This is a genomic window from Segatella salivae DSM 15606 (assembly GCF_000185845.1).
GTDB classification, from domain to species: domain Bacteria; phylum Bacteroidota; class Bacteroidia; order Bacteroidales; family Bacteroidaceae; genus Prevotella; species Prevotella salivae.
In genome coordinates this window covers 2086861-2128274 of the sequence record NZ_GL629647.1, presented here as the reverse complement: position 1 = coordinate 2128274, position 41414 = coordinate 2086861, and the positions used below count along the sequence as shown (strand labels likewise).

General features: G+C 42.9%; 27 protein-coding genes. 8 read left to right on the top strand and 19 right to left on the bottom strand.

What is annotated here, in order from left to right; translation table 11 throughout:
• Positions 1 to 76: 76 nt before the first annotated feature.
• The 6 genes from HMPREF9420_RS08495 to HMPREF9420_RS08465 all read left to right on the top strand — a co-directional run bounded on the left by HMPREF9420_RS08495 (position 77) and on the right by HMPREF9420_RS08465 (position 5999).
• On the top strand, positions 77 to 925 hold the full coding sequence (locus tag HMPREF9420_RS08495; RefSeq protein WP_044078871.1) for a M48 family metallopeptidase: 849 nt from the start codon (positions 77 to 79) through the stop codon (positions 923 to 925).
• Between the two features lie 27 nt (positions 926 to 952).
• On the top strand, positions 953 to 1855 hold the full coding sequence (locus tag HMPREF9420_RS08490; protein ID WP_007135195.1) for a DUF1266 domain-containing protein: 903 nt from the start codon (positions 953 to 955) through the stop codon (positions 1853 to 1855).
• 108 nt (positions 1856 to 1963) lie between these two features.
• On the top strand, positions 1964 to 2878 hold the full coding sequence (locus tag HMPREF9420_RS08485) for a DUF1266 domain-containing protein (RefSeq protein ID WP_007135194.1): 915 nt from the start codon (positions 1964 to 1966) through the stop codon (positions 2876 to 2878).
• A 315-nt stretch (positions 2879 to 3193) separates the two neighbouring features.
• The gene (pncB, locus tag HMPREF9420_RS08475; protein ID WP_007135192.1) at positions 3194 to 4399 is read left to right on the top strand and encodes a nicotinate phosphoribosyltransferase; all 1206 of its coding nucleotides are present in this window, start codon (positions 3194 to 3196) and stop codon (positions 4397 to 4399) included.
• Positions 4400 to 4429: 30 nt separating this feature from the next.
• Complete coding sequence (locus HMPREF9420_RS08470) at positions 4430 to 4657, top strand: tetrahydrofolate synthase (RefSeq protein WP_211207524.1); 228 nt, start codon at positions 4430 to 4432, stop codon at positions 4655 to 4657.
• Between the two features lie 499 nt (positions 4658 to 5156).
• The gene (locus HMPREF9420_RS08465; protein ID WP_044078868.1) at positions 5157 to 5999 is read left to right on the top strand and encodes a PfkB family carbohydrate kinase; all 843 of its coding nucleotides are present in this window, start codon (positions 5157 to 5159) and stop codon (positions 5997 to 5999) included.
• 1 nt (position 6000) lies between these two features.
• Here HMPREF9420_RS08465 and HMPREF9420_RS08460 read toward each other — a convergent pair whose 3' ends face one another.
• On the bottom strand, positions 6001 to 7221 hold the full coding sequence (locus HMPREF9420_RS08460) for a uracil-xanthine permease family protein (protein WP_007135189.1): 1221 nt from the start codon (positions 7219 to 7221) through the stop codon (positions 6001 to 6003).
• Between the two features lie 270 nt (positions 7222 to 7491).
• A complete protein-coding gene (locus tag HMPREF9420_RS08450; RefSeq protein WP_147625716.1) occupies positions 7492 to 9843 on the bottom strand; it encodes a TonB-dependent receptor in 2352 nt (783 codons plus the stop codon).
• A 409-nt stretch (positions 9844 to 10252) separates the two neighbouring features.
• Here HMPREF9420_RS08450 and dapF point away from each other — a divergent pair, with 409 nt between their 5' ends.
• Both dapF and HMPREF9420_RS08440 read left to right on the top strand, forming a co-directional pair.
• A complete protein-coding gene (gene dapF / locus HMPREF9420_RS08445; protein ID WP_007135186.1) occupies positions 10253 to 11098 on the top strand; it encodes a diaminopimelate epimerase in 846 nt (281 codons plus the stop codon).
• Positions 11099 to 11127: 29 nt separating this feature from the next.
• The gene (locus tag HMPREF9420_RS08440; RefSeq protein ID WP_007135185.1) at positions 11128 to 12348 is read left to right on the top strand and encodes an LL-diaminopimelate aminotransferase; all 1221 of its coding nucleotides are present in this window, start codon (positions 11128 to 11130) and stop codon (positions 12346 to 12348) included.
• A gap of 735 nt (positions 12349 to 13083) precedes the next feature.
• On the opposite strand, the gene HMPREF9420_RS13500 is transcribed toward HMPREF9420_RS08440, so the two are convergent.
• From HMPREF9420_RS13500 to HMPREF9420_RS08360, 17 genes are all read right to left on the bottom strand, one after another.
• Positions 13084 to 13278: a tetrahydrofolate synthase gene (locus tag HMPREF9420_RS13500; protein WP_147625654.1), complete on the bottom strand. Its 195-nt coding sequence runs from the start codon at positions 13276 to 13278 to the stop codon at positions 13084 to 13086.
• 63 nt (positions 13279 to 13341) lie between these two features.
• Positions 13342 to 14220 carry an AraC family transcriptional regulator gene (locus tag HMPREF9420_RS08435; protein WP_007135183.1) on the bottom strand — a complete coding sequence of 293 codons (879 nt, stop codon included), beginning with the start codon at positions 14218 to 14220 and terminating at the stop codon, positions 13342 to 13344.
• A gap of 109 nt (positions 14221 to 14329) precedes the next feature.
• On the bottom strand, positions 14330 to 14728 hold the full coding sequence (locus HMPREF9420_RS08430; RefSeq protein ID WP_007135182.1) for a GtrA family protein: 399 nt from the start codon (positions 14726 to 14728) through the stop codon (positions 14330 to 14332).
• Entirely contained in the window at positions 14697 to 15284 is a 588-nt protein-coding gene (locus tag HMPREF9420_RS08425) for an HAD family hydrolase (protein WP_007135181.1), read from the bottom strand. The genes HMPREF9420_RS08430 and HMPREF9420_RS08425 overlap by 32 nt, the downstream gene beginning before the upstream one ends.
• 2 nt (positions 15285 to 15286) lie before the next feature.
• The gene (locus HMPREF9420_RS08420) at positions 15287 to 16171 is read right to left on the bottom strand and encodes a decaprenyl-phosphate phosphoribosyltransferase (protein WP_007135180.1); all 885 of its coding nucleotides are present in this window, start codon (positions 16169 to 16171) and stop codon (positions 15287 to 15289) included.
• Positions 16168 to 17166 (bottom strand): acyltransferase family protein, encoded by a 999-nt coding sequence (locus HMPREF9420_RS08415; protein WP_007135179.1) that lies wholly within the window; start codon positions 17164 to 17166, stop codon positions 16168 to 16170. Before HMPREF9420_RS08415 ends, HMPREF9420_RS08420 begins: the two co-directional genes overlap by 4 nt.
• Entirely contained in the window at positions 17163 to 18239 is a 1077-nt protein-coding gene (locus HMPREF9420_RS08410) for an acyltransferase family protein (RefSeq protein WP_007135178.1), read from the bottom strand. The genes HMPREF9420_RS08415 and HMPREF9420_RS08410 overlap by 4 nt, the downstream gene beginning before the upstream one ends.
• Positions 18236 to 20071: a phosphoethanolamine transferase gene (locus HMPREF9420_RS08405; RefSeq protein ID WP_007135177.1), complete on the bottom strand. Its 1836-nt coding sequence runs from the start codon at positions 20069 to 20071 to the stop codon at positions 18236 to 18238. The genes HMPREF9420_RS08410 and HMPREF9420_RS08405 overlap by 4 nt, the downstream gene beginning before the upstream one ends.
• A gap of 455 nt (positions 20072 to 20526) precedes the next feature.
• Positions 20527 to 22836 carry a beta-glucosidase BglX gene (bglX, locus tag HMPREF9420_RS08400; RefSeq protein WP_044079192.1) on the bottom strand — a complete coding sequence of 770 codons (2310 nt, stop codon included), beginning with the start codon at positions 22834 to 22836 and terminating at the stop codon, positions 20527 to 20529.
• A gap of 18 nt (positions 22837 to 22854) precedes the next feature.
• On the bottom strand, positions 22855 to 25362 hold the full coding sequence (locus HMPREF9420_RS08395) for a glycoside hydrolase family 2 TIM barrel-domain containing protein (protein ID WP_007135174.1): 2508 nt from the start codon (positions 25360 to 25362) through the stop codon (positions 22855 to 22857).
• A 140-nt stretch (positions 25363 to 25502) separates the two neighbouring features.
• Complete coding sequence (locus tag HMPREF9420_RS08390; protein ID WP_007135173.1) at positions 25503 to 27509, bottom strand: glycoside hydrolase family 16 protein; 2007 nt, start codon at positions 27507 to 27509, stop codon at positions 25503 to 25505.
• Between the two features lie 266 nt (positions 27510 to 27775).
• Positions 27776 to 29794: a SusF/SusE family outer membrane protein gene (locus HMPREF9420_RS08385; protein ID WP_007135172.1), complete on the bottom strand. Its 2019-nt coding sequence runs from the start codon at positions 29792 to 29794 to the stop codon at positions 27776 to 27778.
• Between the two features lie 12 nt (positions 29795 to 29806).
• On the bottom strand, positions 29807 to 31498 hold the full coding sequence (locus HMPREF9420_RS08380; RefSeq protein ID WP_007135171.1) for a RagB/SusD family nutrient uptake outer membrane protein: 1692 nt from the start codon (positions 31496 to 31498) through the stop codon (positions 29807 to 29809).
• Positions 31499 to 31524: 26 nt separating this feature from the next.
• Positions 31525 to 34335, bottom strand: coding sequence for a SusC/RagA family TonB-linked outer membrane protein (locus HMPREF9420_RS08375; RefSeq protein WP_007135170.1), 2811 nt, complete (start codon positions 34333 to 34335; stop codon positions 31525 to 31527).
• A gap of 34 nt (positions 34336 to 34369) precedes the next feature.
• Complete coding sequence (locus HMPREF9420_RS08370; RefSeq protein ID WP_007135169.1) at positions 34370 to 36127, bottom strand: RagB/SusD family nutrient uptake outer membrane protein; 1758 nt, start codon at positions 36125 to 36127, stop codon at positions 34370 to 34372.
• 6 nt (positions 36128 to 36133) lie between these two features.
• A complete protein-coding gene (locus HMPREF9420_RS08365) occupies positions 36134 to 39553 on the bottom strand; it encodes a TonB-dependent receptor (protein ID WP_044078865.1) in 3420 nt (1139 codons plus the stop codon).
• Between the two features lie 28 nt (positions 39554 to 39581).
• Positions 39582 to 40547, bottom strand: a complete 966-nt coding sequence (locus tag HMPREF9420_RS08360; RefSeq protein ID WP_007135167.1) for a FecR family protein — start codon at positions 40545 to 40547, stop codon at positions 39582 to 39584.
• Positions 40548 to 41414 lie beyond the last annotated feature (867 nt).

Below are 41414 nucleotides of genomic sequence, written 5' to 3'. Positions count from 1 at the left end.
GCAAGAGAATGCAGATTATGTTATTTTTTGTATACCTTTGTGGCATAATTTACACTTTTAAGACAAATAAAATTTTATGAACAAAACATTGTCAAGCATGCTTTTAGGTGCATGCTTCATGCTAAGTGCAACGCCATCTATGGCACAGTTCAACCTTAAAAAAGCTATTGGAGGAGCATCAAAGGCTGTAAAAGCAGCAACTTTAACCGATGCTGACGTAGCAAACTATGTGAAAGAATACATTGATTGGATGGATAAGCACAATCAAGTTTGCCCTGAAAACAATCCCTATTCTATTCGTTTGAAGAAATTAACTCAAGGACTTAACGACGTAGAAGGTATTCCTTTGAACTTCAAAGTCTATTATGTCACCGACGTAAATGCCTTTGCTTGCGCCGATGGTAGCGTGCGTGTGTTCTCTTCTTTGATGGACATCATGACCGATGATGAGTTACTTGGCGTCATAGGACACGAGATAGGACACGTTGCTCACAAGGATTCTAAGAATGCTTTCCGTACAGCTTTGCTCACATCGGCATTCAAAGATGGAGTCTCTTCCACGGGAGGTAAGGCCGCAACGCTTAGCGATTCACAGTTCGGAGAGCTTGGAGAAGCGTTGTTGAATGCTACATATTCGCAGAAGCAGGAAAGCAATGCAGACGCTTACGGCTATGACTTCTTGAAGAAAAATGGTAAGAATCCTTGGGCAATGGCTTTGTCGTTTGAGAAACTTAAGAAGCTCGAAGAGGACTCAGGTTACCAGAAAGACAGCAAGTTTAAGCGCATGTTCTCGTCTCATCCAGACTTAGATAAGCGCATAAAAGTAATGAGTGAGCGTGCAACGAAAGACGGTTTTGCTCGTCCAGAGAATAAGATGCCAGAGCAACCTGTTGTAAAGAAGGTCGTAAAAGGAAAGAAAAAATAACATCATTCAATTTATAAAATTACCTATATGAAGAAAAAACTGACAACAATCTTGGTAATAATGCTCTGCTTTGTGGCTCAATATGCAGAGGCTTTTCGCATTAGAGTCAAGGTGCCAAGCAGCAATCAAGGCGGTGGAGACAGTTCATCTTGGATTTCAACTGCCGTTATTTGTGGTATCATCCTTTACGTTGTAATAAAGTATTGGTCATTCTTTAAGCAGTTATTCCGCTTCTTTACCTCCAGCGCTAAGGTTGAAAAGAATACTGATTTGACGCAAGATCAACAACGAAAGCTATTGTTAAGTGGTGTATTTGCAGCACAAAAGGCAGCTTTATACAATGTTGTTAAGACGGGATTATCAGCAGATGAGCGTGAGAAGATGTTCAACCAAGGTTGGAATATCAGTGACCAAGCATCGGCAATCGAAACACTTGACTATTTGAAATTATCGGGTACACGTCGCTATTTCCCTCAAGTTGTCGAAGCTTTGAAGCTTAAAAACAAGCAAGAAATACAGCAATATCTCCGTGATACCTTTGAAGATAGCGAGGATATCAATAATTGTTGGGAGCAAGTTCAATTCGCTTTTGAGTCTATGGACCCTCTAATGAAGGAACACATCATTAGTAATGAGGCCGACTTTTCACGCATTGGACCCGATGCATGGGACGCTGGTCGTCTTGTGTTCATAGCCAGATTGTGTCGCGAAGCAAACTATATCAACGACGAACAACTTTGGAAATATGTTGATGCTGCAGACGAAATAGCACATAGAACGCTTACTTCTTGGGAAGACTTTGGTAAGAGTTACATCATTGGTCGTTGCTTGTGGTGTGGTGCTTCAAATTACTTCGAGGTGATGGCAGGCCATGCTAAGGACATGTATACTAAGCCAAATAGTCCTTGGAAGACTTTCCCTTTCGCATAATCAGAATCTAATCACGAGATGAAAATAAAGATGTTTCTTTATCAGCCGAATCAAATGGGCTGATAAAGAGACACTAAACACAAACTATAAAAATTAAAAACGAGCAATATGAAAAAGAGAATTATCTACAGTTTAGTATTGATGTTAGGCCTATATGCACAGGAAGCAATGGCTTTAAGATTTCGAATCAGAGTACCAAGTGGCTCATCTGACGGCTCAACAAGCGGCTATACATGGATTGTTTACATCATAGTTGGCGTGCTTATTGTCATTGGTTTATATCAATATTTCCTTAAAGCAAAGGCCACTTTACGCCAGTTTGGCAGTGGACTTCGAACGGATTCAAACTCAAATCTCAGTCAAGATCAACAGCGAAAGATGTTGCTTAGCGCCATCTATGCAGAGAATGATAAGTGTTATTTGAATGCTATTAAGACGGGATTAGTGAAAGATGATTGCGCAGAACTGCTCAAAAGAGACTGGGGTATCTATGACCATAGCTCGGCAATTGATGCTTTAGACGATCTGAAATTAGCGTGCACAAAAAACTATATGCCAAATATTGCAGAGGCATTCAAGTTGAAAGAGCAGAAAGCTATTGAGCAATATCTCAACGAAACGTTTGTAAACAAGAATGAAGCTAAGGCATGTTCTAAACAGATTGAACGCGCTTTCAAGACTATAGGCAATTTAGTTAAGGAAGGAATTGTTAGAGATGAGGCCGACTTTACACGTATAGGTGGCATTGGTTTTGAGGCAACTCGTCTGGTCTTTATTGCTCGTATGTGCGCTGAAAAGAAGTATATCAGCGAGGAAGAAATGTGGCAATATGTTGACTTTGTTGACGAATTAGTTCACAAATCGCTTTCTTCTTGGGAAGACTATGGCAAGAGTTACATCATCGGTTACACTCTTTGGGGTGCTGATAGCTATAGCATGGGTCAGACAAAGAAGATATTTAACAAGCTCGTTAGCGACCCAAAGAGTCCTTGGACGACTTTCTCTTTCGCTAAAAAGGCTTAATCTTTATAGATTATTCCCCATAGTTAAACATGTTATTTCACTCAGAAAGCATCCTTATTGGGTGCTTTCTTTCTTTTTCTTCTACTTTGTTTGCACGTGCTTTCCCTGCATTCTTTTCCGTGGAAAGCGTCACTTCGCCCAGCCATTTCTATTTCAAAATTCTTTCTTTTGTTTGCTTTATCTGCCTCAAATGTCGTATATTTGCACCAGACACAGCACGTTTTATGCATCTGAATGATGAGTTTCGCCTTTTCATTTCATTGATTTTGCTGACGAGTGTGTCTCAATAGGAATCATAAGAGCTTTCAAACGACAATGAAACAAATCATCAATCACTTCACAGATGATGACCTTTATAAGCTTTCTATGTGCTGTTCGGTCATCGATAATTACCCTCGTGCCCAAGTAAAATACCAGTTTGTAGACCGCAATAACACGGTATATCCCACTGGGTTTGCTGACGAATTGCGTCGTCAAATCGAAGCCTTAGAGGGCGTTATCATTACAGATGACGAGATAGATTTCATGAAACGGCGATGCAGTTACATGCCGCATTGGTTCTTTACTTACCTCCGTGGCTATAGGTTTTCACGCGAATGGGTCAACATTTCACAAGATATTGACGGGCATCTTCACGTGGAATTTGAAGGCAGTTGGTCGGATACCATCCTCTTAGAAGTAAAGGTTCTGGCGATGATCTCTGAGCTTTTCTACATCATGACAGGGCAGATTGCAAGGTTAGATTACGTGCAGTTGTATAACAAAACGTGTCAAAAAGCAGAACGATTGTTGACTGCTGGCTGTGTGTTTTCAGACTTTGGAACACGTCGACGCGCCTCTTTTGAAGCCGAAGATACGGTGGTTCGTGCATTGAAAGACACCTATCAGAGCCATGATTGGAAAGGAAGACTCGTGGGAACAAGCAATGTCTACATCGCCATGACCCACGATTTACAACCTGTTGGCACTATGGCGCATGAGTTTATTTGCGCGATTGGCGGTATGTTTGGACCGCAAATGGCCAATCATTTGGCTATGAACGCCTGGCGAAACACCTTCCGTGGTGCCCTCGGTACATATCTTTATGACTCTTTTGGATGGGATATCTTCTCGTTAAACTTCTCAGAAGACTTTGCAAATCTATTCAAAGGACTACGCATTGACTCTGGAAATAACCGCGAACAACTAATGAAAATCGTGGCGAAATATCGTTCACTTGGCATTGATTCTCGCACAAAACAGGTTGTGTTTTCAAATGCGTTAAACACTGATTCGGCAATAGAAATTCAACAATATGCAAAAGATTATTGCCTGCCTTCATTCGGAATAGGTACTCATTTCACTAATGATTTCGAAGGTATTGAGCCAATGAATATTGTCATTAAACTTGTTGCATCAAAAATAACAGAGTGTTGGCCCTACTATAATGATACATGTAAGCTCTCCGAAGACCTCGGAAAACACACCGGAAAGCCTGAAGTCATCCGCCGTTTTATGGAGGCTTTGCACATGAAAGAGTAGAAAACACCTCATCATTTGAATATTGCAACCATGCAACGTTATAAGCGTTGTGCCAATATTCCAATGGATACAACTATCATGGTAAATGTGGCAATAATGCAACGCCGTAGGTGTTATGCCGGTATTCCAATGAACAAATCTGCCACCATGAATATTCTCACCACGCAACTCGGTACGAGTTGTTCCTTTGATAGCCCGGGGTTGGCGAGGAACGAGCCTACCCCGGGTGAGCATTCGCAGGGAGATTCAACGCTGTAAGTGTTGAGTTTTCTTTGAGAAGGCGTGGGTATAGTGAGAGGATTCATGGTGGATTACGCTTAGAAAGCGTAACACCTATGGCGTTGAATAATAAAAAGCATAATATAATTTGCGTCATTTTACGCGACAATCTACGTCATTTCATGCGATAAAACACGGCAAATTATGCGATGAAATGCCCCAAATCATTTTACCTTTAATTCTTAACACCATCGCTACCCCTAATTAACCCCAAAACAACTCCCTCCATTTCCACAACTAACTACTCCCCTCCCTCTTCGGGGAACCATAGGTCGCTGTTCGTGAAGCCTGCGAAACGAGGAAAGCAAAGGGCTGGGAGTGAGGCTTTGTTTACCTCCCTTCATCTCCCCCACCATCATGAAACATTCTCTTAAACACTAGTAGTGGGAACCTCACAGAACACTAAAAACGAAACAAAAGTTTTCTTTTTATGAGTTTTTTTGTACCTTTGTGATGCTTAAAGTAAAAGTAACTGCGAATGAAAGATATATGCTGTATCGGGCATATCACCCGAGATAAGATTATCACTCCAAGCCAATCGGTCTCTATGTCGGGTGGAACGGCGTTCTATATGGCCTATGGTATTAACAATCTTCCCCATGATATAGCGTTTCAATTGGTAACGAAAGTTGGACCTGAATCATACGAAGAAGTAGATCGTATGCGTCAAGCGGGCATTGATGTCGTTTGTTATGACAGTGCAAAGAGTGTATATTTTGAGAACCGATATGGTATAGATAGCAATCAAAGAACACAGCGAGTGTTGGCTAAAGCCGACCCTTTTACCATAGAAGAAGTACTCCCTTTAGAGGCTAAAGTGTTTCATTTGGGCAGCTTGTTAGCCGATGATTTTCCAGTAGAGGTAGTCAAAGCGTTAGCCGAGAAGGGGCGTATTTCGATTGATGTACAGGGATATCTTCGTGAGGTTAGAGGTGAAAAAGTTTATGCTGTCAAATGGAATGACATGGAAGAGATACTTGCTTATACAGACATTCTAAAGCTTAATGAGCACGAAATGGAGATGATTACAAACTCAAAAGACCCACGCACGGTTGCTCTTCAAATGGCATCGTATGGCGTTCGGGAAGTAGTCATCACGTTAGGGAGCTTCGGCAGTCTTATTTATGCAGACAAACAGTTTTATGAAATCCCTGCCTATGAGCCGCGACAAGTAGTGGATGCCACGGGATGTGGCGATACTTACTCGGCAGGATACCTCTACATGCGCAGTCTTGGGGCTGACATTGAAGCCTCAGGTAAGTTTGCTGCTGCCATGTGTACATCGAAATTAGAGCACAATGGCCCATACGATGGGAAGTAAATCAAGACTTTTCGTCTTTCTTTTCTTCTGTAGTTTTCGTCTTAGGCAACAATAAATTCAACACAACACCAACCACAGCAGCGAGTCCTATGCCTGAAATGGCGAAGTTACCACTTGATAACACGGCGCCACCAAGACCCATTGTGAGCATCACCGACATGATAATGATGTTGCGAGTATCGTTCATATCCACCTTACGTTGCATGAGATTCTGCACTCCTACGCTTGCAATCGTTCCGAAAAGCAATAGCATTATTCCTCCAAGAACAGCCTTTGGAACACTCTGAAGCAGTGCACTGAGCTTGCCGATGACCGAGAACAATAAAGCAGTTGCAGCTGAAATGCGAATCACAGCAGGGCTCGTTACCTTTGTAATCGACATGGCTCCCGTCACTTCTGAATAGGTTGTCTCGGGTGGACCGCCAAGAAAGGCAGAGGCAAGGCAAGCTAAACCATCGCCAAACATTGTGCGATGAAGTCCTGGTTGGGCTACAAAGTCCTTCTTAGCAACGGCACTTACGACATAAACATCACCGATATGTTCGAGTACTGGGGCTATAGCGACGGGCAACATATATAGGAATGGTTCCCAACTGAAATGTGAAATGGTGTCGAATTTCACGGGAAAAGAGAACCAAGGTGCAGCTACTACACCGGCAAAATCGACTTGATGCATGAACAAAGCAACGATATATCCCACGACAACTCCAGCGATAATAGGAACTAATTTCATTAATCCTTTGGCGAAAGTAAGTATCATGATGGCCGTGAAAAGCGAGCAAAAAGCCAAAAACCAGTTTGATTTTGCCATATCAACTGCCGTACCCGAGAGTGAAAGACCAATCAAAATGATAACCGGTCCGATGACAACGGGAGGGAATAATCGGTTTAAGAGTCGCTTGCCTTGCCATTTAACAAGGGCACTCATGACGAAATATACAACGGAAACTGCCGTCAAACCAGAGAGTGTTCCGCTTAATCCCCACTGCTTAGATGCTTCATTTATTGGCGCAATAAAAGCGAAAGAAGAGCCTAAGAAGATAGGAACCTTCCACCTGGTTACATAGTGAAAGATGAACGTTCCAAGTCCAGCTGTGAACAAAGCTGTAGCTGGATTTATGCCCACTAATAACGGAACAAGGACTGTTGCGCCAAAGGCTACAAAGAGAAACTGTATGCCAACGATGACCTTTTTGCCTTGAGTTAGGTTTTCAGTATTCATGAATTAGGAAATGATTAAACGCATACAAAAGTACAAAAAAACTGTAAAGTAGAATCACTTTCTATCAGTTTGTTATGAAATTTCGGTCATAAAAACCTTGAAAGTCATAGGCAGAACTTCGTTGTTTAGCATATTCTCTACGTTGGGAAACAGCATTTTGAGGAATAAAGAAAAGCGCTTCATCAACGAAAAAGCCCTCCACCATATAATAAGGTGAAAGGCTTTGTGACATTTTATTATATAAAACGAATCGTCTATCGTTATCAAGAATCAATAAATTAACTTGATTCCAGCAAAGAAACAGCGTGGAATGGCAGGGCCATAGATATAGGCTGAGTCGCGTCCCCAACCCTTATCAAAGTCTTTTTGATAAGCGTTCGTGAGGTTTTGGATACCTGCATTCACCTGGAGTTTAACGTAATTGGAGATTGAAACGTCGTAGGCGAGCTTCATGTTCAACGTTAAGAACGTTGGCGTTTGTACGGCTTCAGGGGCTATAGTAGTGCCATCCATAAGAATATGTTCGGTATGTCCCACGAGCATGTGCCCCGTATAATTACCCGAAAGCGCTGCAGAGAAGTTCTTTAAAGGTGTGAATGACGCCGTGAAATAACCATAAACAGAAGGTGTTCTCATCATTTTCTTCTCCTTAGGAGCGTCTTCATTCCACTCAATTGGTTCGTCATAAAGACTCCGTTGCAAGGTTAATCCGGCCTGAAGTTGGAACCATTGCGTGAAAGCGGCTTTGCCTTCAAGATTCAATCCGAATACCTTTGCCCCACTACCATTATATCTTTCTTGCACGTTATTGCCTTCATTGTCTTGTATATTGAGTTCTCTGAGGGCGAAAACATCCTTTAAGTGTGTGTAGAAACCCTCGATAAGGAAGTTTGTTTGCACGCTTCCGATGGACTGATAAAGGTCGGCTGACAAGCTAAAACTATGCGAACGCTCTTCTTTTAAGCCTTTCGCCAAGCGGGTAACTAAGCGATTTCCGCCTGCAAAACCTACGTGAAGATCTTCATCAAAGGCTTGAGGTGCGCGGAAACCACTTGTATAACTGGCACGCAAATTGACGTTTTCCGTGGGATTAAACCTTAGATTTACGCGTGGACTAAATATCACTTTATCAATTAAATTGTGCTTATCGAAACGACCACCAAGCAGTAAACTCCATGCTTTATTCTTCCATTCATTCTGAAAATAAGCACTCGTAATTCTGGTTTTCTGGTTTAACAAGTGGTTGTATCCAATGACTTTATCTTCCAAAGCATCGTAATTATACTCCGTGCCGAGCGTCAAATCAGAAGGCATAAAGACTAACTTTGCAAACTGATGCACATATTGTAACCCCGTGACGGTAGTCAAATCAGTCGTCCTTCCATAAGCTTTTAGGGCATCTTCTATATCACTTTGGGTACCTTTTCCGATACCCCCGTAGTAGCTTTTTCGTGTGGTATTACTGAATGAAACGTAAGCTTTTAGGCGATCCTTATAATCCTTTGACATCCAATCGAAAGCCAAATTAGCCCCATTTATGTCGTGATCTAGCTGCTCAGCAATGTTAGCTTCATGGGCAACGAGGTCCAAACGATTTCCTCCTCTGCGGAATTCGCTGATGTTATGATACTGTAATGAGAGCTTCGAATAAGGCGAAAACTTATAGAAAGTGCTTAAACCAAAGGTCTGATTCTTTAGTTGTGGCAACTCAGTATAGCTGTCATGATCGTGATCAAAGCCTGGTCTGTAGTGGTGTTGTCCATATACATACATGCCCATTTTATTGTCTTCACTAACCAAAGAGACGTTAGCTGTGGTGTTGTTTTCAAACTTTCCACGTCCTTCTATGGATGTAATGGTGTGACTAAGTTCGGCAGAATTGCGCACAGGTTCTTTCGTTATGACGTTGATAGTGCCTCCAATTGCAGAAGCACCATATAGAGCTGAGCCACCGCCGCGCACCACTTCAATTCGTTCTATCATATTAGAAGGAATCTGTTCTAAGCCATAAACTCCATTGAGTGAAGTGAAAATAGGTCGCGAATCAATTAGAATCTGCGAGTAATGTCCATCCAAACCATTGATACGTACCTGTGAAAACCCACAATTTTGGCAGTTATCTTCCGTCCTAACTCCAGGCTGAAAGTTCAGTCCTTGGGCCATACACATGGCATTAGTTTGGTCAAACAATTTACTATCCAATACGTTAACAAGAGCTGGAGCCTCACGCCTTAGCGTCTGAGAGCGGTTAGCTGTGAGCACCACCTCATCCAAAGCGATAGCATCTTCGGTAAGCGTGAAGTTGACTTCTTGGGATACTTGCGACTTCGTTTCTACCTCTCGAGTCGCTGTTCTGTAGCCCATTGCCTTCACTTCTATTACATATTTGCCAATTGGAAGATTCTTAAGATAGTAATGTCCCGTAGCATCCGTGGTGGTAGAAAGCAGAGTTCCTCTCACCGTTACCGTCACATAAGGTAGGTGTTCTCCTGTCTTTAATTGAATCACATGGCCGTAAACATTGGCATCTGTCTGTTTATTCTCTCCATGTTCTTCGGCATTTGAGACCATTGGAACAATGCATAGCAATGCCAATATGAATGAAATAATCTTGGTTTTCATCATGTAAAAAAGGTTTAATTCATATAAGTTTATTTGTATTTGCAAAGATATCAACAAAGTTTTTAATATCAAATACCTAACAATAAGCATTTTATATTACAGCGAATACTTAAAGTTTATTATTAAGTTTTTATAAAATCGGCCTTTCATTCAATCTCATTTGTAATATAATTTGCATATAACCAGAATACGTTCTCTATCAAACCACTCATACGTTACAAAAAGATGATATTTCAACCACTATGCTTTCAGAACGCAAGTAATAAGTGCTGATTCGGTTAAAGTTTGTGATTTTCTTCAGAAAGAGCGTGCATTCGCCCCATAATTTGTTGCTTATTATTTGATAAGATGTTATTTTTGCATAGATAAAAAGGAAGTAAAAAGATTACGATAACACATTTATTCCATCATGTCTACAATGATTCATTTTACCAAAATGCATGGCGCGGGCAACGATTATATCTATGTCAACACGCTCAGTGAAGTCATACCACAGCCCGAAAAGGCTGCCATTGCATGGAGTCGCCCCCACTTTGGCATCGCAAGTGATGGCTTAGTACTCATCGGAAAGCCTTCCGACACATCACAAGCTGACTTCTCTATGCACATCTTTAATGCCGATGGATCAGAAGCTATGATGTGTGGTAATGCCAGCAGATGCATCGGAAAATATCTTTATGAGAAAGGACTCACAACACAAAAAGATATCCGTCTTGAGACGCTTTCTGGCATAAAGATTCTCCATTTGCACCTTGATGCCAACAATCATGTGGCAAGTGTGACAGTAGACATGCTCGAACCGCAGTTCAATGTGCCCGAACAATTCACGGGAAATCATCCTTCTCTCAGTGCAATTCCAGGCGCTCAAGAGGGTATTTTCGTATCAATGGGCAACCCACATTACGTGATTTTTGTCGACGATATCCATGCCATTGACTTAGAAAAGCATGGAAAACGACTCGAAAACGATGCTACTTTTCCCCAACGTTGCAATATAGAATTTGCGCAACTCACGGCTACTAACACGCTGCACACACGCGTATGGGAACGCGGAAGCGGTGTAACCATGGCATGCGGCACAGGAGCTTGTGCCACAGCCACAGCCGCCATACAAACCCAACGCACTCAACGTGAGGTAACTATCGACATGGATGGCGGAACATTGCAGGTGGAATGGAAGGCCGACAACAATCACATTTACTTATCAGGACCAGCTGCTTTCGTCTTCGAAGGCACGATTGCACTGCCCGAATAAACAGAGAATACAATTTAAAATAACATATTATGGCACTGATTAACGAACATTTCTTAAAGCTACCAGGTAGTTATCTCTTTGCAGATATAGCCAAAAAGGTTAATGCTTACAAGGTTTCTCACCCCCAACAACGTGTCATCAGTCTTGGCATTGGCGACGTTACACAACCTCTTTGCCCTGCCGTCATCAAGGCAATGCATAAGGCTACCGACGAAATGGCAAGGAAAGCAAGTTTCCGTGGCTATGGACCCGAACGTGGATATGACTTTCTTCGCGAAGCAATTATAAAGCATGATTATCTCTCTCGCGGTGTACACATCGACCCAAGTGAGGTGTTTATCAACGACGGAGCTAAGAGTGATACGGGTAATTTCCAAGAGATTCTGCGCTGGGATAACTCTATCGGTGTCACCGATCCCGTCTATCCTGTTTATATTGACAGCAATGCCATGATAGGACGCGCGGGAGTTTATGAAGCCGGTCGATGGAGTAGTGTGACTTATCTGCCTTGTACGGCCGAGAATAACTTTATCCCTTCGCTTCCAAATCACCGCGTAGATATGATTTATTTGTGCTATCCCAACAACCCAACAGGTACGGTTCTTACCAAAGAAGAACTCACCAAGTGGGTCAACTACGCTTTAGAAAATGATGCAATCATCCTCTATGACGCTGCATATCAAGCCTACATACGCAACGATTCCATTCCACATTCAATCTATGAGATACGTGGTGCGCGCAAGGTTGCAGTCGAATTTCGAAGCTATTCGAAAACAGCGGGCTTCACAGGAGTGCGTTGTGGCTACACCATTGTACCCAAAGAGGTTACAGCTTCCACACTAAACGGCGAACGAATTGCATTGAATGGCATTTGGGATCGACGTCAATGTACAAAGTTTAATGGTACAAGTTACATCAGTCAACGGGCGGCTGAGGCCATTTATACGCCTGAAGGACAACGTCAAGTGAAAGAAACCATCGACTACTACATGACAAATGCCTCCATCATGCGCGACACCTTGACTCGCTTGGGCTATCAAGTTTATGGCGGAGAAAACGCACCTTATCTCTGGGTTAAGACCCCAACAGGCACCGATAGCTGGCAATTCTTTGAACAACTACTCTATGGTGTAGGCGTGGTTTGCACTCCGGGGGTAGGTTTTGGACCAAGCGGTGAGGGCTACATACGCTTTACTGCCTTCGGAAACCGTGAGGATTGCCTCGAAGCTATGACGCGAATGACAAAATGAGGTGAGGGAAATAAAGCCTCACCCCCAGCCCTTTGCTTTCCTCGTTTCGCAGGCTTCACGAACAGCGACCTATGGTTCTCCGAAGAGGGAGGGGAGTAGTTAGCCTTGGAAATGGAGGGAGTTATTTAAAAGTTGATTAGAGGTGGTGATGTTGTTGATAATTAAAGGTGGAATGATGTGAGGAAAACAAAGCCTCTCCCCCAGCCCCTCCCCGAAAAGGGAGGGGAGTAGTTAGCCTTGGAAATGGAGGGAGTTGTTTTGGAGTTAGTTTGAAGTGGTGATGTTGTTGAGAATTAAAGGTAAAATGATTTGGGGCAAATCATCGCGTAAAATACGGCAAAACATGCAACCATTTGACGCAGATTATCGCATGAAATGGCGCAGTTTACATTGCCATTTGGTGCAAATTGTAACATGGGGTATTGGATATTGAATTATACCTTGATACATATCGTTTTACAAATCATTTGAACCCATGTTGTAGATAATGTTTACCCCCGCGAAACATTCCAAAAATTCATGTTGTAAAATAAAATAAATTGTATCAAAAAAGGTACATTTCAACGCCGTAGGTGTTGTGCTTTTGATAGCCCAGGGTTGCCAAACGATAGTGCAGGCTACCCTGGGTTAATGTATGTTTTGCGTGGAACAACGCCATAGGTGTTGCGCTTTTTTTGATTAATCTGCCATAAAAGGTTTTATTGTAAGTGTGCTTTCATAGAAAAAGCTCAACACCTACGGCGTTGAATCCCAATGCGAACGTTTACCCGGGGTAGGCTCGTTCCTCGCCAACCCCGGGCTATCAAAAGAACAACTCGTACCGAGTTGCGTAGTGAGAGCATTCATGCTGACAGATTTGTTCATTGAAATACCGGCATAACACCTACGGCGTTGCATTGTCTTAACATGCACCATAATAGATATATCCATTGAAATATTAGCGTGACACCTACGGCATTGCATAATGAACGCATTTGTAATAAGGGGAGATTACTATTTTCTATACTCCTTGGGACTAACTCCCGACTTCATCTTAAAGAAGTTTGTAAAGGCCGATTGGTCCTTAAACCCCAAATCAAATGCAAGTTCTCCTATCGGCTTATCAGTCATTCGGAGTTGTTTGCAGGCTTCACCATAGAGGAAACTCTGTAGATATCCGTTAACCGTATTGCCCGAAACTTCTTTCACAATGCGTGAAAGATAGGTGGGAGTGATATTCATTTGGGCGGCATAGAAATTGATTTGGCGTTGCTGTTTGAAGTTATTCGAAGCCAAATGAATAAAGATTTTAAAGATGTTTTCCTTATGTTTCAGGTCGTGAAGTCCTGTTACTCGATGACTGATTAGTTCGCGAATGTGCATCAACACCAAATGAACCAAGAAGCCAACCATTTCTTTTTTGTATACATGGGGCTGGTTAATGGTGCGCTCAATCTGCGTTACTATGCCTACAAACTCCGATGTTTGAGCTTCACTAAGCACCTTATACACATGGCCATCCAACACATTTAGTGAGATAACATCACGCAGATTGTCGTCACTTTTCACAATCTCTGCATAGAAAGTAGACTCTATCAACAACAGATATCCACAGAGTTCAGTGCTACATTGCAGACTTTCCACACGCTGCATTGGGGCTATGCGCAACACACTATGCTGTGAAAGATTGAGCTTTTCGTCATCTATATTGACCTCGGCAGCGCCATCTATCAAGATGAACACCGCATAAAAATGAACCAAATCAAGTTGATTTATCAGCAAACGAAAGTTAGATTCGTTCACCGAAGCTACGGCCACAACGGCTCCATAGGCTGTTGTGATGGCGTTATGTGCTATAAATTCAGGTAACGTATGCAGCTTTTCGGTTTTCATTTACTATCGTTTGACAGACAGATTATAGTCTTGCAAATTTACAAATTGTTTTGGATTATCACAATAGTTGCTATTGTTTTTGTCGCTTTCGGTATGTATTGGCAGGCTGTTACCGCTTCAAGAAGAATCTCACTAACAGGAAATTAACGGGCACGCAGACACAGAACATTGGCACAGGAGCAAGAGTTTTGCTAAAGCCTAAGGTGAGAAAGAGATGCAACATGAGGATTTGTAGTCCATAATTCACAACATGACAGAAGGCAAATCCAATTCCATGGCGTGCATTAGTCTTTACTTTGAAGGTGTAACGCGTACTGGCAATGAAGTTAAACACAAAGCTAACAGCGTATCCAATGGTGTTAGCAAGGGTTGGAGATGCCACAAACAACATCACCAAATAAACGCCATATTGAATCAATGTGGCTGAAAACCCGACGATTCCGAAGCGTAACACCTCGCCAAGTTGTTGTTGGTGTTTAGGACTTAAACGGTTGATAATGGGCTTCATCAGCATAGTTTAGCATTTCATTATCCCCTCGGCTGTCGCCAAAGGCAATGATATAATATTGTGAACGCGGCGCGGTGAGGAACTGTTTTACGCGGTTCACCTTCTCTATCCCATAGCAATTGCGCGTAGAGAAACGCCCCGTCAGTAGGCCATCTACCACTTCAAGTTGGGTGCCCACAACGACAACATGAGGCAAAAACGGCTGAACCCAGTTGTCAACACTAGCACTTACCACATAGACCTCACCTTGATTGCGAGCCTCATCAATGGCTTTCATGGCTTCAGAACGTAGGAGAGAGCGGTTATTGGCAGCGAAATTGCGACATAATTTGTTGAAATCCTCAAGCGATTTACCCTTGAAGAAATGAGAGAACACATGTTGTTTTGCCTTCCAATTTGGGTAGAGACGCAACTTCATCAGTAAGAGAAGAGGACTATATAAGGCAAAGCCTACGAGGCATTTCCATGTGCCTACAGCATATAGAATGAGTGCAACAAACGTGTCTTTTGTTGTAATTGTGCCGTCGAAATCAAAGAGATAAACCTTTTGTTTCATGCTTATAAGACATAGATAATCAACAAGAAAGTGAGCAACCAAGCAAGAACGATGAGCTGAGTGAAGCGGTCTTTGAGCAACACTTTCGTCGGATCACCACTCCGTTGGTCGACAACCGTAAGCTGAATATAGCGTAAGAGTCCAACAAGTACAAAGATAGAAGTCAGATAAAGATAATCGGTTTTGAAATGACTGATGACCTCTGGGCTCACTGTATACATGATATAACACACCAAAGTGACACTGGCTGTGATGGTAATCGCTTGATTTATGAACGTCAAGTTATAGCGGATGGTGTTCTTTCGAGGCGCTTCGCCCGTCTTTTCCATTCGAATCACGTCGTCACGGCGCTTTGCAAAGCTCATGAAGAGCGTGATAAGGAATGTCATAAGCACTATCCATTTGCTCAGTTCTATGTGGGTAGCCAATCCGCCAGCAAGCAAACGAAGCACAAAACCAAAGGCAACGATACACACATCAATAATGGCATGCTGCTTCAACCAAGCGCAATAAGCCAGATTTAACAGCCAATAGAAGAGGATAACACCGCCTGTTTGCAACGCTGTATCAGGCAAAAGGGCCACACATACGGCAGAAAGGATGAAACAAACAATCATCATTCCATAGGCCATAGCAATGGAAACAGCTCCTGAAGCGACCGGACGATGACACTTAACAGGGTGCCGTCGGTCGTCAGAAACATCGTGAATGTCGTTGAAACAGTATATAGATGACGCGGCAAAGCTATAAGCTAACATCGTGATTACAGCCGAAAGAAGAGCTTGAGTGTTGAAAAGTTCACCACCAAAGAATAGTGGAAGCATCACAAAGAAGTTCTTAACCCACTGCTTTGGACGCAGTATTTTCATGTAGTCCTTAGGATTCATAAAGCTTTCTCTATTGATTTGGAGATTAAATTGACGATTTTACTGAGCAGATATGCCGCAGGTAATGTAATCAGTAAGCACACAAAGAACGTTAACCAATAGCCCCATGGCTTAGGAAGATGGTCAAGTACGAAATGAATATGAATGAGATAACACTCTAAACTCAATGCCCCAACAAACTTAAAAGCCTTGTTAAACCACCTCGGTGTACGCCGAAGAACGCGATTTAAGAGTAGAATCGTTGTCAAAGTTAAAGGGATATAGAGCATGCGTTCAATGTAAAGAGGGAACAATCCGTGTCGACTCTGCTCAAGAAAGATACTGGTAAACAATGTCATCACAAACATAATGAGAATCATCCAGATGCCCGTTCCGTCAATACGCTGCTTAGTTCGCACCATCTCTCCCATGTTTATACCGATAAAGAAGATAGGAACTCGACTCCAAAAGATTTCAATGTGACCCACAACTTGATGGATTGGCGTGACATATTGCACCAAAACACACCACAGAATCATAACAACGACCAGCCAACGATAAATGGGATGGCGACGAATAAGCTCCATATAAGCCGGTGCAAAGCAATAAAGCAGCATGGTAGCAGGGATATACCAGAACGTAAGTTCATCGTGAAGCCAGAAGTCCCAGTTAATAGTTATGTCGCCGATAAGGTCAATCCATGCCATCAAATCACCTCCGTGGAAACGTGGAATGTAGTAAAAACACGCCACAATTAGCCATGCAGGATAAACCCGAAGATAACGTTTCATGAAGAAATGTCGGGCAGATGGTGTCTTGATCCATGAGAACCAAAGTCCTATTCCACTAAGGAACAAGAACATATCTACACCTATATTACCCATCCTTCTCAATCCAAAGAAGAGGTCATTTCGCGGCAAACTAACATGAAAAAGGATAATAAACAGCATGGCAATTCCCATGAGTTCACCGCGATATCTGGATATATTCTCAAGCTCAATGTCCTTTATTCTCATCTTATTGGGATACGTTTTATGATTTCACGAAAGGCCCATGCCAAGCAAATACTTGTCACTATATAGAGTAAGAAGCCTGAATAGTAGTCGCCATTCCTACTGATTGGGATGAAGATTTTACGTGTAATGGGGTGACAAACAAATAGGGCTGCGCTGATGTTTCCCATCCAAACAAGAGGTTGATTGACATATTTGAGGGGTGAAGTTGACAGCAGTTTGGCTAACGAAACGGCTGAGATACAGGCAAAAACTGGTACAAAAGTCCAGCCCACAAAACTCATGCTGAGCCATAACATCATGCACAATGAAACGAGAAACAAGGCAGCATGCGTCTTCAACTTCAGCATTCGACCATATCGTGCATAAAGGATTCCAAGACCAAAAGGTAGCATTCCGCCCATGAAATTATAGCGATAACGGTTCAATCCCTCGCTTTCTGGACCAAAACAAAACTGCAAACCGACGCAAACCACTATTAAACCGACTGTCCATCCCCAATGTTTTCGCACAAGAAACAGCCGAAACACCAGATAGAGTTGCAGCATTAGACCAAAAAACCAATAAGGACCGGGCCAGATAACTGCATCAGGATGGGGCATGATATTATTGAACATACCAAGCATTGCCACGATATCTAATGGTGCATAATGATGCGGATGAGGCGTCATGTAGTCAACCATTGTGAAGGCAACAAAGCCTAAGATCATCATCTTGAAAAGCTTCTTGTAGTGTTGTTTCATAAAATCGGTGACACTGCTAAGCCCTTCCCGTCCTGTTAAAAGCATGTTCCCATCAGCCGATTTCTCATATTTCAGCACAAGTCCATAGGCACTTAGGAAGAGAAACACAGGCACTCCATAGTGTCCAAAGAATGAGATTATGTGCATAAGCAGTAGCTCATCGGGAGACGAAAGCACTCTAATCAGCCCATGAGCATTGCTTTGAAAGAACTGATATTCATTCTCTTTAACCACTGGATTGAGCCAATGGCAGTAGTTATGTAAGAAGATTCCTATAATCGCCAGGCCTCGCATGGCGTTACATTCGGCACGAGTGAGCAGTTGATTTGTCATTTCTTGTTCAGTTTACTCCTATAAAAGGCGTCGCGAATCTTATCATAATCCGTCGTCGCTTTAAGTATTCTTGGGCGCATTTCATCGTATTGTTCGCTCAGAATATTATACTCGGGATGATAGTCTTTGGCTTGAATCCCAGCCAAATAAAGTAGCATTTGCGGCAGCGCATCAGTCATAAAGCGACGATGACGGGCTTGAACAATCTCGCGAAATATCTCTGGATGTCGGTGCGCATACTTCGGAGAGCAGTATATCCAGAATGGAATTTCAAACTCATAATGGGCAAGTGGCCAGTCGATGGCAGCCGAATGGTTGCGACAAATGAATCCACGCGACTCCTCATAACACTCTTCTCCATGATCAGGCATATAGATAACGATAGCATCTTTGTTTTCAAATCGCTTGCAAATCTGGTCTACTATCGAGTCATTATAACGGATAGCATTGTCATAATAGCTTAATATCGTGCGCTGTTTCTCGGATAGTTCGGGGCGCTTTTCTATGTAATCATCGGCCGAAAACTTAAATTGTGCCTTGGGACAACGCGTTCGATAGTCCACATGTTGACCGATAAGATGGAATATAGTGAGGTTAGGTCCGTTGGGATTAATCTTTCCTTCCTTCACAAAACGGTCGTAATCATTCAGTAAATCCTCATCAAACACATGTAACTTTTCATTGCGAAGATCGAATTGTGCCTTATTCAACACGGGGTTATTCAAAAAGAATCCGCCGCTAAAGTCATAGACTGCAGCCTTTGCTTCCATAAGAAACTGGTTGGTAAGGAACTGCACTTTGTATCCTGATTTGCGGAATAACTCGGGGAAAAGTGGGTAGTCACACCAGTCTCCTTTCTGTCCAACGACGTGCATAGAAAAGACATTTTTGAAGACGAAACTCGTCAAATTCCAAGGTGCAACGACGTCAGAAAACGGCACAAGAAAGCCGCGACGCTCTCGCTTTATCTGCCTTGGCGTCGTGGGCATAAAGTATCCATACTGCTGAGAATGATGCTTTCCATAACTCTCTCCGATAATAAGAACGATATTGGGAGAACGGAATGAGCAGCTATCTACCTTCACTTTATCGGCTGCAGCCACTAATTTGTCGACCTGTTTTGACGCTAATTTGTTGGCATAAAGACTAAAAATCAGCCTGCTCATTGGCGTATATAACACGGCGTGTCCTTGCTCCGTAAGCGTGTGTTCGACTTCTCCTATCGACGATTCTGTCAAGAGTTTCCATGTCGCCGCTTTGTTATGAGCCGATGCAACAGCACTCCAAACAAACAAAACCAAAGTCAACAGTCCCGCCAAAGGATAGTATTTTTCTATCGGAAGCGTGGGAATCTTCACACGTTTGAACCGAGGAAGATAAGCCAAAAGCACGTTGACAGCAATCAAAAGCACTATCCAGCCAACGTTACTAAACAGAAAATCTATCGAGATAAGACTCGTTATAAATCCTAACGCCTCTTGACTGTTGGTCTCACCCACTAACATCAACATCGAAGGATTAAGCGTTGAACCGAACTTAACGAAGCAATATGCGTCGACTAATGCCACACTATAGAGCACAAAGTAAAGCAACAAGCGAACCCATCTGCGTGCTTTCTGTGGCAGAATCGCCAGGAAAAGGCACACCAAATAAAGGTCAAAAAACTGCTCTATGTATTGATTTCCATAGATGGTTGCATCCTTAAAAGGGGGTAAAGTAATCCAAGCGCACACCAAACCCAACACATACATCATTAAAAAAAACAATGCATTGCACTTTAATGGACTGAAAAACTTTGCAAGAATACAGTTTAATGGCATTATAATCTTCATCAAATCCTTCTTTTTTGCAAAGTTAGTGCAAACGAATCAAACGTCAAAGAGAAAAGCAAAGAATGTGCTTTTATCAGTGCGTTTGTGAGTGAAGCCTAACTTATTCAAAGTTAGTGCAAACGAAGCAAACGTCAAAGAGAAAAGCAAAGAATGTGCTTTTATCAATGCGTTTGTGGGTGAAGCCTACAACAACAGCCCCAAAAGTTTACGTCAAAAACGCCAAAAACAAAGATAATTTCAGTTGTTTCAAATGGCCAAAACAAACAGATGAATTTCTCAAACAAAGGCTATGACAATATCAAAAGAATTAAAATATAATGTCAATGCCAATACTACAAAAAACAAAATGAGGCAAATCATCGTGTAATCTGCCGTATTTTACCGCACAATCTGCGTCATTTCATGCGATAAAATACGGCAGATTACACGATGATTTGCCTCCCCTCATTTCACCTTTAATGTTGAACGACAACGCGTACTCTGGCTGATGGTGCTTCCGACACTTTGCCATCATCCCACACTGCCTCTTTCTTTTGCAGCTCTTCACTATTGGTTCCCACCATAATTTCAAACGTGCCAGGCTCTACAACATACTGCATGAGGCTATTCCAAAAGCCTAAGTCCTTGACGTTAAGTTTGAATTCAACTCGCTTTGTCTGGCCTTTCGGGATGAAAACCTTTTGAAATCCCTTCAATTCCTTTATGGGTCTAACCATTGAAGCGACCTTATCTGCGACATAGAGTTGCACAATTTCTTCACCATCATAATTACCAGTGTTCGTCACATCGACTGAAACAGGCAGGAAACCCTTATCATCAAACGCCGTTGGACATTGCATTTCACCATATGAGAACGTTGTATAGCTGAGACCATATCCAAAGGGATAGAGGTTGCGATTAGGCACATCAATGTGTCGAACGGTTGAACTATAGGGCATATCTCCCGGTCTTCCTGAGCGCTTATAATTGTAGTTGTTGGGTATTTGCCCTTCAGTGAGCGGGAAAGATGCCGTCAACTTTGCGGCAGGTACAATGTCTCCAAAGAGTACATCGGCAACAGCGTTACCGCATTGTGTGCCTGGGAACCACGCTTCGAGCATGGCATCAGTTTGTTTGTCGACTGATTCTAAGCACAAAGGACGCCCATTCATCAACACCACCACAAGCGGTTTGCCTGCTTTTCGCAAGGTATCGAGCAGGGCTTCTTGCTTTCCTGGCAACCTCAGTACAGCCCTACTACGCGATTCTCCGCTCATTAATGCCTTCTCACCAACTACAGCTATGACGACATCGCTTTGCTTTGCAGCCTCAAGAGCAGCTGAAAACTCAGTCGTAGATGGGTCTAAGAAGTCGCAACCTTGAACGTAGTTGACCTCCGTTCCGCTTCCAAGTTTATTCTTGATACCCTCTAACACGGTCACCACATCCTTGTCTTCGCCTCGTGCTTTCCATGAACCCATCACCTCGGCACGGTTATTTGCCAACGGACCTACAAGCGCAATGCGTTTGGTTTGCTTGGAAAGAGGAAGTAAAGCATTAGCGTTTTTCAGCAAAACCATTGATGAAGCTGCCGCCTTTCGAGCCAAAGCCATGGCTGAAGCAGACCGAACCTCACGGCTTTCACGCTGATTATCCAAGAAGCGATAAGGGTCTTCGAAAAGTCCCAACGCATATTTTGCACGCAGAATACGCTCTACTGAGGCGTCAATCTCATTCATATCGATGCGATTTTCGCGTACAAGTTTCTCTAAACAGCGGTTATATAATCCGTCTGTCATATTCATATCTACTCCTGCATTGAATGCCGCCATAGCAGCATCTTCGTCAGTTTCGGCCACACCATGCGCCTTAAGTTCTTGCACAGCATTCCAATCGCTCACCACAAATCCCTTGAACTTCCACTCCTTTCGCAACAAATCCGTTAACAACCAGCGGTTAGACGTGGCAGGAACTCCATTGATACTATTGAAAGCCGACATGAAAGTGTGCACTCCAGCGTCTATACATGCCTTGAAAGGAGGTAGATATACCTCGGCCAAAGCAGACAAAGAGAGGTCTACTGGGGCATAATCGCGGCCGGCTTGTGGGGCACCATACGCCACGAAATGCTTGGCACAAGCAAACAAAGCGTTAGGTTTTCCAAGGTTCCATTGGAAACCTCGCACTCTGGCTTCAGCGATTTTACATCCCAAGTAGGTATCTTCTCCGGCACCTTCTACTATTCTTCCCCACCTCGGATCACGCGCAACATCGACCATTGGGGCAAAAGTCCAGTGGATACCAGAGGCAGATGCCTCGATGGCTGCAGCCTTAGCAGTCTCATACATGAGTGCCAAGTCCCATGAACATGACTCTGCCAATGGCGTGGGGAATATCGTTTTATACCCATGAATAACGTCAAAAGCAAACAAGATTGGTATCTTCAGACGAGATGATTCCATATTCTTTTGCTGCAGTTTCCTTAGATTATCAACGCCACCAACATTGAGAATAGAGCCTACCATGCCTCTAACAAAGAGCGAATCAGACACTGCCCCACTCTTGGGTCCCGTCAAAAGTTCGCCTCCAACGTACTGAGAGAGCTGCCCAATCTTTTCAGTCAACGTCATCTTCTTCATGAGATCACGAACGAAGCGCGTTTCTTTTTCAGCGTCAGTCAATGTGTTTTTTACAGGTTTTTGACTCACACGAGGACTTGATTTTTGTGCAAATCCAGCGAAAGAAAAGCCAATCAAGCAGACTACTGCTGCGATTATTCGTTTCATATTCATAGTGTTTGTGATTTATTCAGATTTAATTTCAATCGTTTGTGGCTGCAAATCAACACCCTTTGCAGTAAGTTTGATTACCGAAGGTGCCTTACCTGCCTGCACAACGACCATACATTTGCCGAAGAAAGCATGGCGAGAGTTGGCCTGAAAGCGTTCTAAAGAGAAAGGACTTCCATTGTCTACACCTGCTATTTTGCCTTCACCCGTCAATGAAAACTGAATATTTTGGTCGGCCCATGGGCAGAGATTACCCTCCTTATCAACCACTTCTACGGTCACAAACGACAGACTTCGGCCATTGGCTTTTAGCACATTACGATTAGAAGTCAATCGAATGTGGTGAGGAGCACCAGCAGTTCGGATTGTCTTTTCATTCACTTGTTTTCCATTTTTCCTTGCAACAACACGCACTTCTCCTGGTTCATACGTCACATGCCAAGCCACATGATACTCATGTTCGTTGCTTTTCTTGCGCACACCTTGGGACTTTCCGTTGATGAAAAGCTCCACTTCATCGGCTTGATTGTAGTAACACCAGAGGTCAATTGCTTGTCCTTCTATCCAGTTCCAATGTGGACACACGTGCAAAACCGGCTTGTTCGTCCACTCACTTTGATAGAGATAATACACATCTTTGGGGAAACCCGCTAAGTCAACGATACCAAAATAGCTGCTTCTTGCAGGGAAATTAAACGGTGTTGGCTCTCCAATATAGTCGAAACCAGTCCAGATAAACTGGCCCGAACAATAGGGAGTGTGCTTCACTATGTCCCAAGTTTGCTCGTGAGTAGAGCCCCAATAGGCGCAACTATTATCATATGACGAGCACATAAATGAGGGTTCAGTGAATGGGCGCTTATGCGTTGGCCAACGATATAACGAATCACTCGGCATTCTATAATAGCCACGAGTGTGTAAAGCAGATACTGTTTCAGTCATAATAAAAGGCTTTCCGGGGAAGTTTTGAGGCACATCAGCCACCTTTTTCTGATGATAGTTGAAACCAATCACGTCTAATGCCCCACTCTTGAATAGGTTATTGTTGGGTGAAACCTCATTACATCCGGCTGAAATGAGCCTTGTGGGGTCATAACGACGTACAATTGCTGCCAAGAATTGTGTGAGTTTAGCACTCGCATTGAGTGTGTCGGTTGTGGAAAGTAGTGTTTTATCGCGGCTGTTATTCAGCAGAATGTTCACATCTTCCAATGCAACGGTGGCACTCTTTGTTTTATTCCATTGTTCAAGTACTTCGTTTCCAATGCTCCAAAGGATAATAGAAGGGTGGTTACGATCACGTAACACCATGTCTCTTAGGTCGCGTTCAGCCCATGTTTTGAAATATATCGAATAGTCATATGTAGTCTTTCCCTGCATCCAACTATCGAAAGCTTCGTCCATAACGAGTAATCCCATGCTGTCACAAAGGTTCAACAATTCGGGAGCGGGAGGGTTATGAGAGCATCTTATGGCATTAACACCCATGTCTTTCATCATCAATAACTGCCTATAAAGAGCGTCTTCATTGATTGCAGTGCCTAAACATCCGAGGTCACCATGCAGACATACCCCGTTGATTTTAATGTTCTTGCCATTCAAGAAGAAGCCTTTCTTGACGTCGAAAGCAACATTTCGCAGTCCGATTGATATCGTGTCACGGTCTAAAATGCGTCCATTCTCTTCTATTTCAGTAGTAACGGTATAGAGATTTGGGCTTTCTAACGACCACAACTGAGGCTTATTGACATTCAATAGCTGGCTAATTGTTGCGCCATTAGCCTCAACCTGGCAAGCTTTTGAAGCCTTTGACACCATCAGATGAGCTTTGTTCCACAATGTTTGATGTACTATCACACGTCGACTACGGTCACTTGGATTCTCAATCTTCGTGTTAAGACTCACCTTTCCCTTTCCTTTCTTCACCTCAGTAAGGGCTTGTACGCCCCACTCTTCTATGCGAATATCCGACGATTTCATGAGATAGACATGGCGATAGATGCCACATCCCGTGTACCATCGACTGTTAGGTTGCTTCGAATTGTCTACTTTCACCGCCACAACATTATCTCCTTGCTTCTTCAAATAAGGCGTAATGTCGTAACTAAAGCTTATAAACCCATAGGGACGCACACCTACTAACTGCCCATTTACATAGACAGAAGTGTTCATATAGGCTCCATCAAAGTGGAGAACATAGCGTGAAGACGCGTCATTGTCATTCAAATTGAGGTGCTTTCTATACCAACCTATCCCACCAGGGAGGGCTCCTCCATTGGCGCCTGAAGGGTTTAAAGCATAAAAATCGCCTTCAATGGCCCAGTCATGTGGCAGGTCTAACACGCGCCATGCATGGTCGTCAAAGGTTGTTTCGTGGGCTTTGTCGTCGTTATGCAAGGCAAAACGCCAGCCCTCATCCCACAGATGACGCTCAAAAGCATAGCTTTTTACACATAGGAATGAAGGTAACAATAAGAGAGAACAAATCGCAAAGCGAAAGAATGAAATACGTTTAGGATTCATTTTTGATTGAGGTGATTAGGTTTTTCCGTTTAAGATGATTCGGATTTAGGTTATACTTACAAGGAGAAATAATAGAAATCCTCCTTGTTCCTAAGGCTAAACAGTCGATAGGAACAAAGGAGGAAGTCCATCTTCTTACCTTATCTAACTACTTTCTTCTGTCCATTTACAATATAAATACCTTTAGGAAGCTTTGCATTTTCCCAGCTATCAGCCACCTTTATGCCGTCAATAGTGTAGACGGCGGCTTCTGTTTTATGTTGTAAATCAAGTTTTTTTATGCCAGCAAGTTCCTTGGGTTCTCCAATGATTCGCACGCCACGGAGATAATATCCCTTACCTGTTACGGCAAGACCATGTGCTTTCAACTCCTGAATGGCAGTCTTATTAAGCTTCAAAGTGTAAGCTTTCTCATCGCGACCTGCCTCAAGATTGATGATATTTCCATATTGAACATCTGAGGAAAGTGACGGTCTATCGTGTGAACCTCCAGTCGGTTCAGCAAACAAACGCAAGAAAACTTTCGCACCAGGGTCGGCATCTCTTACGATGATTCCTAAGTACTGACCTTCCTTTACATCGCTAAACTGCTCCTTAGGGATAAGGGTTTCGCCCCAGTTTATTTGCTTAAAGCCTGCCCATTTGGTATTGTTCTTTGAGTAAAGGCTTACAGAGAACAAATGAATATTCTTTCCTTTGACCGTACATCCCTTTGATTTTAGGGCGTCACAAAGGCCTTTGTTGTCTACAACGAAGGTCACTTGGGCATCGTTTTTATTGATTTCAGGCTTCAAAGTGATAAGAGACTTGCCGTCGTTACCACATAAATCGAGCTTCAAAGCCTTCACTTCCTGTGGTGTATCAGCATAAAGTGTGTCGATATCTACCACAATCTGGTCGCCCACTTGAATGCCGGCGAAACGTTCTGCAGGGATTTTCTCAGACACATCCTTTATATCCCACTTCCATGTTAATGGCGAAGAACCAATCCACAACAATTTATTCGTGCGCTTAAATACACGGAGCCAGTCGATATCCATCATGTAATTGCGTGGTACTTTGTTCATATCTCCCCCATACTTTGGGTTCTTTTCAGGGTATAAAATGCCTCCACCCTTATCGTCAGGCTTGCCACCTATTCCCCCATTGATAGCCACATCCCAGATTGAATCTATTCGGTTTTTGATGTATTGGCTTTCTAACAGTTTATTAAACTTATAGTCAGTATTATCTTTATTCATATGATAGTCTGTCGTATATACCGACCTTACCCTTCCATCCAACAAGAAACTAACGGCCATATTCCTACCAGAATCACCGGGCAATGGGTCAATTTGCGCCCCATAAACATGGAAATCTTTGCTTGGATCGAAACTAATCTCGCGCACACGGTCGCCAAAATCATTGATGTTTGAGGTTGTTCTATACCGCACTTCGCCTGTTTTCTCATCCTTATAAGGACGTGTCTTGTCTAAAGCATGCAGCGATTGATGCAACACATGCTTGCCCTTGAAATTATAAACACGCTTATCATGTATTTCAATATGGTCGCTATCATCGTCATGAACGAAGAATTCTTGCAGGTCAATCTCAAAGGTTCCCGCGCCACCATAACGGTGACGGAGCCACAATGCGGGCCAAACACCAAACTCGTATGGTATTCGTGCCTTAATCTCTATACGCGAATAAAGAGGATAATAGTGTCCCCCCCCGTCGGCATCTCTACTGGATAGGAAGCCCGACCACCAGCCAACAATCGAATGTTCGTGTCTTGGCGCGAGCGGTTCACGTTCCATCACGGAATAATCTACATTCATATCCGGGTACTTTGGTTTGTAAATACCCGTTGATATCTCATCACGTGTGGCACGAATTGTTGCAATTCCGTCCTTCACCGTAACCATTTGGTCGCGATAAGTCTGTGCCATTCCCTGATTATCATTATTGCCATAGGTATCATTGAAATAGTTTTTAGTGGCATCTCCATATAATCCCCAGAGCTTCTTATTGATAGATGAGCCATTAAACTCATCGCCTTGAAGACTCTTCCAACCAGGAAGTGCGGGATGATTGAAGCCAGTAGACTGCGCCGTAGCACTGCCTATGCCTATACATAAGGCACAGATTGATGTAATAAATGTTTTCATAAGCTCTCCTTTTTATATTATCTGATAAGTCAGTTATTGTGGGTTGGCAATACAAAATGATAGGCTTCTTTATCTATCAGCTATGACAAAGATATGAAAGAAAAATCATTTTGCCAAATAAATCAACTAACATCAAAACACATAGTGACAGAGAAGGTTTTGTAATCTCATAGAGATGAGCGTGCAATATCATAGAGATTGCGGCGTGAAATGACGCAGATGACCGCATAAACTCATAGAGATTACAAAACCCTTTGATTGTCCTTTTATGGTTCTACGATAGTAGCCTTGTTGGTAACAAAGTTGATTGTGATCTTCGTTCCAGCCTTCCAAGAATAATCTTTGTTAGGTTCGGGACTGCCTTTCTTACGATAAAGGAAGTCTTTTGAAGTAGGATCAACATATACTTCGCGTTTCCACTCACCAAACTTCGGTACACTATTGAAGGCAGGTATATTCGGATAGATACGCATTCTGCCGTCCACTGGTATCGTAGCACTCATGGTTTTTCCGCCCGGATCAGTCGTAAAGTCTACTCTTGCGCTACCACAATAGCCACCAAGTGACAGCGGTTGAATGTCAACCTCATGCGTGTCAAGGCCTACATAGATAAGATAGATGCCGTCAGAAGGTACAACTGCTCGGTCGTTTTCAACCGTATAACCTTGATATTTCTGCAGTTTTGCGAAGTTACCACGGCCAAAAGCCTTGACTGTTGAGAACTCTAACTTCTCTCCTTGGCGTAGATAAGCAATATAGAACCAGCGAGAATCGCCCGCATATCCATTCTCAAAAGACACTACTTTGGGTGATTCCCAGTCCCAGTTTCCAAAGTCTTTACCCGTCATATAGAGTGCCGTTACGCTCTCAGGCATAAGGTTATCGGGAGTAGACCCGCCGTAATCAACGGTATTATTCGCAAGATTGAGCGACACAGGTGTGCCTTTTGACACAACCAGCGGTTTGATATTGTCTTGTGAAGTGCCAGGGAAGACAAGCTTACCATCCTGAACAGTGAGTCTCATTGAAGTCCAATCGCGTGCATTTTGCTCTGAACCTGCAAAGAGATTAAGGTTTCCTGTTGCTGTTGTTTCAACGGTAACACGGCTGCCATTCGCAACAAATGGTTTATCGGTTTCACCCATTGCAGCACCTGTTGCATAGAGTTTTGGTGTCTCAAATGAAATCGATTTGCGGTCTAAGTTCACGTAAATGAGATATGAACCCGATGTTTTTACAGTGGCTTTTCCATTGCCATCCACAGTAACGCCTTGCATTGTCTTCAATGATGAGAATGCGTTTGCCCCATCTTTTGATGTAGACCACTCAATGGTTTGCCCTGCATGAAGATAGCTGAGATACCAGAATTCGCCATTACCAACGGCACCTACGGGCGCCATCTTCACAACTTTATTCGTATTCCAGGCTCCAAAATTCGAACCACCCATATAGAGTTCGTTGGCAAGTCCAGTCACTTCGACGCCCTTTCCGCCCATGCGCGCGGTGTATTTTCCTGTCAAAACACTATATTGAACCTGTACATTGAACTGACCTTTCAATGGGAATAACATCTTCACATCAGACGCATCGGTGAGCGGTTGGAATTGTTCTGAAAGCTGATTGGTGCGTGGAATTGAGCCCGTTCCTGTGAAAACCTTAGAGATAGTGCAGTTTTCGGTCTCGCTATCACGCAGTTTCAAGGCTGTGCCATCATTCAATTTGAAGACATATTTGCCTGGGAACAACTGCTGTGTTGAGTCAGCTACGCTCCAAGTTACAATGTGAGTAACCTTGTCATAGGTCACTTTGCTGAGGGCAACCGCCTTATTTCCGTCGGCAGTTAGCGCCTCATCGCCCTGCATAGTGAACGAAATGGGGAGAATGGTCAATTCTTTCTGCGCTACATTGAGCACGAGTTGATAGAGGCCTTCAGCTGGAACACTGAATCCTTCGCCCTTCTCTTTAAGCTGAAAAGCCTTAGCTTCGGAGTCATTGAGCGTGATTTCATCTCCCTTTCCATAGGCAACAGGCTGACCATCTTCACCAACAAAGGAGATGGTGAAGCGGCCGTCTTTCTTCAACCAAGCACGAATGCTCAGCATATTGTCACTCGTTAAGGTCGTCAATCGACCCTTTTCGATAGGCACAGAGAACTCGGATGAAGAGCCAGAGAGATAGATTCCCTCGGGCACATTCACCACTTCGTCGAATGATATGTTGTTTTCTGTGCAGGCTGTTGCACCAAAGATGCACAGCATTGCTATGAGATTCCTTAATTTTATCATGACAGTTTGATTTTAATTCCAACCATTATTCTGTTCCCATTTCGTCAGTTTGAGTAGTTCTGACTGTGGTATTGGATACCAATACATCTTGGGTTGAAACACTCTTTGCTCCACTTCTACGGGTTGATAGGTGAATCCGCCTGTGGGTTTACGGGCAATTTGGATGCCTTTCACTGGCGCACCGAGCGTAGAAGAGGCTATCTTCCAACGGCGAACATCCCAGAAACGATGCTCCTCGAAAGCCAATTCAATGCGGCGTTCGTGTTGAATCACCTTGCGCATCTGCTCTTGTGAGAGCCCAGAAGGCACATTAGGAAGCGATGCACGATTGCGAATCTTATTGAGATATACTGCAATATCGGGATTTGTTGGGTCGTATTCATTGAGCGCTTCGGCATAGTTCAGATAGATTTCTGCCAAGCGGAACAACGGAACAACATGGCCACTGCTGCTTCCTCCGGTTTGAATGTTCACGTCTTCATTTAGGAACTTGCGCAGATAGTAACCCGTTTTAGTGGCATTGGGGACTGGACTTGCGTCGGCACCACCAGGGAAAGTCTCGACCTTTTTATTCTTAAACGAAGCCATATTCATCAAGATGGTCGCTTCTAATCGCTTATCTCGGTTCACAAAAGGCTGTGCAGCACGAGCTGGTCTGTTCCAATCGAAGGGCGTACCATCAAGCATTTCATAGTCATCGACTAAGTTTTGAGAAGGACAAGTGCCACCTTCTCCACCAAAGCTTACAGGGAAATTGCTTCGCTCTAAGTTAGTGTTTGCGGTGTAACGACGTACAAAAATATACTCTTTATTTTTGAAATCGTTCTTAAAAAGATCGCTATAATTATCAGCCAACTGATACTGATTAAGGTCTATTACGGCTTTCGCTGCGTCGGCAGCTGCCTTCCATAACGCTGCATCTGAAGGCTTATTAGCCTCATTTATGTCGCCAAACGCAACATAAAGAGGGCTTGCTGCATAGAGTAAAGTGCGGCTCTTCAGTGCCAAAGCTGCCCCTTTTGTGGCATGTCCTAAGGCATCGTTCACATTACGCCAAGGCGTTAATTCCAAATCGTTTGCAGCCTCGTCACATTCCTTTGTGATAAAGTCGACAACGTCTTTCATCGTTGGTCGTGGCGTGTTTTTATAGTCCCCATTGAGATCAAGCGTTGAAGTGACAACAGGTATTGGGCCATAACGCTTCAACAACTCAAAGTGGTAATAAGCCCGAAGGAAGCGAGCCTCAGCCTTCCAGATACGAATATCCTTCAAACGATTATTGTATTCGATTTGACTTTGAGGGTCTAAACGATAAGAATCCAAGTTCACTTGGTCGGCACTCTCAATGAATTCACAAGCCTTTCGAATGCCGGCATAGAAACGATTCCATTGATCATCGGGGTTATCTATAGCGTTCCAAGCTCCTAAATTGAACTTTTGTATGTTGGAAGATTCAATCACAAACTCTGCATCATCAGTCGCATCACCCAACATTGCATTGCTTCCGAAGCGGTTAAGTCCTTCGGGCAACAGGCTGTAAACGCCTGTAAGATATTGTGCAGTGCGCTCATACGAAGAGAAAGTGGTCTGTTTATTGATGTAAGAATCAGACTCGCGATCGAGAAAATCGCTACACCCCACAAGGAGTAGTCCTGCACTTAACGGCAGAATCTTACAGATATTATTAAATGAGAACATTTTCATTTTCCTTAGATTTATGGATTATTAAATCAGAATTCAACCTTCAAGCCAATGTTATATGACTTTGTGAGGGGGTAGTTGGTTAGTGAACCCATCTCTGCATCGCCTAATTTTCCGAAATGATCGAGTGTGAACACATTGGTAGCATTGGCGTAAACATAGATACTGCTTAGCCTAAACACTCTGCTGACAGACTGGGGCAACGTGTAGCCTAACATCACATTACGTAGTCTGAAGAAGCTACCATTGCGCTTCCAGAACGTAGATGAGCGATAGTTGTTATCGAAATTAACCGTTGACAGACGTGGATAGGTAGCTGAAGGATTATCGCTTGTCCAACTATCTAAAGCCAATGTCGAAGCGGTTCCATTGTTTTTGAATGAATAAATGCTTGCACCACTGAGATAAAGATCACGATTTGCTACGCCCTGGAAAAGCATACTGAAATCAAATCCTTTCCATTTGCAGCCGAGATTCAATGCATAATTCCACTCAGGAATAGATGTGTGACCGACTGGATAGGAGTCGTTTGCATCAATAACATTATCATGATTTTGATCAACATATTTGATATCACCAGGTGCAACACGACCAAATTGTGGCACAGGGAGGTCACTATTGAGCTTGCCTGAAGCGTCAAAATCAGATGGTTGATAAAGTCTCTCAGCAACTAACATAATGGGTTGCCACACCGGATGACCTTTCTGATAGAGATAAGGATAAGACTTCACATCCTCACCAGCCTCTTTCACACAGCTCTTTGCATACCAAGTACTGCCTTCAACGAAGTAAGAGAACTGATTTCTTACCTTGCCTTCATAACGCATTTTTAGTTCAAAGCCATGATTGTTCACCTTTCCTACATTCATCAAAGGAAGGATATTACCATAAGAAGCACCTATGAAACCTAAGACATTTGCATTGGCTTGAGTGAGGATTCCTGATTGAACTTCGCGGAAATAGTCGAAGTTTACTGTAAGATTCTTAAACAACGATGCATCGAAACCTACATTAAAAATCTTCTTTTCTTCCCACCTTACTTTATTATTAGCCAAAGAAACTGCGGCGAAGCCACTTGAAGAATTAGCATTTACGCCAAAGAGATAACTGCCACTATAATCATATAAGGTGTCGAAGATATAGCGTGCAGCAGTTTGATCATTACCAACCTTTCCATAAGAAGCTCTGAACTTCAAATGATCAAGCCATGAAATGGGTTGCATAAAAGGCTCATTGCTTGCCACCCAAGCTACAGATCCAGCAGGGAAAAAGCCGAAACGATGAGATGGAGGGAAGTTATCTGTCCCCATATAAGAGGCAGCAAACTCTGCAATATAGGTTTTCTTGAAGTTATAAGTAGCACGACCAGCAAAGTTAAGATACCTTGAATCGTAACGTACTCCATACACCTTATATATATCTGTTATACAGAAAGCAGTGGCATCAACGCCATGTTGTCCGAACTGATGATTGTAATCAACCTGCGCTTTGAAGTTTGTGCGGATGAAATCTGTTCTGAATCCTTCTGAAGCTTGTAGTGGAGCATTGGCTCCATAAGGTGTATAAGCATAGATAGGATTATTATTTGCGTCGACACCTGATTGCGTAAGAGCAGCTCGAACGTAATCGCGAGTCTTGGAAGATGTCTCTGCTACATAATTATTATAACCCACTCCAACCTTTGCACTCAATCCTTTTACAAAATGATTAAAATCATATTTGAGATTGAAAATAACCTGAAGAGCACGTGAGTTCTCCTTATATAGTCCACGATTAAGCAGATTTCCAACAGGGTTTGTATATATGTTTGTTCCACCAAAGCTACCATCTGGGTTATAGATTGGAAAGGCATTAGGCGGCGTAGTCCACATAGAGTTAACGAGTTTATCGGCACTAAAGCCTCCGCCTGGTGTGGATTGTTCACCTATACTCACACTCGTATACAAAGAAGTAGACAGAGCTTTTGTCACATTGATATCGAGATTAGCGCGGAAATTGTATCGACTATAATAAGCATTTGAGTTCTCTTTACGCTTGCTGTCCGTTCCTTTATAGAGTCCTTCGTTCTGTAAGAGTCCGGCCATCACGTAATAACAGATGGTGTTATTACCGCCATGGAAAGTCATTTCGGCTAAAGTCAGCGGAGCAGTCTTTTTGAAAAGCTCATTCTTCCAATTAATATTTGGATACAAGTAAGGATTACCGCTATTGTCACGATAGGCATTCAATGTGGCTTCATCGTATCGAGGAGCAAGTCCATCATTGGCTAAAGCCTGGTTGTAAAGACGTGCATAATCGTATGAACCCAAAGGAGTGTTCATCACAGTAGGCATTTGTAAGCCCGTCTGTACCCTGAAAGAGATCTTCGAAGTCGATGGAACACCACGCTTGGTAGTAACTAACAAGACACCATTCGCACCGCGTGCACCATACAAAGCCAAGGCAGATGCATCCTTTAATAAGGTTACCGATGCAATCTCTTCAGCCGAAAGATTATCTAAGGGAGCTTCAAAACCATCAATAAAGACAAGCATCTTTTGGCTACCTACAAAGGAACTGATTCCTCGAGAGTACATATTTTGCATGTAAAAGTCATAACCTGGCTCTCCACTTTGCTGCATAATGGTCAATCCTGGCAATAAACCTTTGAGACTGTTTCCAACAGAAGGCGATGTAATCTTTGTCAACTCATCTCCTTTAACCGTTGAAAGCGCAGCGGAACTCTCCCATAATGGTTGCTTGCCATAAGCTATTGTAACGCTCGTAGTGTCTGTCTTTGCATTGCCGGTAAACGTCACAAGAGACAGCATTGAGCCTATTATCATTTTATGATATGTCATTTTTCTAAATGTTAAAGTTAAGGTTTTGTTTCATTTACCAACCGGGATTCTGAATCAGATAGCCTTTATCGACCTCGTTCTGCATAATGCCATGGAGGTATGAACGCCTGCTCCATGAGCGGTTTTCAAATACATACGGCTCGTAGTGTACATGGGTTTTACTACCTCCAATAGATGAGATCTTCAACCCATACATCTTTCCTCGCATGACACCTTCATCCTCGGCAATCATCCATCTGCGTATATCCCAGAAACGATGGTCCTCAAAAGCCAACTCCACAGCACGTTCATTGCGCAGCTTTTTGCGGAACTCCTCCTTTGAAAGTGTTGCAGGGAAGCCCGGCATTCCAGACCGATTACGTACCTTAGCAACGGCATCAAATGCTTCTTGTGGAGGGTTATCGTAATACTCATTGAGTGCCTCTGCATAGTTAAGGTATAGCTCTGCCACCCTAAACACAATCCACTCTTCATCTGTTGTGTTAAGCGGAGGAGTTATTTTCAACGTTCTTGGCACCCACTTTCTTACGAGATGACGAGTCTTATCCGTAGCAGAGCTTTGGGCACCATTAGGTAAGAAGTCGATGAAAGGAACCTCTTGATTCCATGAAGCGCCATGATAAGCAACGGTTTGGTCAAAGCGTGGGTCGAGGGTTTTATAGATATCAAGAAGATTATCGCCCCCTGTTGCAGACCAATCAGCAGGAGTTCCATCCTTCTTCTCATAGAACTTAACGAAATTAAAGGTAGCATAAAGCCCACCATCTCCCCAAGCTTTGTTCATCGCCCATACGGGAAGGTCGGCTACAATAGGTCTACCACTCACCTTAAAGTTCTTATATTTTTTATTCGAAAGAATGATTTCTTTGTTATCTGGAACACTCCACACATGCTCATAATTAGTTTCTGGTGTTCCATCCGTATAGAGATCATAATGTCCCGAGCCTAAAGCGGCGTCCAAAGCAGCCTTTGCTGCATCAGCAGCTCGCTTCCAACGATCTTTCTTATAGTCACCATATCCAATGAGATTCTCATGTCCTGGGAAAGGAAGATAAGGTGTATCATTGTTGAAAAGTGGACTCGCTGCATAAAGAAGTACACGAGATTTCAAAGCCAAAGCTGCCACTCTTGTTGCTCTTCCAACCTTACTTGCGTCCGAATAATAGTCAGGAAGTAGGCGTGTTGCCCTATCAATGTCCACGAGAATTGAGTCAATACAGTCTGAGAAAGTATTGCGGGGATAAGTTGAAAAGTCGTCAGAAGCAACCTTAAAGTGAATGATTGGGAGTCCTCCATAACGATAAACTCCTTCCCATAATAGCATTGCTCGCATGAAGTATGCCTCTCCTTCAGCTCGTTTATTGAATTCAGGATCACCGGCATCATAAGGTACTTCCTTTATTCTTTCAAGGAGAATATTACACTTTCTCAGGGTTTCCCATCGCAGATAGTGCCTACAATCCTCATCCCATGAGGCACTATTGTTGTTATGATTGTCTACATTCCATGCCGAATTTCCCTTTGCCCAGTCAGCAACATCCTCTGCTTCATCACATGCAGAGCCTAAAGTTGAGGACGAACAAAGTCTTCTATCGGTATTATCACTACTCATACAGAAGCCCAAAGGCATTCCTTCTGCATATATTCCCGTTAGATATCGCTCAGCAAGTGCCCTGTCTGAGAACACTTTATCTTCGTTTAAATCAACTGAAGGAGGTGCTTCAAGATAGTCTGCACATGAAAAAAGACTAAGCGAACAAATGAATATAGTCAATAATTTATATGTTTTCATAATGCATTAAAAGTTTACATTGATTCCAATATTATATATTTTCTGCAATGGGTAGGTATTAATCTCCACATTACCCGAACGAGAAGGAGCCTCAGGATCAAGGTCAATAACCTTAGACCACGTAATTAAATTCGAGCCACTTACATACAAACGAATGCTCTCTACGCCTAAAGCTTTCACTGGTTTTCCCATAAAAGTATAACCAAGTTCTATGTTCTTCAGACGCAAATAGTTTGCATTCCTAATCCAAAGGTTTGAATCTTTATAGTTATTATCGGTGTCTTTATTTGGACTCAAAGATAATCTTGGGAAATTGATTGGCTCTCCTTTCTCGTAACGTTCTTGTGTCCAACGCTCCAAAATGAGTGTTTTTGCACTTTCATGTCCATTGAAGAAGGGCCACAATGAACGTCCAAAGTATTTGATAGAGACATTACCTGCACCCTGGAACAAGGCTGATACGTCGAAGCCTCGCCAGTTAAAGCCCAATGAAAAACCATAAACGATTTCAGGAGTAGGCGAATATCCTACTGGCACTCGGTCGTAGTCATCAATCTTTCCGTCTTTATTCACGTCCACATACCTTACATCTCCGGGCTGAAGTTTATTTCCACTCCACGCACTTACAGGCCGATCTAAAGCATTAATCTCTTCCCATGAGTTGTAATAGCCATCAAAGAGCAAACCATAGAACTGGTTAACACGTCGTCCAGTCTCCATCTGATAGGCATACTTCTTAGGCACTTCGTCTCTGAATAGCACTTTATTGCGAGCAAAAGAGTAATTAAACCTCAGCCAATATCTAAGATCTCGCAATTGATTTCGATAGTTCACTTCAAGTTCCCAGCCTTTATTCTCCATCTTACCCATATTATATGCCGGCAAGTTTGCACCGATTGTCATCGGTTGAGTGTTGCGGTTTGCAAGGATGTTATTACGGCTTTCTTTGAAGATATCAAAAGTCATTGTCAGATGATTATTCAGAAGATTCATGTCAACGCCAAAGTTAAACTTACGCGCTTTCTCCCAAGTCAGCCCAGGATTACCTATCTTATTCTCTATAACCATACGCGAGTTATTAGGTGAAGCAGCTGTTCCGAAGTTATATTTATAAAAGTCTTTGTTTGGTGCTTCCACATAAGATGAAGGCAAATAAAGGAAGCGATCACCACCTATTTTGTCATTACCGACCTCACCATAGGTTGCTCTTAACTTCATGAATACAAGGTAATCGTTCTTTGGAAAGAAGGGTTCTTCACTGACAACCCAACCTGCTGAGACCGCTGGGAAGAAGCCAAAGCGACGACCAGAAGCAAAGTTTTCTGTTCCATTATAACCCATATTAAACTCTGCAAGATAACGAGATGCATAGTCATATGTTATTCTTCCCACGATGCCTTGATATGCGTTGGGCACAAGAAACTTCAGTGATGGGGAGTAATATTTACTCTGGTTATAAAGCAAAAGTGCTGTAGTGTGGTGCTTACCGAAGTTGTGTTGATAATTCAATCCAGCCTCCATATACACCTTTCTGTTCTTTCCATAGCCAGGATTTGCAAACCAAATCGTCTCCTCTTCTTTCGGAATATAGAGTATATTGTCTGCATTTGCTGGGTCACGCTGTGCAAGATAGTACTGAATACTCTTGCGGAAACTCTTTCTACTGTAGTAATAACTGTCGTAAGAAATGCTTGCATGTGCCGAAAGTCCTTTCAAAAGTGCACGCGAAAGGTCATAATCAAGGCGGAAGGTTGTATTGACATTGTTCTTACTATCATTGTCATAACCATTCCCTCGCAGTAACATCCAAGGGTTTTGTTCACCTAATGCATCCTTCAAACGAACCACTTTACCATCTATAAGGCCTGGAGAGCTCAGCGGATTTGACCAAGATATCTCCCTCCATATTGTACTATTACCTGATCCTGGCGTACGAACATTCTCAATTTGTGTAGCCAATTGCACTGAAGCCTTAAAGTCTTGAGTAATCTTAAAGTCTAAGTTTGAACGGAAGTTATAGCGTCTGTCATACGCATTTACATCGTGCTGATTGTCTATCTTGGTATGATTGTACATACCTTCCTGGGCATAAAAGCCCGCAGAAACAAAGAACTGAACACGATCAGAGCCTCCAGATATATTGAAGTTGTGTTGGGTTCGTGTTGTGGTTTTACGTAGGAAATCTCCTGTCCAGTTCATGTTTGGGTGGAAAATAGGGTCAGTTCCATTGCGATAAAGCTCTATATCTTCAGCTGAAAAGCGTGGAGTGTAGGCACCACCCGATACGTATGCATCGTTTTTCAAAGCCTCATTGTAGAGCTCACAATACTGTGCACTGTTCAAGTAATGAGGCAAAGCAGTAGGCTTTTGGATAGCAATATTACCCGAATAGCTCATGCGTGGCTTGCCCTTTTGACCTTTACGGGTTGTAATTAAGATAACACCATTCGCACCACGCACACCATAAATGGCCGTAGCCGAAGCGTCTTTAAGAATACTTACCGATTCAATTTCATTAGGATCAAGGCCATTATAGTTCGGTCTTTCTACGCCATCAATCATCACTAAGGGTGCCGTGTTATCAGAAAATGTGCTCACACCGCGAATCAACAACGTTGAATTGTCTTCTCCCGGAGCACCACTTCGCTGCATAGCAATAAGTCCCGGCATCTTACCAACAAGCATATTACTGATGTTTGCCTGAGGAGTTTGCACGAGATCCTTGGTGGTTACCGATGCAATTGAACCTGTTACAGAAGCTTTTTTCTGTGTACCATAGCCCACAACGACCACTTCATTGAGGTCTTTTGCAGCGTCTTCATCGAGTGTAATCTTGAGGTTCGTGTGATTCTTCACGGCAACATCGCGCGTAGCGAAACCGATATAAGATACTGTCAACGTTCCGTTTTCGGGAACATCTAACGCAAATTCGCCGTCAGCATTCGTCACCGTACCGACTTTTGTGCCTTTAACAAAGACGCTGGCCCCTATGATTGGTTCTCCATTTGCATCGCGAACAAGACCCGAAACCTTACCTTTTACTGGTGCCGAAGCTGTCTTTCCGGCAGCTTTTACAGTCTGTTGTTCTGCATTTTCAGTCTTTCCTTTCACCAAAACGATAGTGTTATTGTTGAAAGAATACTGAACTCCAAGAGATGAAAACACTTGATTCAGTGCCTTCTCTAAGGGCCAATCCTTACACACACAAGTGACTTTAGACTTCGATTGAAGTACATTGTTGCGATAAACAAACGTGTAGTCTGTCTGCTTCTCCACTTGGCGAATAAACTGACTAACCTCTTCATTGCGAAGATTCAGGCTCACTTTGCCACGCTGCGCCATTAAGATTGTCGGACAAAGTGATAGCACTATCACCAACAATAAGCGCAGAAGGCGTCTCCTTCTACTGTTAAGATTGTCTGTCATTTGATATATAGATTTTAGTTATTGGAGTTTATCTAATTTCTATTTGGTCATGATTGATTGTATACTTGAATTTATATTGCATGCTCAATGAACTGAGAACACTTTCTAAAGTCTCATGGTAGAAGGCTCCGGTTAGTAGGTCATCGCCTATTCGCTTGTTGTTAAGCATGATATGAACACCATACCAATCTTCAATTTTCCGAAGTACTTCACGCAATGGTTCACTATCGAAGGCAAGATAACCATCTTTCCATCGTCCATCGATATCGGTATCGTTGTCACATATTTGCATGCTACGCGCCGAAGGTTGATAAATAGATTTACGACCGGGGAAAAGCCGATAAGACTCTGAAAGCCCCTTAGCTGTAAGGCGAACAGCACCAGAGAACAAAGCCGTTTCAACCTCTCCACGCTGACAACGCACATTAAATTTCGTGCCAAGCACTTCAATCTGCATATCGTTCACATGCACTCGAAATGGACAATTAGCGTCTTTGGCTACATCAAAATAGGCTTCTCCTTTCATCAACACCACCTCACGATGCTCTCCCGGCATGATATTATAGCGCAAACGGCTATTGCCATTGAGGCTCACACGACTGCCATCTGGAAGCATTATCACACTTTTGCTGCCGGCTTTCACACTGACATAGGTGTAAACGGGAGCCGAAGGTTGGGACGATTGAAGTCCAAAATAAGCGCCACCCAACAGCGATAACACCACAACGACTATCGAAGCATAACGCAAAAACTTGTAAATGCGCCGTGGATGCTGTTGTTTATGAATGCCATGTTGAAGATTCTGCAATATTCTTTGTTGGGTTTCACCACTCATTTCAGCTGATTCTGAAGACAAAGAAAAGTTATCGCACATCAAATCCCATAGCGAATCATCTGTCAGTTGAGGCACTTCGCGCTGCAATTCCGCCAAGTCTTCACGAGACAGTTGACCCAAAAGGTATTGTTGATATAAATCTTCGATACGTTTTCCCATAATCAGTTAACTACTGAAATATATACGCAAACAACGGAATAGCATACTAAACAATAACATTTATTAACGTTTTCATCTTCTCACGCCTATCCAACTAACCCTCATAATGAACGAAAACCTGTCCCCTATCCTACCTTATAATATTTAAAGGCCTTATTAAAAACAAGTCAATAGTACTATATCCGCGCCAAAAATCACATGCGATTTCTAAATTACAAAACTCAAATCACACCCTTGTTTTGTAAGAAATATTATGCAAAAACACAGCCTTTTTTATCCAATTAAATAGAAGTAACAAACCGAACAAATAGTCATTGTCTTAAGGGATAATTCAAACGTCGTTATTCCCCCATACAACCTCCCTCACCATTTGCCGCATTTCACCCCATAGTTAGCGTCATTTCATCGTGTAAAATGCCTCTAATCACACGCTGATTTGCCTCAAATCATTTTACTTTCACTTATCAACAACGTCACACTCACAATTGATTCATCTCGCAACTCGGTACGAGTTGTTCTTTTGATAGCCCGGGGTTGGCGAGGAACGAGCCTACCCCGGGTAAGCATCCGCAAGGAGATTCAACGCCGTAGGTGTTGAGCTTTTTTTATAAAGGCACGCTTATAATGAAATCTTTCATGGCGGATTAATCAAAAAAAAGCGCAACACCTACGGCGTTGAAACGTGCCTTTTGTAATACAATTAATGCCAATATACGAACAAATAAATAGTAAAAAGTGCCAATATTTTAATGGATATATCCGCCATGATGAATGTTGTAACCACGCAACGCCGTAGACATTGCGCCATTATTTCCATGAATGTATATTCCATTATGAATGCGCTCATGGTGCAACTCGGTACGAGTT

What these genes read in the sequence shown, in the direction of transcription:
- HMPREF9420_RS08450 (WP_147625716.1), bottom strand. Translation starts at nt 9,843, where the DNA reads ATGAAAACCAAGATTATTTCATTCATATTGGCATTGCTATGCATTGTT.
- HMPREF9420_RS13500 (WP_147625654.1), bottom strand. Translation starts at nt 13,278, where the DNA reads ATGGATATATCTATTATGGTGCATGTTAAGACAATGCAACGCCGTAGG.
- pncB (WP_007135192.1), top strand. Translation starts at nt 3,194, where the DNA reads ATGAAACAAATCATCAATCACTTCACAGATGATGACCTTTATAAGCTT.
- HMPREF9420_RS08470 (WP_211207524.1), top strand. Translation starts at nt 4,430, where the DNA reads ATGCAACGTTATAAGCGTTGTGCCAATATTCCAATGGATACAACTATC.
- HMPREF9420_RS08420 (WP_007135180.1), bottom strand. Translation starts at nt 16,171, where the DNA reads ATGAATCCTAAGGACTACATGAAAATACTGCGTCCAAAGCAGTGGGTT.
- HMPREF9420_RS08385 (WP_007135172.1), bottom strand. Translation starts at nt 29,794, where the DNA reads ATGATAAAATTAAGGAATCTCATAGCAATGCTGTGCATCTTTGGTGCA.
- HMPREF9420_RS08375 (WP_007135170.1), bottom strand. Translation starts at nt 34,335, where the DNA reads ATGACATATCATAAAATGATAATAGGCTCAATGCTGTCTCTTGTGACG.
- HMPREF9420_RS08425 (WP_007135181.1), bottom strand. Translation starts at nt 15,284, where the DNA reads ATGAAACAAAAGGTTTATCTCTTTGATTTCGACGGCACAATTACAACA.
- HMPREF9420_RS08395 (WP_007135174.1), bottom strand. Translation starts at nt 25,362, where the DNA reads ATGAATCCTAAACGTATTTCATTCTTTCGCTTTGCGATTTGTTCTCTC.
- HMPREF9420_RS08405 (WP_007135177.1), bottom strand. Translation starts at nt 20,071, where the DNA reads ATGAAGATTATAATGCCATTAAACTGTATTCTTGCAAAGTTTTTCAGT.
- HMPREF9420_RS08410 (WP_007135178.1), bottom strand. Translation starts at nt 18,239, where the DNA reads ATGACAAATCAACTGCTCACTCGTGCCGAATGTAACGCCATGCGAGGC.
- HMPREF9420_RS08430 (WP_007135182.1), bottom strand. Translation starts at nt 14,728, where the DNA reads ATGAAGCCCATTATCAACCGTTTAAGTCCTAAACACCAACAACAACTT.
- HMPREF9420_RS08360 (WP_007135167.1), bottom strand. Translation starts at nt 40,547, where the DNA reads ATGGGAAAACGTATCGAAGATTTATATCAACAATACCTTTTGGGTCAA.
- HMPREF9420_RS08370 (WP_007135169.1), bottom strand. Translation starts at nt 36,127, where the DNA reads ATGAAAACATATAAATTATTGACTATATTCATTTGTTCGCTTAGTCTT.
- HMPREF9420_RS08490 (WP_007135195.1), top strand. Translation starts at nt 953, where the DNA reads ATGAAGAAAAAACTGACAACAATCTTGGTAATAATGCTCTGCTTTGTG.
- HMPREF9420_RS08460 (WP_007135189.1), bottom strand. Translation starts at nt 7,221, where the DNA reads ATGAATACTGAAAACCTAACTCAAGGCAAAAAGGTCATCGTTGGCATA.
- dapF (WP_007135186.1), top strand. Translation starts at nt 10,253, where the DNA reads ATGTCTACAATGATTCATTTTACCAAAATGCATGGCGCGGGCAACGAT.
- bglX (WP_044079192.1), bottom strand. Translation starts at nt 22,836, where the DNA reads ATGAAACGAATAATCGCAGCAGTAGTCTGCTTGATTGGCTTTTCTTTC.
- HMPREF9420_RS08440 (WP_007135185.1), top strand. Translation starts at nt 11,128, where the DNA reads ATGGCACTGATTAACGAACATTTCTTAAAGCTACCAGGTAGTTATCTC.
- HMPREF9420_RS08435 (WP_007135183.1), bottom strand. Translation starts at nt 14,220, where the DNA reads ATGAAAACCGAAAAGCTGCATACGTTACCTGAATTTATAGCACATAAC.
- HMPREF9420_RS08465 (WP_044078868.1), top strand. Translation starts at nt 5,157, where the DNA reads ATGAAAGATATATGCTGTATCGGGCATATCACCCGAGATAAGATTATC.
- HMPREF9420_RS08365 (WP_044078865.1), bottom strand. Translation starts at nt 39,553, where the DNA reads ATGACAGACAATCTTAACAGTAGAAGGAGACGCCTTCTGCGCTTATTG.
- HMPREF9420_RS08415 (WP_007135179.1), bottom strand. Translation starts at nt 17,166, where the DNA reads ATGAGAATAAAGGACATTGAGCTTGAGAATATATCCAGATATCGCGGT.
- HMPREF9420_RS08485 (WP_007135194.1), top strand. Translation starts at nt 1,964, where the DNA reads ATGAAAAAGAGAATTATCTACAGTTTAGTATTGATGTTAGGCCTATAT.
- HMPREF9420_RS08380 (WP_007135171.1), bottom strand. Translation starts at nt 31,498, where the DNA reads ATGAAAATGTTCTCATTTAATAATATCTGTAAGATTCTGCCGTTAAGT.
- HMPREF9420_RS08390 (WP_007135173.1), bottom strand. Translation starts at nt 27,509, where the DNA reads ATGAAAACATTTATTACATCAATCTGTGCCTTATGTATAGGCATAGGC.
- HMPREF9420_RS08495 (WP_044078871.1), top strand. Translation starts at nt 77, where the DNA reads ATGAACAAAACATTGTCAAGCATGCTTTTAGGTGCATGCTTCATGCTA.